The organism is Paenibacillus sp. Y916, assembly GCF_056786435.1.
In genome coordinates this window covers 1-57,671 of record NZ_JBXCJA010000015.1, presented here as the reverse complement: position 1 = coordinate 57,671, position 57,671 = coordinate 1, and the positions used below count along the sequence as shown (strand labels likewise).

Below are 57,671 nucleotides of genomic sequence, written 5' to 3'. Positions count from 1 at the left end.
AATTCAGGTGACACGAAAGAGCCTGCCAAATCTACAAACACAGCAACAGAGACAGGATTAGATACTAGTCCAATTACATTTAGTTTTTTTGGAGCAGATGCAAGTCCTAACTGGAATAAGATGCAAGATGAGGTTGGTAAAGCAATTACAGAGAAAACAGGTGTTACGATTAATGCTGAATATGCTATTCAAGGTGGCGGACAAGATAAGATTTCTCTTATGGCTGCCAGTGGTGACTATCCAGATATGATCTTTGCTAAAGGCGATATTAGTAAAATGGTAGACGCTGAAGCAATGATTGATTTGACAGACTTAATTGAAGAACATGCTCCTAACCTTAAGAAAGTTTATGGTGATTACATGGATCGCCTACCATACAGCAGTAAGGATAAATCTATTTATGTTCTTCCAACGAATGCTCATGTAGATCAGGTTAGTTTTGATGCTGGTGGTGGATTTCAAATTCAGCACGAAGTGTTGAAAGAGCTAGGGTATCCTGAAGTGAAGACACTTCAAGATTACGAGAATGTACTTCAAGCTTACGTTGACAAATATCCTACAATCGATGGTCAACCAACGATTCCATTGACACTTGATGCGGATGATTGGAGAATTATGATCACTGTGACCAATCCAGCGTTCCTTTCAACAGGTGCATCGGATGATGGAGAGTATTACATCGATATTGATACATTCGAGGCTAAACTTCATTACAAACGTCCAGAAGAAAAAGAATATTTCCGTTGGTTGAACCATATGTACAACAAAGGCCTACTTGATAAGAATACATTTGTACAAAAGAGTGACGAATACAAAGCGAAAATTGCCAGTGGTCGCGTAGTGGGTCTAATTGACCAAGACTGGGGATACTCAGATGCAGAGAATGCTCTAAAAGCGGCAGGTAAACCTGAAAGAGGATATGCTCACTTCCCTGTGACAATCTCACCGGAGATTGTAGATCATTCCTTCCAAGATACAGGATTCATGGCTGGTTGGGGTATAGGGATTACTACTGCAAATGAAGATCCAATTCGTACCATTCAGTTCTTGGACTACTTAGCTTCTGATGAAGGCCAAGTTCTTAAAAACTGGGGCATCGAAGGGAAACACTATGTTATAGAAGATGGCAAACGTGTTATTCCAGCAGATGTATTAGACAAGAAAACCAACGATGCTAGTAACTTTGCTAGGACTACAGGTATCGGATTGTATTTAACATTCTCTGGTCACTATGGTGACGGTGTACTAGACCCATCAGGTAACTACTATACAACGAACTTCCCTGAGCAGATTGTAGCTGGCTACTCTCAACCGGAGTTGGATTCATTGAAAGCTTACAATGCCACAACATGGAAAGATCTATGGCCTTCAGAAAAAGATATGCCTGTTAAACCTTGGGGAGCAGCATGGGATATTGCTGTAGAAGAAGGTTCAGAATATACTGTGACGTTCCAAAAAACGCAGGATATTATTCGTAAACGTATTCCAGAAGCTATCTTAACTACACCTGAGAAATTTGACGCTGTCTACGATGGTATGTTGGCAGAGTTGGACAAAGCTGGTGCTGAGAAGATGGAAGCGGAATATACAGAATTAGTAAAAGCAAGAGTAGATCTTTGGTCTGGTAAATAATAAAAGTTAAAATAACTTGATAATAATACTTGAGGGGCTCTCATTTTGAGAGCTCTTTTTTTTGAGAAAAAATTTCTGAAATAAGAGTATACAAAATGCGGGAAATGTTATATATTATTAATGAAAGCACTTACATCTTTGGTTTTAACAGTTTTCGAAAACGCTTTCCGAACATCATGAATAACATATCTGCTTTAAAGATTTATGATTATTAGATACGGGAGGGTTATATTAAATGAAAAGAAAAACGCCAAAAACATTTGCAATGCTACTGATCGCAAGTGCACTACTGATTTCTGCTTGTGGAAACTCCAACAGTAATAACTCCGGGAAAACAGCAGAATCAACGGGGAATTCAACAAGTGCTAATGTGGTCAAGGAAGAGACAAATGATATTACTCCAATAACGTTTACATTCTTTGGAGCTGATGGTAGTCCGAACTGGAATAATATGAAGGACGATGTTGGACAAGTAATCACTGAAAAGACAGGCGTTACTATTAATGCAGAGTATGACATGAATAATGGCGGTGACGATAAGATCGCTTTAATGGCGGCGAGTGGGGATTATCCTGATATCATCTTCCCTAAAGGTAACTTAACCAAATTGGTTGATGCAGAAGCCATGGTTGATATGACAGACTTAATTGAGGAACATGCTCCTAACTTGAAGAAGTTATATAGTGAGAATTTAAATCGTCTTAAATATAGTACAGCTGATCCAGCCATTTATACGATCCCTACGAATGGATCTGTCGATCAACAAAGTTTCGATGCAACAGGCGGATTTGAAATTCAACATAGAGTGTTGAAAGAACTAGGTTATCCTGAAATTCGAACCACAGCGGATTTTGAGAAAGCTCTAAAAGACTATGTAGCGCTACACCCTGAAACAGATGGTGCTAAAACGATCCCATTGTTACTAAATGCTGATGACTGGAAAATAATGATTACGGTTACAAATCCGGCATTTACTGCAACAGGCTTAGCGGATGATGGAGAGTTTTATATTAATCCTGAAACATATGAAGCCCAATTACACTACAAACGTCCGGAAGAGAAAGAGTACTTCCGCTGGTTGAACCATATGTATAATGAGGGACTTCTAGATAAAGATACATTTGTACAAAAGGATGACCAATACCAAGCTAAAATTGCTAGCGGTAGAGTACTTGGATTAATTAGCCATGAGTGGGAATATGGAAATGCTGAGAATGCCCTTAAAGCTGCAGGAAAAGATGAATATACTTACGGACATTTCCCTGTAACAATGTCTGAAGATATTCTTGATCATTCATTCCAATCTACAGGGTTTGATGGTTACGGATTGGGTATCTCAACCTCTTGTAAAGATCCAGTTCGGGCTATTAAATTCTTAGACTGGATGGCATCTGAGGAAGGTCAGGTACTTAGAAACTGGGGGATTGAAGGGAAGCACTATACTGTAGAAGATGGTGTTCGCGTCATTCCTGCAGATGTTCAAGATAGAAAGATGAATGATAATATAGCTTTTACTAAAGAGAGTGGTATTGGACTCTACTTTGTCTTCAGTGGACACTATGGAGATGGAGTGAAGGATTCAACTGGCAACTATTATACAACGAACTTCCCTGAACAGATTATTGCTAGTTACTCTGATGTTGAGAAGGAATCGTTAGCAGCTTATAACGCTACAACTTGGAAGGACTTATTCCCAGGTGAAGATGAATTCCCAGTAAAAGTATGGGGTGCAGCGTATAATATGCCAGCTCCTAGCGACACAGTCTATACTGTAGCCTATCAAAAGACGCAAGATATTATTCGTAAACGTATTCCAGAAGCGATTCTTGCTAAACCTGAGAAGTTCGACGAAGTTTTCGACGGTATGCTTGCAGATCTTGATAAAGTTGGAGCCGTTCAGATGGAACAAAAATACACTGAGTATGTGCAAGATAGAGTCAAATTATGGACGGGTCAATAAGACCTCTTGTAGCGAGAAATGAATAAACAAGCCGAAACGGCTACGCTGTCCTTATAAAGGACGGTATCCGTCTCTGCCGAAATATAAGGTATAGAGTATGAAGTGAAACTTATACTTTATTATATTTTAAGACAAACAGGCAGTCTAGAGAATGATGTATCTTTAGCTGCCTGTTTCTATTTGTGGTTGCTGAAGGTGCTTAATGATATAATTAATGTTTGTATGCAACCAGAATAGTTAGGAGTGAATTCTATGACAACAGGTAGGAAGCAGCAGTGGGTAATGTCTTATCTAGAGCCTGCTACGAAATGGGAAGAAGCGCTTCCGTTAGGTAATGGACGGATGGGCGCAATGGTATTCGGAGGCATAGAACGGGAAGAGTTTCAACTAAATGAAGATACGCTCTGGTCCGGTTTCCCGCGAGACAATGAGCAATATAATAGTTTGCGTTATTTAAAAGCGGCAAGAGAGTTAGTAAATGAAGGCAAGTATAAGGAAGCAGAAGAGCTCATTAATACACAGATGTTAGGTAGAGATACGGAAGCGTATCAACCGATGGGGCATCTCATTATTGAGCAGGAAGGTCTGTTAGATGTTCAGGATTACAGACGCGAGTTGGATCTCAGCACAGGGATTGCACGTACATCCTACCAGAGTGGAGAGACGACATTTACAAGAGAGACATTCATTAGTGCGGTGGATCAGGTTATGGTCGTAACCATGAAGGCAGAAGGGGTTGCGAGAATAAATGCAACCGCACATCTCGAAAGCCCACATCAACCGCAAGTGACTGTGAATGAAGCTCAGGCTATGGTCCTTACAGGTCGTTGTCCAAGTCATATTGAATCTAATTATTTCAGAGATCATCCTCAGTCTGTTTTGTATGAGGAAGGCTTAGGTATAAGTTTCGAGTTACACATGGTCGCTGTTACTGAAGGTGGGACGATCAGTTTTGAGAATAACGTATTGAATGTTCGTGATGCAGAGGCTGTGACGTTCTATCTAACAGCTGCTAGCGACTTTGAGAAATTCGATGTGATGCCAGGTTCTACGGGTAAAGATGTAGGCGGTATCTGCTCAAATACGCTAGGTGATGCCGTTCATGTAGGCGATAAAGTAATACGCGATCGCCATATAAAGGATCATATGGAGTTGTTCGGGCGTGTGGACATATACTTGGGGACCAATGAGAATAGTACACTTCCAACAGATCTTCGATTGAAGTCATATCAGGAAGGGACACAGGATTCTGGACTTGAAGCGTTATATTTTCAATATGGACGTTATTTATTAATGGCTAGTTCGCGGCCAGGTACACAGCCAGCGAACTTACAAGGAATATGGAATGACCGGATAGAGCCACCATGGGGTAGTCAGTATACAACGAATATTAATATAGAAATGAATTACTGGTTAGCTGAAATTGGAAATCTTAGTGAGTGTCATGAGCCGCTGTTCGATCTGATCGAAGATATATCCATTTCGGGCCGTCGTACGGCCAAGGTGAATTATCAAGCTCGTGGTTGGACGGCACATCATAATGTGGATATATGGCGACAAACTTCTCCAACAGGCGGTGATGCCAGTTGGGCATTCTGGCCGATGGGAGGAGTATGGTTGACTGCTCATTTGTGGGAGCATTATTTATTTACAGGTGACGGTGAATTTCTAAAGAATAGGGCATATCCGATAATGAAGGGAGCCGCGTTATTCTGTCTGGATTGGTTGGTTGAAGGACATGAAGGCTATTTAGTAACGAATCCATCCACATCACCTGAGAATAAATTTCTGACAGCAGAAGGTGAGGCCAGCAGCGTTGCTATGGCGAGCACGATGGATATGACGTTAATTCGTGAATTATTCTCACACTGTCTCGAAGCGATATCTATACTGGAAGTGGATGAAGAATTAGGTCAAGAGATTTCAACAGCGTATGAACGATTATATCCTTTCAAGATCGGTCAACATGGACAGCTTCAAGAATGGGTTCATGATTTCGAAGAGAGTGAACCTGGTCATAGACATGTATCGCATTTATACGGTATTTATCCAGGGCGGGAAATCAATCGTTATGAGACTCCAGACCTGCTTCAGGCAGGATTTACTTCTCTAGAGCGCCGTATAAGTAATGGTGGTGGACATACGGGTTGGAGCTGCGCTTGGTTGATTAATCTCTATGCGAGGTTGTTGGACGCTGACTCAGCCTATAACTTTGTTCATACATTGCTCGCCCGTTCTACACATCCGAATCTATTCGATGATCATCCACCATTCCAGATTGATGGTAACTTTGGCGGAGCTGCAGGGATGATTGAGATGTTGCTCCAGAGTCATCTGGATGAGATTCACCTACTACCAGCGCTTCCGAAGGAATGGAGTGAAGTTGGTTATATTAGGGGAGTTAAAGCTCGGGGTGGATTCTTGATTGATATGGAATGGAAAGACGCTAAATTGGTAAACGTATGTATAACTTCTGATCGAGGTGGGACATGTACTCTACGTAGTAATACCTCATTGGTACTAGACGATGGAACTGATATTGGTGAATGGAATTCAAATACACAACAATTTACAATGCAGACTGTGATGTCGGCGGGAGATAAGATCATATTAAAAGCTAATATGGGGGACTAAAGTAATGACTATTTTTCAATTTCCACAAGATTTCAAATGGGGTACAGCAACGGCTTCTTACCAAATCGAGGGTGCCTCTCAGGAAGATGGCAGAGGACCATCCATATGGGATACCTTCTCACATACACCTGGTAACGTATTTAACGGAGACAATGGCGATACAGCTTGCGATAGTTACCACCGGTACGAAGAAGATGTGAAATTACTTAAGGATCTTGGAATTAATACGTATCGATTCTCTGTATCATGGTCTCGTATTATGCCAAATGGCGATGGGGAAGTTAATGTTAAGGGATTGGAATATTATCACAAAATTGTCGATCTATTGATCGAAAACGATATCGAACCTTTCTGTACACTCTATCATTGGGATCTTCCCCAAACGTTGCAAGACGATGGTGGATGGGAAAGTGCTAGAACAGTTGAGGGCTTTGTGAAGTATTCAGAAGTCATGTTCCGTGAATTCTCGGGGAAGATCAAATTCTGGCTTACTTTTAATGAACCATATTGTGTTGCGTTCTTATCGAACTTATACGGTGTGCATGCACCAGGAAATAAAGATTTGCAGACGGCGATTAATGTTGCCCATGGACTGCTTGTTGCTCATGGAAAGAGTGTGAAGAAATTCCGTGAACTTGGGGTTGAAGGACAGATAGGAATTGCACCGAACGTATCATGGGCTGTTCCATACAGCTCGTCTCAAAAAGATCAAGAAACATGTGATCGTATCATTGCATTGAATAGTGACTGGTTCCTAGAACCGATCTATAAAGCTAGTTATCCGCAATTCTTGGTAGATTGGTTCGAGAAGAAAGGAGTTACTGTACCTATTCAAGCTGGAGATATGGAGGTCATCTCACAACCGATTGATCTGATGGGTATTAACTATTATGCGATGAGTGTAAACCGTTACAATTCTGAAGGTGGCGTATTACATTCAGAAGAAATAGATATGGGGCTCGTAACGACTGATATTGGTTGGCCAGTTGAATCTAGAGGTCTATATGAAGTTCTTCATTACTTGCAGAAATACGGAAATAATGATATTTATATAACTGAGAATGGCGCATGTATCAACGATGATATCGTAAATGGTAAAGTGTTGGACTACCGCCGTATTTCTTATTTGCAACAGCATATTGTGCAAGTACATCGTGCGATTCAAGATGGAATTAATCTGAAAGGCTACATGGCTTGGTCCCTCATGGATAATTTCGAATGGGCAGAGGGATATCGTATGCGATTTGGACTCGTTCATGTAGACTATCGTAGCCTGGTACGTACACCGAAAGAGAGTTATTATTGGTATCAGAATGTGGTGAAGAATAATTGGTTAGAAACGAGACCTAAGGAGAATCAGTAATGACGGAAAAGTCCATATCCAGATTGATAGATCATACGCTTCTGAAGGCTGATGCGAAGAGGGAAGATATTCAGAAGTTGGCAGAAGAAGCGAAGACGTATCTGTTTGCATCGGTATGTGTGAATCCTGCATGGGTTGCAGTAGCTTATGAAGTGTTGAGGGACACTCCAGAAGTGAAGGTGTGTACGGTGATTGGCTTTCCACTTGGAGCATCAACCCCTGAAGTTAAGGCATTTGAAGCGTCCAATGCGATCGCAAACGGAGCAGGTGAATTAGATATGGTGATCAATATCGGTGCATTAAAAGGTCGTGATGATGCTCTGGTAATACGTGATATTGCAGCTGTTGTCCAAGCGGCTCGTGGAAAGGCGCTCACGAAGGTGATCATCGAGACATGCCTACTTACAGATGAAGAAAAGGTACGTGCTTGTAAGTTAGCCGTTGAAGCGGGTGCTGATTATGTGAAGACATCAACAGGATTTTCTACCGGTGGAGCAACGAAAGAGGACATTGCATTGATGCGTGCAACAGTTGGAGCAGATATAGGGGTTAAAGCTTCAGGTGGGGTGCGGAGTGCAGAAGATGCGAAGATCATGATTGATGCTGGTGCATCGCGAATTGGGACAAGTGGTGGAGTGGCTATAGCTGCTGGGGAGCAATCTCAAGAAAGCTATTAAGCACAGCACCCTTGTTTCAAGAATAGTTTTGTAAAAGAGAGACGGATGGTCAAGCCAAGGACGATAGGCTGGACTATCCGTCTTTAAATATGCCGATTTTAAGGTGATTTGAAAATAGGGGTACACAATTGATAACAAATGAACTATAATGAACCTATATGAACGTTTAATATTTTAAAAAATGATAAATTGAAAGTGAGGACTTTATAATTATGGAAAATCGCTATGTATCTCATCCTAACGATGTAAAGGTATTTAATACGGATCGCTTACGTGAGGAATTTTTGATTGATCATTTATTTACAGCAGATGAACTGGTAACTGTATACACACATGTGGATCGTTTTATTGTAGGTTCAGCAGTACCAGCTACGAAGGATATTAAGTTAGAAGTGAATCTTAAGGATATCGGAACAGATTATTTCCTAGAGCGTCGTGAGATTGGTATCATTAACGTGGGGACTAAAGGTACTGTAACGCTTGACGGTAAGGACTACGAAGTTGATTCGAAAGAGTGTCTATACGTTGGACTTGGTGTAAAGGAAGTAGTATTTAAGAAGGATGGCGGAGCTCGTTACTATTTCAACTCAGCTCCTGCCCATAAGGCTTATCCGACGAAGAAATCAACGCAGGCAGAAGCTACTCCAGCTCATATGGGAAGCATTAGTACATCTAACGAGCGGACGATCTACAAATACATCCATCCAGACGGTATTCAAAGTTGCCAGCTTGTAATGGGAATGACAGAATTAGATCCAGGGAATATGTGGAATACGATGCCAAGCCATACACATAACCGTCGTTCTGAAATATACTTGTATTTCAATCTGCCTGAAGATGGGGTAGTATTCCATATGATGGGTGAACCAGATGAAACGCGGCATTTGGTCGTTAGAAATGAGCAAGCTATTATCTCACCAAGCTGGTCTATTCACAGCGGTGTAGGAACATGTAACTATACATTTATTTGGGGAATGGCTGGAGAGAACCAAACCTTCAATGATATGGATGCGGTAGCTATGCAAGATCTGCGTTAATTGATATAGAAAGCGATGAAACTTTATGAGTCCCTTGAAACGACATGAAAAAATTATGGAGGTCCTAATTTCGGGCCAAGAAGTTACGGTTGTAGCATTGAGTGACATGTTACAGGTGACGGGCAAAACGGTGCGTGACGATCTCGCCAAGCTGGAGAGTATGGGTCTACTGACAAGAGTCCATGGTGGAGCGATATTAGCTCAGAATGATCAGTATGGGATTTTAACCAATAAAGGTGTAACGGATAAAAATAGTTCACAGAAGGCCCAAATTGCTAAGCGGGCACTTCAATACATCGTACCTGGCGATATTATTGCTCTTGATGGTGGGAGTACGACGTTAGAAATTGCTAAGCGTCTGGACAATCAACCATTGACGGTGATTACGAATGATCTATTCATTATTAATGAATTGACTCGGAAAGATCAGATTCTGCTTGTTGTCCCTGGTGGGTCACGTGTGCGTAACGTATTAGTGAGTGAGGATGCTCCGCGTATGGTTTCAGAACTGAATATTCACAAAGCGTTTGTTTCGGCAACAGCAGTAGATCCTGAGTTTGGTTTGTCGATTTATACGGGGGATTTGGTTCCTTTTAAAAAAGCGCTAATTGAAACGGCTCAGCAGGTGTATTGCGTCGTTGATCATATTAAATTTGGCCAATTTGCACTTAGAACGTTTGCAACATGCTCGGATTTAGACGCGATTATTACGGATAACGGCATTTCGGAACAGATGGTCGAGAGATTTAGGGAATCTGGTATTACATTAGACTATAAATCATAGGAGGAACAGACCATGGGTTTATTCGATTTAACTGGTAAAGTAGCTGTCGTTACAGGAGGCGGAAGTGGTCTTGGTCAAGGAATAGCGATCGGGCTGGCAGAGGCTGGTGCAGATATCATCTCGATTTCTTTTTCAGAATGTGATGAGACGATAAAAATTGTTGAAAGTCTGGGACGTAAAGCTCATCAAATTCAAGTTGATCTTAGTGATGAAACAGTGCTGGAAAGTGTGTTTAATGAAGCGTTGGGAATTTTGGGAAAAGTAGATATATTGGTTAATAATGCAGGGATTATTCGACGCGTACCAGCAGTAGATCACCCAGCAAAAGATTGGCATGATGTCATGAGCCTGAACTTGAACAGCGTATTCTTCCTGTGTCAATTAGCGGGTCGTCATATGATTGAACGCGGTAGTGGGAAAATTATCAATATAGCTTCTATGCTGACGTACCAAGGTGGAATTAACGTTCCAGGATACACAGCGAGTAAGCACGCAGTTGCAGGAATTACGAAGGCGTTCGCGAATGAGTGGGCATCTAAGGGCATTCAGATCAATGCGATTGCACCGGGTTATATGGCAACAGACAATACTTCTGCTATTCGTGCTGATGAGGATCGCTCGAGAGATATTCTAGCTCGTATTCCTGCATCACGTTGGGGAACACCAGCTGATCTGAAAGGTCCAGCTGTATTCCTAGCATCCGAAGCATCAGACTATTTGAACGGTCACGTCGTTTGTGTAGACGGTGGATGGATGGCGCGTTAAACGACAGATTAATCAACTTAGAACTGTAGGGAATATAATCATTTGTTGTATCCCTATTTTCAAAAAAAACAGCAGGTCAAGGTGGCTTGAAGTGCTCCCATCATTGTAGTAGTAGAAGTTTTTGTTTTTTCTACTGTCCACTTGACAGGGAGCCTTCAGCTTATTCTTGACCTGCTGTTTTTCGTTCTTTATCCATTGTGGCTTGCTTCAACAGATACACTTCGATAGTGCCATTGATGGATCACATTGTCGATTAATCCTTGTGCTTTTCTCAAAAACTAATTATGCATAAATGGAGCACACCTAGCGATTGTCATGATTTTTGAGACAGCCCCGTTCTACGTTATTATTCGGATATGTTAAGTATGAGTAAGCCTTTTCAAATGTCATGATTTATGAGAAGATATGGAAAGGTCTATATTTGAACTATCTCTATTGAGGTCATCATTTTTATAATTGATAAGGGAGGTTTCACCATGTCCGAAGAAAAGAAATTTTCGTTTGAGACCTTGGCCGTTCATGCAGGTCAGGAGATTGATCCTACAACATTATCACGAGCAGTTCCTTTGTATCAGACTACATCTTATGGATTTCAGGATAGTGAACATGCGGCTAATTTGTTCGCACTTAAGGAGTTCGGAAATATCTATACTCGGATCATGAACCCTACTACGGATGTGTTTGAGCAACGGATTGCTGCACTCGAAGGTGGTGCAGGTGCATTAGCAACTGCATCGGGACAAGCTGCTATCACATTCTCAATTCTTAATATTGCAGGTGCAGGAGATGAGATTGTATCTTCAGCCAGTCTATATGGAGGAACTTACAACTTGTTTGCTAACACACTAGCGAAGTTGGGAATTAAGGTGCATTTTGTAGATTCAAACGATCCTGAGAATTTCCGCGCAGCGATTACAGACAAGACAAAGGCTTTATTTGCGGAGACGATTGGTAATCCTCAAGGAAGCATCCTTGATATAGAGGCGGTTGCGAAGATTGCTCATGAACATGGTCTTCCTCTCATTGTAGATAATACATTTCCGAGCCCTTACTTACTTCGTCCAATCGAACATGGTGCTGACATTGTTGTTCATTCAGCTACGAAGTTTATTGGAGGTCACGGTACTTCCATTGGTGGTGTTATTGTTGATGCTGGTAAGTTCGATTGGAAAGCTAGCGGTAGATTCCCTGGGCTTACTGAACCGGATCCAAGCTACAATGGCGTAGTCTATACTGAAGCTGTAGGACCTATAGCGTATATTATCAAAGCTCGTGTTCAGTTGTTGAGAGATATGGGTTCTTCCATATCACCATTTAACTCTTGGATGCTCTTACAAGGTCTGGAGACATTACATCTACGCATGGAACGTCATAGTGAGAATACGCTTAAAGTGGCTCAATATTTAGAGAATCATGCCGATGTAGAATGGGTTAGTTACGCAGGTCTACCAAGCCATCCATCATATGAACTTGCTAAGAAATATTTGCCTAAGGGACAAGGTGCCATCCTGACATTTGGTATTAAGGGCGGTACGGAAGCGGGTCGTAAATTGATTGAAAGTGTGAAGCTATTCTCACACTTGGCGAATGTCGGTGACTCGAAGTCATTGATCATTCATCCCGCTAGCACAACGCATGCACAGCTGTCAGAAGAAGAACAACTTGCAGCAGGTGTCAAACCGGAAATGATTCGGCTATCCGTTGGAACAGAATTTATTGGTGATATTGTGAATGATCTAGAACAGGCCATTCAAAATAGCCAAAAATAATAAATATATTATAGGGAGCATCTCACAAGCCATGTGGCTAGGGATGCTCTTTTTTTGGAGGACTGTCCGTTCTATCCTGTATGGAACAGGGGAATATACCCATTTATCAGAGAGTGGTGATGTTGGAGTGACGAACAATTCTTCGTGATGAAGGTAGTGAAGGGGAGACAAGAATAGATACATAAAGTGCATTTAATTAGCAGGAAAAGTAGGGGAAAGGAGAATTAGTTGTCAAAACTACAGTTAAAAATGGCGAAAACGCTGAAAAGTAGAGTTTCCAGTAAATTAGATGTACTCCATGCACCTAAAGTTAGCTTCAGAGGGATTGGGCTGAATTTAGATGTACTCCATGCACCTAAAGTTAGCTTCAGAGGGATTGTGTTGAATTTAGATGTACTCGATGCATTTAATTAGCGGGAAAAGTAGGGGAAGGGAGAAATAGTTGTCAAAACTACAGTTAAAAATGGCGAAAACGCTAAAAAGTAGAGTTTCCAGTAAATTAGATGTACTCCATGCACCTAAAGTTAGCTTCAGAGGGATTGGGCTGAATTTAGATGTACTCCATGCATTTAATTAGCAGGAAAAGTAGGGGAAAGGAGAATTAGTTGTCAAAACTACAGTTAAAAATGGCGAAAACGCTGAAAAGTAGAGTTTCCAGTAAATTAGATGTACTCCATGCACCTAAAGTTATCTTCAGAGGGATTGGGTTAAATTTAGATGTACTCCATGCATTTAATTAGCAGGTAAAGTAGGGGAAGGTAGAAATAGTTGTCAAAACTACAGTTAAAAATGGCGAAAACGCTGAAAAGTAGAGTTTCCAGTAAATTAGATGTACTCCATGCACCTAAAGTTAGCCTCAGAGGGATTGGGTTAAATTTAGATGTACTCGATGCATTTAATTAGCGGGAAAAGTAGGGGAAGGGAGAAATAGTTGTCAAAACTACAGTTAAAAATGGCGAAAATGCTGAAAAGTAGAGTTTCCAGTAAATTAGATGTACTCCATGCACCTAAAGTTAGCTTCAGAGGGATTGGGCTGAATTTAGATGTACTCCATGCATTTAATTAGCAGGAAAAGTAGGGGAAGGGAGAAATAGTTGTCAAAACTACAGTTAAAAATGGCGAAAACGCTAAAAAGTAGAGTTTCCAGTAAATTAGATGTACTCCATGCACCTAAAGTTAGCTTCAGAGGGATTGGGTTGAATTTAGATGTACTCCATGCACCTAAAGTTATCTTCAGAGGGATTGGGTTGAATTTAGATGTACTTAATGTACTTAATGTACCTAATAGTGAATGGTGAAGGCGATTATTGGGGTTGTTCTTAGCTCAACACTAAAATCAGCGCAGGTGATGGAATTGTCATGGAGAAGCGTGGGCGTGGGCGTTCGCCTTCAAGCGTTAGTTTTAGTTTTGAGCGCTTTTTTTTTTGTGCCCAAATGTGAGCTTTGTTGTTTACTTGTTCTTAACGAAGGGATATAATACAAATATAAAGTTGCGTTAGGTAAAAATAATTGCATACGCACAAGAAATGATTCTCATTCTCATTTACCATGCTGCTCCGGATAATCCGGAGCAGCATGTGTCATTTTTAGGGAAGTAATAATGCAATTCATTATCAATAGGGAAGGTGAGTCATAATGGAAAATACTCAAAGAGCTTCATCAAGAATGGACTTAGCTCAAACTAAGAACAAAGGAAATAATCCAAATCCTCATAGGAAAGGGAGATTCGATCTCCAGAGCATGCTTAGCAATAAAGAGATGCTTGCAGCGCTAGGGAGTGGGGTGCTTACACTTATAGCTTGGTCAGTGGGGCAATCCTATGAATACCTATCCATACTCATATATGTCATAGCTTATGCGCTAGGTGGGTGGATCACAGCTAAGGAAGGAATCAAGACGTTAATAGAAGAACGCGATCTTGATGTGAATCTTCTGATGATTGCTGCAGCTATGGGTGCTGCTTCAATCGGATATTGGAATGAAGGGGCATTGTTGATTTTTATATTCGCCTTCAGTGGGGCGTTAGAGAATTACACGATGGAGCGAAGCAAGAAAGATATCTCATCATTATTAGCATTGAAGCCAGAGACTGCGGTGCGTATTGAGAATGGAGAAATGACGAAGGTGACCATTGATCAGCTTCAGATCGGGGACCTCTTTCTCGTTAAGCCAGGTGAATTAATTCCAGCAGATGGTTGTGTTGAACGTGGGTACTCTGCTGTTAATCAGGCTTCTATAACAGGTGAGTCGATTCCGGTGGATAAAACAGCAGGGGATGACGTATTCGCTGGTACGATTAACGGGGAAGGTGTACTTTATGTTGAGGTGACACAATCAGCTGAATCTACGGTATTTGCCAAAATAATTAAATTAGTTGAAGAAGCGGAAAGTGAAGTGCCGCATTCTCAACGTTTCATTAAGCGCTTTGAATCGATCTATGCGCGCGTAGTGGTCGTGGTAACCTTGGCTGTGATTGTTATTTTACCATTAGTATTAGGATGGACTTGGGGAAATTCCTTCTATAAAGCTATGGTATTTCTAGTCGTTGCATCTCCATGTGCGCTAGTCTCGTCTATTATGCCAGCGATGCTGTCAGCCATTTCGAATCGTGCGCGCAAAGGGATTCTATTTAAAGGTGGGGCCCATGTGGAGAACTTGGCGTTGACGTCCGTAGTTGCATTTGATAAGACGGGCACACTTACGCTTGGTACACCGCAGGTGACAGATTTTATTGTTGATGAAAAGTATGACGGTGATGAGCTTCTTATGATATGTGCTTCTGTGGAGCAGTTATCAGAGCATCCATTAGCAAAGGCTATAGTACTCAAAGCAAAAGAAGAAGTTAGGGATTTAATATTAAAAGAAGTTGAAGCCGTTCAATCCATCACAGGTTGGGGGATGTCAGCTGAAGTGGAAGGAAGTCAGTGGAAGATAGGAAAGAGTAACATGCTAGATACGGTTACCGTTGAACCTGTGTGGTTGGAACACAGAAGTAGCCTGATGAATCAAGGGAAGACCGTCTCGGTCATTATGAATGAATCTCGTGTCGTTGGTCTGATTGCTTTTCAGGATACGATTCGTCCTAAGGCAGCACTTGCTGTAAAGTCATTGCACGCTCTAGGTATTCAGGTTGCGATGCTTACAGGTGATCATGAGGATACAGCACAAGTGATTGGCAAACAAATCGGTGTGGACTTTGTTTATGCAGACCTCCAACCTGAGGCAAAGGTAACTCATATTAAACAATTAAGAGAGAAATTTGGGCATGTGGTTATGGTGGGTGATGGGGTAAATGACGCGCCGGCGCTAGCTACGGCAACAGTGGGAATAGGTATGGGAATGAATGGAAGCGGAACAGCTTTAGAAGTCGCGGATGTTGTTCTAATGAACGATAATATCGAGGAGATTGCTAGTACCATCAAGTTAGCACGACGCGCGCAAAGAATAATTAAACAGAACATGGTATTTGCAATCAGTGTTATTCTGTTATTAATTATAAGTAACTTCCTCGGAGAGATTGCTCTTCCGTTCGGTGTAATAGGACATGAAGGTAGTACTATATTAGTTATCCTAAATGGATTGCGACTTTTGAAATGATCTGTGACAGTCATAGGTGAGCATCGAATTGTGGGTATGAATACAACTCAGTTCAATAAAGTATTGAACCCAGAAGCTTAATCGGTAAGAGGAAGTTCAAAAAGTCATCTTTTGATCACGTACTATAACTTAAAGAAGGCTTCACCTTCTATCTAGAGGAGGGTGAAGCCTTTTTGGTGTTAGAAGAATATCCACATGATGATTTGGAATACGACATACGTCGTTATGCCTGAAAGGATAAGCATGAAACCGGTTTTACGTTTACCTTCGAAAAAACGCAAAATAGCTAGGCTGAATAATGGTGCAATCACGAGTAGAAATAGTAATACAGTAATGAACATTTGTGCCGAGATGTTGGAAGTATCAACGTAGGTCAAGGAGGCTCCCCCTCATTTCTATAATAATATGACAAACATCACAATCGTTATTTCTATTATAGCGAAACCTACGTCCAACGCGGGTATAAAAAAAGGCGAAAATGCGACGAATTTAAAAGTTGTAGTACGAGTTCAAAAAGTTAATTTTTTGAATTTCCTCTTACAATGACACTCGAACGTGACCAAGGAATAAGGACACTGCAGCATATGATGCTCCAAGCATGGCTGAACGACTACCCAGTGCGGAGAATTGAATCTGTAATTGATTTCGATGGTAAGGTAAAGTACGTTCTGCAACAACATTCTGTAATGATGTTTCTAGCCAAACCTTAGCATCGGCAAGAGGACCACCAATAATGATAAGTTCCGGATTGAAGCTATTGACTATATTGGTAATTCCAATTCCGAGATAGTGTCCAATCTCAGTGTATAAATTAACAATGTCCGCTTCTTGTCGAAGAGCATATGGAATAAGCTCACGAGTTGAACGGGCAGGTAAATGCCTCGATTGATCATCATAAGCGATCTCAGAAGCATATAATTCCCAACAACCTCGGTTCCCGCAAGAGCATTTACGGCCATCAGATTCAATAGTCATGTGACCGGTCTCTCCAGCATAGCCTCGAGCACCTTTGTAAAGTTCTCCATCGATGATAATGCCTGAGCCAATCCCCATACCCGCACTGATGTAGATGAGATGACGAACATCGATGCCAGCTCCATAATGAAGTTCACCTTCGGCACCTGCATTAGCTTCATTATCTATCGTGACTGGGATACTGAATGTTTCTTCAAGGATCGCTTTTAACGGGATCTTCTCCCAACTTAGATTGGGTGCGAATAGTATAGTGCCGTATTCATCGACCATTCCTGGTACACCAACGCCAATGCCAACAATACCATGTGGAGACGAGGGAGCTTGCAACATAAGTGAGCGAATAGCCTTATTCATTTCTTCTAGGACAAAAGGAAAATCTCGATGAAGTAATCGTATGCTATACTCAGCGATGATTTGATCTTCTAGATCAGTTAATATGCCCGTTAAATGAGTGACGCTAAGCTCTATACCAATGGCATGTCCGGCAGTTCGATGAAAGACAAGCATAGTTGGCTTACGTCCACCACTAGATTTGCCGGGTCCAATTTCCTCAAGGAGATAGTTATCAAGCATTTCAAGTACAAGATTGGAAACAGTGGCTTTGTTGAGACCTGTCATTTCAGATACCCGAATGCGCGACAGTGGTCCATATCGGCGGATTGTATCGAGTACGATAGACATATTTATTTTTTTAACCAGCGTTTGATCACCAGTGATTTTCATGTGAAAAGTACACATCCTTTGCAGAAAACAATTGAAAAACAAGACTTAGTTTATCCGATAGACAAAGTATAACAGATATGATAGGATAGCGGTATTACAATATTAGTTCAAATATGAGGAGGACATTATTCATGGCCTATTTTGATCAAGTTGGAAAAATTGCTTACGAAGGAAACGATTCTACTAATCCTTTTGCATTTAAAAATTATAACCCAGAAGAAGTGATTGCTGGTAAAACGATGGAAGAGCATTTCCGTTTCGGTATGGCATATTGGCATACATTGACTGCGGGAGGTTCCGATCCGTTCGGTGCTAACACTGCTGTTCGTTCGTGGGATAAATATACGGGTATGGATCTTGCTAAAGCTCGCGTTGAAGCGGGATTTGAATTTATGGACAAAATGAGCCTACCATTCTTCTGTTTCCATGATATTGATATCGCTCCAGAAGGAAACAATCTTCGTGAATTCCAAAGTAACATTGATGTTATCGTTGGATTGATTGAAGATCAAATGAAAGCAACCGGCAAGAAATTGCTCTGGAATACAGCAAATATGTTCACGAATCCTCGTTTCATGCATGGTGCAGCATCAACGAACAACGCTGATGTTTACGCACATGCGGCAGCACAAATTAAGAAGGGTCTTGAAGTTGGCAAACGTCTAGGCGCTGAGAACTATGTGTTCTGGGGCGGCCGTGAAGGTTACGAAACTCTTCTTAACACGGATATGCAATTGGAGCAAGACAACTTAGCTCGTATGTTCCACATGGCTGTAAATTATGCTAAGGAAATTGGATTTGATGCTCAATTCCTAATCGAGCCTAAACCGAAAGAGCCTACGAAACACCAATATGACTATGATGCAGCTACTTCTATTGCATTCTTGCAAAAATACGGCTTGGATAAACACTTCAAACTAAACCTTGAAGCGAACCATGCAACACTAGCTGGACATACATTTGATCATGAAATTCGTGTAGCTCGTATTAATGGTATGTTAGGTTCATTGGATGCTAACCAAGGAGATATGCTTCTTGGATGGGATACAGATGAATTCCCTACTGATATCTACGATGCAACACTTACAATGTATGAAGTTCTTAAGAATGGCGGAATTGGTCGTGGTGGCGTAAACTTTGATGCTAAAGTACGTCGTGCTTCCTTCGAGCCAGAAGACTTGTTCCTATCTCATATTGCAGGTATGGATACTTATGCTAAGGGATTGAGAGTCGCTGCTAAGTTGATTGAAGATCGTGTATTTGAGAACGTTATTGAAACTCGTTATAGCAGCTTTAGCGAAGGTGTCGGAGCAGATGTTGTGTCTGGTAAAGCTACGTTATCATCACTTGCTGAGTATGCTCTTAACAATGAGAATCCTCGTAAGAACGTTTCAGGACGTCAAGAACACCTGAAAGCAACATTGAACCAATATATCTACGCATAAAAAATAGTTCTAAGGGCCGCCGCTCCTTTCCCATGGGAAGGCGGCGGTCTTCTTTTATTGTTCATCCACTAATTTTCATATAGGAGGGGTATTATGAGTTATGTTATTGGGGTTGATCTGGGTACAAGTGCTGTGAAGACAGTACTTGTAGATCGCGAAGGTCGTGTGGTCTACGAAGTTTCGGAAGCGTATCCGTTACTTCAACCAAAGCCTGGTTATAGTGAGCAAGATCCTGAAGAATGGGTAGACAAGACTCTGATTTCTCTTCATAGAATGATGAAGGAATCGGGTGTGAAGCCGTCGGAAGTGGAAGGACTAAGCTTCTCAGGTCAGATGCATGGGTTAGTATTAGTTGATGATGCTGGACAAGTGCTTCGTAATGCTATTCTATGGAATGATACACGTACAACTCCACAGTGTCGTAAGATTGAGAAGGTATTAGGTGCTGATCTTCTGCAAATTGCACGCAATCGGGCATTAGAAGGATTCACCTTACCTAAAATTTTGTGGGTGCAAGAGCATGAACCAGAAGTTCTTAAGAAAGCAGCATTATTCCTACTACCTAAAGACTATGTAAGATTCCGTTTAACAGGCGACTATGCTATGGATTACTCTGATGCCGCAGGAACTTTATTACTTGATGTAGCTGGTAAGAAGTGGAGCGAGGAGATTGCAACTGCATTCGACCTGCCAGTATCCATTTGTCCTCGGTTAGTTGAATCCTTCGATCTGGTGGGCACATTACTTCCTGAGATTGCTGAGAAGTCTGGATTACTCCCAGAGACCAAGGTATTTGCAGGTGGAGCGGATAATGCTTGTGGTGCCATTGGAGCAGGTATTCTAAGTGAAGGTCAAACGATGTGTAGCATCGGTACATCCGGAGTTATCCTTTCTTATGAAGAACGTAAGAATTTGGATTTCGAAGGGAAAGTTCACTTCTTTAACCACGGAGAGAAAGATGCATTCTACATTATGGGTGTTACTTTGGCTGCTGGTTATAGTCTGCAGTGGTTCAAAGAAACATTCGCAGCAGATCTTACATTCGATCAAATGCTTGAGGGAATTGACAGTATTCCAGCAGGTAGTGGTGGTTTGCTCTTCACGCCATATATCGTTGGTGAACGTACACCGCATCCAGATGCGAACATTCGAGGAAGCTTTATAGGAATGGACGCAGGACATAAACGTGCGCATTTCGCACGCTCTGTGATGGAAGGAATTACGTTCTCATTGAAGGAATCTATTGATATTCTACGTGCGTCTGGGAAGACCATATCTGAAGTGATCTCCATCGGTGGGGGAACGAAGAATGAGAATTGGCTACAAATGCAGGCAGACATTTTCAATGCAACAATTCTGAAGTTAGAAAGTGAGCAAGGACCTGCTATGGGGGCAGCTATGTTAGCTGCTTACGGAAGCGGTTGGTTCCCATCTCTTCAAGAATGTGCATCTCATTTCTTACGGACTGCTAAGTCATATGTACCGAATCCAGAAACTGTGGCTGTATATGAGAAATTATTCAGTCTTTACCAAGAAGTTTACGGACAAACTCGTGATTTGAATGATAAATTAGCTGCATTTCGTCAGTAATTACAACACCTATATTGATAGAAGCGCCGTTGTTCTCTTGTATACAGGAGAACAACGGCGCTTTTTGCTATGGTGCAAGGAACGAGAATTAGCATAGTTAAAGTGGAATGTTCAACTATATAAAGCATATATATCATTGGATGGTACTCATGACGTTCTAGTTAGCATATTATGTTACAATATGTGTGTGTGAAATAAGTACAGAAGGGCAGGGTATTCATGAGAATAGTCGGCAAACGGCTTGTTAAAGCACTGATCATAGGCACCCTGATGGCTGTAGCTGTTCCGTCAACTGTTGACTTTGAACTAGCATATGCGGCTTCTAAATCGACGGTCGTGAGATCGGTAAGTGATATTCAACAAGTTCTACTAACAGCAATGAATGGACATCAAGTGGATGTGAAGTTTACATATAAAGGTAAGACGAGTTCCCTAAAGACACAATTGAAACAGGCGTTGGATCAGGCGATGGAGAGCGATCCTTATATTAATTATACGATTGCAAGTTATGGTTACTCATACCGGGGTAACTCTAATGCAGCAGATGTAAGTGTGAAATTGAGTTATCGTGAGACAGCTCAGGAAACGGCATATGTAGAGAGTACAGTGAAGAATGTGCTGAAGGAGATTATTATTCCTGGCATGAATGATCATGAGAAAGTGAAAGTAATCCATGACTGGATTGTTACCCATTTGAAATACGATACGACATTGCAGAAATATACCGCCTATGATGGTCTAAGTACCGGGAGTACAGTTTGTCAGGGATACTCGCTATTGACCTATAAAATGTTGAAGGAAGCGGGAATCCAGAATAGAATTGTTGAGGGTACTGCAACACCTGAAGGAAGTAAAAAAAGCCAGTTGCATGCGTGGAATTTGGTGTTAGTATCGGGTAATTGGTATCATATGGATACGACTTGGGATGATCCTGTACCTGACCAGAAGAATATTGTAGGTACAGGATATTATTTACGTAATGATAAGCAAATGCGTAAGGACCACAGTTGGACCAAACCTTATCCAGCGGCAGAAATATTATACAGGGAAACGTTGTCGGCACTCGTTAAACAGGGTGGAAGTAAGTTGTCCTTTTATAAAAAACTAGAAAAGGATCTTCAATATCAGTTATATGAGAAAAGTGAGATTGTAACCTCAACGGAGCAATTGATAGCTAAGGCAAAGGAAATGATACAACAAGGTAACCATTCACTATTATTTCGCTTTCAAGGTAGTGAGGCTGCATTGATTGATGAGCTTCAATACTTATATTCGTTAGATATTAAGGGGATCTCCTATCTACATAGTCCCTTTGAAGATACGGGTGATCTAAGGGTGTATATTACTTGGAGATAAGTACGAGGGTGAAGGACGGATGCAAACTAACTAGCAGGTCAAGGTTATCCTTGGCCTGCTAGTTTTTATGAACGAGTTCGTTTGGCCATCTGTTGCCATATTGTCCCAGCTGCTTCTTCACCAGACTCGATCCGTTCAAGAGCCATTCTCGCTTGTAGACTGACTTCGAATTCTGGATCATCCACTGCTGCCTCTAGAGCTGTACGCGCTGATTCAGTTCCTACTTCATATAGGAAACGAGCTGCACGCCAACGAACAATTTTGCTACTATCCTTCAGTGATTCCGTCATTGCTGGAGTGGCATTAGCATCTCCGATGTCGGATAATGTGTCACCGGCAGCACGACGAATAGCTGCGGATTTATCCTTAAGGGCAACGTATAATAGCTCCATTGCTTCGGGAGAGGCAAGATCACCAAGGTAGATGATCGCAAGGCGACGAATAGCAACTTTAGCATCTTGAAGTACAGTTCTAATGAAATGAATTCGTTCATCTGAAGGTGTCATCCCGTCAAGTGCTGCATAACGAATACGCCAATCACTGTTCTGAAGAGCTTCTTCAAGCTCTTGATCACTTAGTTCTATACGTTTTTCCATGAATTCTTCGTCACTAGCTCCATGTGCAATAGCCTGCTGAATGACTTTTTCAAGACGTTCGGGAGGATAAGCTGCCTCAAGTTCTTGCTCTACTTCACGTGCAATATCCTCTAATTCACCATAACGAACACCATAATCAGAAAGCTTACGTTCCTTAATCATCGTTGCTATAGCAACAGCCGTTACCGCCTGAGTGAATCTCTCGGAAAGCGCAATCCGTTCTTCACGACCGGCAGCCTTTACACGAATCTGCATAGGAATACCACGGAAATATTGTACAAGAACTTCAGCATCACCGTAGTGTTGTCCCGATTCGGTATCAACTTCTGACCATGTCGTAGTTGGACCATCCTGTCCAAGTCGTTCTTGTAGCTCGCCTAAGATAGTTGACCAATCAGCGTTACCTTTACGTTCAAGTGCAGCGAAATCAGTGGTGTGGAATACGCTTTTGACACCTGGGATATGGAGCATTTCCCGTATCCATGCTGGGGCAGAGCGTTCATTATCCAGCGTATATGTTTTTCGTAACCCCGTCTCTATAGTTTCATCCAAATGGAGCTTCATCGTATTGGGACTTGGAGTTGGTTCTATAAAGGTTATTTTCAAAATAAGCACATCCTTTCTATATCTATTATAGTCTACCTCATTTTCTCCTTAATAAAAAATAGAGGGTCTGGATTAGGCTTAGATTAGGCAACACATTTGTGCTATAATGTAAATAGCTAAATTTGAAGGGAATGGATTATTTCATGATCAGTACAAGCGGCGTGACTCTTCGTTATGGAAAGCGCGCACTTTTTGAAGATGTAAACATAAAATTCACACCAGGTAATTGTTATGGTCTTATTGGAGCGAACGGTGCTGGTAAGTCCACATTTTTGAAGATTTTATCAGGAGAGATTGAAGCGAACTCTGGTGATGTTCATATGACACCAGGAGAACGTATGGCAGTACTCAAGCAGAACCATTATGAATATGATGAATTCCCTGTCCTCGAGGTTGTTATTATGGGGCATATTCGTCTGTACGAAATAATGAAAGAGAAGGATGCTTTATATGCTAAATCTGACTTCTCGGAAGAGGATGGCCTTCGTGCTGGTGAGTTAGAAGGCGAATTCGCAGAGCTGAACGGTTGGGATGCAGAACCAGATGCGGGAGCACTCTTAATCGGTCTTGGTATTCCACGTGAACTTCACGATAAGAAGATGATTGAACTCAGTGGTAACGAGAAGGTTCGCGTATTGTTGGCGCAAGCATTGTTTGGTCGTCCAAATAACTTGCTACTCGATGAGCCTACCAACCATTTGGATCTTGAATCGATCGGCTGGCTAGAGAACTTCTTGATGGATTATGAAGGTACTGTTATCGTAGTATCCCATGACCGTCACTTCTTGAATAAAGTATGTACGCATATAGCGGATATTGATTTCGGTAAAATTCAGATGTACGTAGGTAACTATGACTTCTGGTACGAATCAAGCCAGCTTGCTTTACGTTTATCACGGGATTCGAACAAGAAGAAAGAAGAAAAGGTGAAAGAACTACAAGCGTTTATTCAACGCTTCTCAGCGAATGCCTCGAAGTCTAAACAGGCAACTTCACGTAAGAAACAGCTTGAGAAAATTACATTAGATGATATTCGTCCATCTAGCCGTAAATACCCGTTCTTACATTTCAAACCAGAACGTGAGGCAGGTAAGCAACTTCTTACAGTTGAAGGCCTAAGCAAATCAGTTAATGAAGAATTAGTGCTTGATAATGTGAATTTTGTAGTCAACAAGGGAGATAAGATTGCACTGGTTGGTCCGAACAGTTTTCCTAAATCAATGCTGTTTGACATTCTGATGAATGAACAACCTGCGGATTCTGGTGAATACACATGGGGAATTACGACAACGCAAGCCTATTTCCCTATAGACAACTCACGTTATTTCGATGGCATTGATATGAATTTGGTAGATTGGCTACGTCAGTATTCTGCTGATCAAGATGAAACGTTTCTACGTGGATTTTTGGGACGTATGTTGTTTGCCGGGGAAGAGGCTTTGAAGAAAGCAAGCGTCCTCTCGGGTGGAGAGAAAGTGCGTTGTATGTTAGCTAAGATGATGTTAAATGGTGCTAACGTTCTTATATTCGATGAACCAACGAACCACTTGGACTTGGAATCCATTACAGCACTCAACAATGGACTTACTGATTTTGATGGAACGATCCTGTTCACATCCCATGACCATCAGTTCATACAAACGATTGCGAATCGGATCATAGAGATTACACCAACTGGAATTATCGATCGCTCAATGAGCTATGATGAATATTTGGAAAGTGAAGAAATAAAAGCACTACGTAGTCAGATGTATCCAGTAGAAGAATAGTCAAGAGGAACTTTGATTATCTATGTGGGCACTGAAAGCTTGTGATTTTAATTTAAATTGATAAAGGCGACTTATCATTCAAATCTGAATGATAAGTCGCCTTTTTTAATAATATAAGAAAGTATAAGTTATTTGGAGGACTGTCTACTCTAACCTTTATGATATCTAAAGATTTATCTATTTTTGCAGAGAGTGGCGATGTTAGAGTGACGAACAATGCTTCGTGATGAAGGTAGTAAAGGTGAGACAAGAATAGATGCATAAACTGCATTTAATTAGATGTAAAAGTAGGTAATGGAGAAATTAGTTGTAAAACTACAGTTAAAAATGGCGATAACGGTGAAAAGTGAGGATTCTAGTAATCTAGATGTACTCCATGCAACTAAAGTTAGCTTCAGAGGGATTGGCTTGAATTTAGATGTATTTAATGTACCTAATAGTGAATGGTGAAGGCGATTATTGGTGTTGTATTGTAGCTCCTACCTGTTAGAGATACAATGTATCACTGGCATAGGAAACGTAAACATCCTCACTATATGAAATCTTTAACTAAGGGCGCCGATCAGTGTTGTTGATTAGTATCATATTTAGTTGATCTGTCAGATAGTAAAAGAAAGTGTACTTTTGTAAGATTACTGTAGTCGGAAAACACGGAGGAGGATATGACATGGCACAGATTTCCGTAAATAAAGTGGTGGAATCGAACCCACCTTTACGGCCACCCAGAAAGAGAAATATAGTTAGTACATTTTTTAGACAGATTGACTTACAATTGATGGTTCTTCCAGCTCTTGCTCTGATTATACTCTTCAGTTATGTTCCCATGTACGGAGTTATGATTGCGTTTCAGGATTATAAAATAGGCAGCAGCTTCTCTAGTAGTCCTTTTGTAGGGTTCAAACATTTTATCTACTTCTTTAATTCACCAGATTTTGTGTTGGTTATGAAGAACACGATAGTGATTAGTTTACTTAAGTTCTGTATTGGATTTCCTGCACCGATCATTCTAGCTTTAATGCTTAACGAAGTTCGGAAAGCGAAATTCAAACGAATTGTGCAGACGATTACTTACTTGCCACACTTTATGTCCTGGGTTATCTTGGGCGGACTGGTAGGATCCATGCTTGCTACGGATAACGGTAGTATCAATATACTACTAGAAAAGCTTAATCTAATTAAAGAACCAATTAACTTTCTATCGATGCCAGAATATTTCAAAACGATTCTAGTTACTACGAACGTATGGAAAGAAATAGGATTTGGTTCTATCGTTTATCTGGCAGCCATTGCGGGGATTGACCCTAGTACATATGAAGCAGCTTCAATAGACGGAGCAAGTCGTTTTAAACAAATATATTTGATAACGCTTCCATCCATTATGCCTGTTGTTTCAATCTTCATGATTCTAGCCATTGGGAACCTGTTGAGTGCTGGGTTTGAAGACATTCTCGTTCTAGCATCCAATCCGGCTCTTAGAGATGTGTCAGATGTCATTGATACTTATGTCATACGTATCGGGATCAACAATTACCGGTATTCCTATGCTACTGCCGTCGGCTTGTTCAAAGCTATTATTAGTGTAGGTCTTCTCACGATCGCTAACTTTGTAGCTAAGAGATCTGGCAACAGCTTATGGTAAATATGACACAAGTAAAAGGGGGGCATGTGGATGCGTGACAGTATAGGCGATCGTCTGATGGTTATCTTCATATATACATTTCTCACTTTGTTGGCGATTTCAACACTTTATCCATTCCTGAATTCGCTGGTGGTTTCATTCAATCAGGGGTTAGATACCGCACAAGGTGGTATCACACTCTGGCCAAGAGAGTTTACGTTGGAGAACTATGCCATCGTCTTTAAGGATGAACGTTTAATGCAAGGTTTTTTCATATCTGTTTTACGTACAGTAGTTGGTACTTTAACGGCTATATTAGCAACAGCTATTTTCTCTTATGGCATGTCAAAGAAAGAATTGGTAGGCCGTAAATATTATATGATTCTATGTATCATCACAATGTATTTCTCAGGCGGTCTTATTCCATCGTTCCTGTTGATGCGTAATCTTGGATTGATGAACTCATTCTGGATATTCATTATTCCTTCGCTTATCGGTGTATGGAACATGATTATATTTCGTACCTTCTTTCAGGGATTACCATCTGGACTTGAAGAATCCGCAAAGATGGATGGATGCGGGAACTGGGGAACATTATTTCGAATCGTATTACCGTTGTCGGGTCCCGTCATTGCTACATTGGCGCTATTTACAGCCGTGTCGCATTGGAATGAATGGTTCCTAGCCAGTATCTACATTTCTAAAGATGAATTAATGCCGATTCAGACGATCTTGAAGCAGATCTTAGCGTCTAATATCGTATCTGAACAGACGTCCGGTATGGATGCGGCAGCACTAGCACATATGCAGAAGGCTAGGACGATTACGAGTAAGTCTTTATCTATGGCGACAATGATGGTAGCTACGCTGCCAATTGTTATGGTATACCCTTTCGTACAAAAGTATTTCGTTAAAGGGGTGCTTGTCGGTTCTCTGAAGGAGTAGCAGTCATAAGTACGGCTACGATGAGAATTGATTGAATTATCGTTTGGAGCCATGCGCTTTAAACATAAATAATAACATTGAAAGGGGATATGAAGAGGATGATGAAAAGAGGAAAGTTGTTTGGTAGCGTCTTGTCAGTCGCAATGGTCTTGTCTTTAATTATCGGATGTTCCGGTAATGGCGGAAATGCTCAAGCACCTAAGGAAACGAACAAAGCGAGCAACCAGCCAGAGACCAAAGTGGAGGAACCTCAAGCTAAGGTGTATGAATTAGGAACAGAACCACTAGAAATTACGTTGTACGGTAACTATGACTGGTACACAATGCCTAAGTGGGGAAATGACGAAGTAACGGCTTGGGTTCAAAATGAAAAGAAGGTTACTATTACAGAAATTCCAAACGGAGGGAATGCCGTTCAGAAGCTGAACACGATGATTGCTTCCGGCGAACTTCCAGATATCATTTGGGGTGAGCGTGGATCCGATGTGGAACGTTTGCGTGAAGCGGGTATGCTCGTACCATTTGATGACTACATCGACAAATATCCCAATTTGAAGAAATGGCTAGATCCGATGGCGCTTGACATGCTACGTTCACCGGATGGAAAGATTTATCAATTCCCTAACTGGTACACGAACCGTCCAAACGGAAATGCCGGTTGGGTTGTAAATAAGAAGATTTACAATGAGTTAGGTTCACCGAAATTAGAAACGACAGATGATCTGTATGCATATTTAAAATTAGTTAAAGAGAAATATCCGAAGATCATTCCATTTGAGAGTGACTTAGCAAAAGAAGGACAAGGTATCGATCAGATTTACTCGGCTTTCAAAGAAGATAACTTTAGCTTCACAAGATATTTTGCAGTACCAGATGGTGATAAGATGGTATCTATTTATAAAGATGAAAGTTTCAGAGAGTCCGTTGTTTATGCGGCGAAGTTGTTCCGTGAGAAGTTGATGACGCAAGATGCGATGACGCAAACGCGTGATCAAGTTCAAGAGAAACTTAACAACGGAAGCGTGGCAGTATATGCTTCTAGTAACCCGACTACTTTTGCGATGGAAGCGCATTCTGTACTGACGAATGAAGATCCTGAAGCAGGTTACTTTATGGTTTGGCCAATCCACAAGGCTGGTCTAGATAAGAACAAGATTTATCCAGGTACGTATAATAAACTTGGATGGAACGCAGCCGTTATTACGAAAAGCGCTAAAGATCCAGAAGCAGTATTCGCTTTCTTGGATTGGTGGACAGGAAATGAAGGAATGTCTTTACAAATGTGGGGACTTGAAGGTGGATTCTGGGATGGAGTGGAAGCTGATGGTATAACTCCGAAATTCACAGACAAGTATAGAACGGAAAAGAATGATTTAGCTGAATACCAGACTAAAATGGACCCATTAATGTGGGTAGGTAATACAGTGTTTGTTGATGATATTAAAGGTAAATTCGAAGCTACATTAGAAGAAAATGAACGTAACTGGTCAACTTACTGGCAGTTTGAAATTACGTGGAAAACGCAAGGAGATGCAACAGAATACATCAACTTATTCCCACTTCCAGAAAGTGAAGAAGGTATAGCTTTCCAAAGTGCCAAAGATATCTGGCTGAAAGTAAGAGCACAGACGTTGTATGCGAAGACAGACGAAGAAGCGTTAGCTATACTTGATAAAGCACATGATGATTCAATGAATGTTGGATTCCAAAAAGTACTTAATTACTATGGAACAAGATGGCATGAGAATCAAGCTAAAATTAAAGGTCAGTAATAAGTAGATTTTTTCTAAAGAGGGGGCCCTTGTTCTGGGTCCCCTCTTTAGATATAAAAAGTTTGGAAACTTGTCGTTCTAAATAATACCAGAGCAGGTATACTTAGTTTTAGAACGTGATAAGCCTTTTAGGGGGATATGAAATCATGTATAAAGTGTTATTGGCTGATGACGAGCATCTTGATTTAGAAGGAATGAAGCAGTTTATTCCTTGGTCTGAATTGGGACTGGTAGTAGTGGGAGCTGTAAACAATGGATTTGCAGCTTGTGAACTCATGGAGAAGCAGTCTGTCGATATCCTTGTTACCGATGTGAATATGCCTAATATGTCTGGGTTGGAGCTTGCAAGGATCGCTATTGATAAAAAACCGGATATGCGAGTTGTATTTGTAAGCGGTTATCAGGACTTCCATTATGTTAAACAAGCGTTGTCTATGAAGGCATGCAGTTACGTACTGAAGCCTATGGACGATGATGAGCTCATTTCATCGCTACAACAAATTGTGCAGGACCTTGAAACAGAGGAGAGACGCAAGGAAGAGGAAGAACAATATATTCAAATGAAGCCGATGGCGAAGAATGATCTTTTGGTTCGTTTGCTTCAAGGGGAGATGACTTGGGAACGACCTGATGGTATGGCAAAGATCGCCGTATCCTATGGTTTGGATAAGCTTACGGGACCGCTTCGTGTAGCTGTGTTGGAAATGGGTGGTCTGGAAGAGCTGCCGTTGGGCGCGGCACAATCTGTCACAGGGCAGAAGCTTGAAATGCTGTTGCAAGAAATAAGTGAAGTGATTCTTGGTCAAGAAGGTGGACATTGCTTCAGGCTATCGAGACAACGTGCAGCAGTTGTGATGCAAGGCCAAGCGATAAATGATAGTCTCCATCAATTATTTGAAGAAGTGACCTCTAAATTATCCTTTTCTGTGACGATTGGGCTTGGAGAATCAGTTGATGATGTTTCACAGCTCCCGAATTCATATAAGCAGGCTCTTGAAGCCTTGGATGGTACAATTTTTTTTGGGAAAGGTAATTTAATTAACTATGAGGACGTCAGCCGGGCACCAGAGTTAAGTGATGCTAGAACACTAGATATTCGTTTGGATGCATTGTTTAAAGCGATGTCTGACTATGATCTAGTAGGTATTCATGATGAGATTGAGAATTTATTTCAAACCGTATCAACGTTCCGCTCTAGATTTACCATGTATAATCTGGCAACGTATATTATATTTAAGCTGGATCAATATTTACATACCTTGGATGAGGATTTATTCGAAATGTTGGGGCTGGAGCTCCATAGTCTTGATATCGTGTTGAAATTTGAGGTTATGGACAATATCCGTTCATGGCTTGTTCGTAAAGTGTTTGAAATTTCTGAGAAGATGCGGCACAGGGAAAATTCAAAGAATAGCAAGTTAATTCGTGAAATTATGAGTGTTTTAACGGAACGAATGCACGAGAACATTACTTTAAAAGTTATTGCTCAGCAATTTTTATTTTCTCCTAATTATCTAGGACATTTATTTAAAGAAGAGGTTGGTAAAAGCTTTAGTGAAATACTGACGGGTATGAGAATGGAACGGGCTCGTGAGATGCTTAAAGTTCCGACTGTGAAAATATATGAAGTTGCTAATAAGGTAGGATATCGATATATTCCTTATTTCAGCAAACAATTTAAAGAAGCTTTTGGTATGACCCCAATGGATTTCCGCAAAAGAGAATAACTACGGAGGACATGAGATGCGAATACCAATTCAGCAGAAGAAGCCGAAGTATATTCCTTTCGGATACAAATTAATGCTTACTTATCTTGTATTTGTTATTATACCCGTTATCGCCATTGGCTTTTTCTCACATACTCTGTATCAGGATTCTATTCGAAAGCAGACTAGTAGCAATATCCAGGGAACTTTATTACAAATCAGGGACAATATCGAATACAAGATGGGGGATGTAGAAAGAGTATCATCGTTGTTGTACCAGGATTATTCTTTAATTACGCAGCTTCGCAACTATGATGAGGGCTGGGAAAGCTATGAACGGACGACGAAGATCATTATGCCAAAGTTTGATATTGCGATCGATGCAACAGGTGTCAATATAGCGATGTACTTATTTTTGGCTAACGATAGTCTTCCGGAAGTGTATATGGGTTCATTTAACAAAGAAACTCCAGATATGCTAGAACGCAACTATAATTTATATCATTTAAAGCGGATCAAGGACAAGTCGTGGTATCGCAATTTTCCGAAGGAGGAGTATGGGGGAACGATGTTATGGGAACAGGTGGAGCGCGATAATGACTTCAATCGCATTTCACTACTTCGCCGACTAGTAGATAGCGTAACTCCTTTGAGTTTGAAAGAAATTGGCTTTATGAGACTCAGTGTCAGCATCGAGGAACTTTTCCAATCGCTTGATTATCGCAAGATTGGCGAGGGGAGCGTCTTGGCCATTAAGGATGAGAATGGGAAAGTGATGTATCAGTCAGGTACACTATCGAGTGACTTCTCATATGAGACGATTGAGGACAAGGGGTATATGAGTATTAAGGAAACGATGAGGGGACCGTCATGGGAGTTGGTAGCATACGTTCCCATGACCATCATGGAGAGGGATTCGGCGAAAGTACGTTTGTTCATTATGCTGATTTGCTTCCTGTGCTTGATTGTGTTTACTATTGCAGGGATGTTTGTCTCACGCTACTTCTCTATTAGAGTGACCAAAATTGTATCGGTGCTCAACGCGTTTCGAGAAGGTGATTTACATAAGCGTATGGGTTATAAGGGCAAAGATGAATTCTCGCAAATTGCTCTTGCCCTTAATGAAATGGGCCATAATATTGATCAGTTAATCGAACAAGTGTATGTGACACAAATTGAGAAAAGGGAGGCCGAGTTGGAGTCACTCCAAGCGCAGATCAATCCGCATTTCCTGTATAATACACTTTCCTCGATTAGCAGGTTAGCTAAATTCGGTCAGATTGACAAGTTACAGCGTATGGTTCTGGATCTGGCTAAGTTTTATCGGCTTTCACTGAATGAGGGACGGACCGTCATTCCTGTTCGTAGTGAATTAGAACAAGCACAGGCTTACGTTGACATACAGACCACCAAGTTTGGGGACTCGGTGTCAATCTACTATGATATTGATCCTGAGATTATTAAATATATAACCATTAAATTAATATTACAGCCATTTATAGAGAATGCATTTGAGCATGCATGGTTTGGGGATGCGATTCATATTCGGATTGTGGGGAAGAAGGAAGGCAATAATATTATATTTAAAATTATTGATGATGGGATTGGGATGTCACCGAAATTAATAAAAGAAATATTTGATCCTGTTGAGGGATTGAACACGGGTTATGGTATCCGCAATGTGAATAGTCGGATTCAGCTTCACTTTGGTTCACAGTATGGAGTCACGATTGGAAGTAGGCCAGGTATGGGGTCGACAGTACAAATCATAATTCCGGCTCACCTTCCTGAGAAGACCTCTTAAAGCTTGAGGAGACGTCCAAATATAACTTAACTCGATTGTGTATGTATTGCTATTGAAAAAAGATGACTCCTTATGAGTTAAGGAGTCATCTAATTCCACATTATGTCTATTTATAGCGGGAGAGTTATGAGCCACCCGTACGACGACGTTGGTTAGGTGCCTTTTTATTGTTCTGATTTTTTAATGTTTTGGCAGAACCCGCCTGAAAGACTCCTTGTTGGCCTGAGGAAGCTTGCTGTTTCTTCTGTTCAAGTTTTTTTCGAATGGCATCAGCCAGACTGACCTTTTTTACTTCGGTATTATCGCTCATGTAATATCCTCCCTTTGGGCTTGTGTATTCATTCTAATCGTTTTCCATTATCCCCACAAGGGGGAAGGTGTTCAAGGCCTTTACTAAAAATAAATTTATGGATGAGAAGGAGGAATCATGAACCTCAAATTGAATTAACAAGCGGGGAAATAAATAACCAATTTCTATTTCTCTAAAAGAACATATCCCTGATCTTGTAGAAGTGGATCACATTGAATTTAAAACTGGCAGCATGGCTCTTATCTTTCTTCATTATTTGTTTAGCGTAGGATATTTTGCTTATTTGCTTCATAAGGATTAAGAGAATTGTTACTGCGATTGTTGTGCTCGTCGCATCCTGTTTCGCCTATTTGCGGTTTGGGTAATTACCAGTATCAAAAAATATAAATACAGAAGGAGATATATCCCTATGATCGAAATGAGTGTACTGATTATAGCTGTTGCATTTGCTGTACTTGTTGTATTTCTTATCAAAACATTAAAGGCAGCTACAAACTCATTGGAGAAAACAACTCAGACTCTACAAGAAGTTCAGAAGACCATTGAAGAATTGGGTTATGAAGTAAAACAAACGGTCAGACAGGCTAATGATATTACAACAGACTTACAGTTGAAGATGAAGCAAATTGATCCGGTGATGGAATCTGTACACAATCTTGGTGAGGTGTTAAGTGAGGTTACATTTGCAGCGAAGCAACTATCCAGTACGGTGATGGATAAAATTAAAAAGCCCAAGACAAAGTCTTCTAAACCATCGGATATACCACTCAATACCGCAGAACAACAGACAATTCAATCTAATGCATCAGTAAATGGGACTAAGGAATCCAAAGATCCAAGTTGGGTGAAGTATGTTGATGTTGCAGCCGAAGTATGGCGGAAATTTCGTTGAAGGTAAATTAGACAACATAGACGTTGTTATTGATAATGTATATGCACTTTAAACACAGATAAGGAGTGGGAATACTACCCACTCCTTATCTGTGTTTAAATGGGGAATCAGCGAAGCAGCAGATACATAACTACAAAGACGGATTGTCAATCTAAGTATGATGGTGCTTCATTCATCATAGACAAAAAGGTTTCCTCTAAAATCAATCTCAGTTTTAGTATATAGTAAGTGAGTATGTAAATAACTATGACGAATGGTCAGACGAGAATGAAATGACTTGTTAAACGATCTAAGTAACTTTGCTATTTCGTTACTATCAACTGAAGGCAGAGAACCTAGAGGAAAAGCAAGAAAGTGAAAGAAGCTATTTACAGGCTCAGATGGATCAGACTTGGCTGAGCTCTCATACGAGCCCATTATGGCGTAGTTTATATTCAAGCAGAAGATAAACTACCAAATCGTCTATTCTAAAGGTAAGATATAGTATGAGTTCTAAATTTTTTGAACCAAATCATTGAACCAAATCATTGAACCAAATCTTTGAATTAAAAAGAGAATTCCTAATTGGAAAGGATCGAAATACAAATGAATGGTGAAGTTCAGAAAGTGGTAATAACGTTACCAGCTACTGCTGAGTATGTGGATATTGTAAGATTGAATTTGTATGGAATTGCCTCAAAGATAGGATTTTCCTATGAGGAAATTGAAGACATGAAGGTAGCTGTGTCCGAAGCTTGTAATAATTCTGTTCTGCATGCCTATGGACAGGAAGGCGGGATTGTAGAAGTAACCTTTGAAATAAATGGCGATATTTTATCTATTATTGTCAAGGATGATGGGGAGAAATTTGAGAATATAGCCGCACAAACTGAAGGTAAGACGTTGCATGATAAAGAACTTGATGACGTTCAAATTGGGGGTCTTGGTTTTTATCTAATGCAGGCGCTTATGGATGATGTCAGTGTAGAAAACCGTGAGGGGAAGGGTACCCAGGTTATCCTTACTAAACGTATTTTGAGAAGTGAGGAAGCTGTATGAGTGAGAATGTGACTCCCCCCGAGTCCATGAACGAAGCAATAAGTCTGATCTGGGAATATCAACAGACACAAGATAATGAAATAGCGACCGTGCTTATCAAGAAATATAAACCGATGGTGAAGATGGCTTCAGGTAAAATCTCTCTTAATCGTCCTGACTTATATGAAGATTTATTCCAAGTAGGGCAGATGGCTTTGATTCGCCTATTTAGACAATATGACATTAGTTTGGGAATTCCATTTGAGCCGTATGCTATGAAGAGTATGATTGGACATATGAAGAACTATTTACGAGATAAATCATGGTATATCCAAGTGCCACGAAGAATTAAGGAAAAGGGTGTACTGGTTCAGCAGGCTATTGATGAATTAACTGTACAGTTCGAAAGATCCCCTAATGTTCGAGAAATTGCTGAATATTTGGAACTCACAGATGAGGAGACCATTGAAGTGTTAGCAGGGAGAGAATGCTATCATTATGTTTCATTGGATGCCCCACTCTCACAGGAAGAGACTGGGGTAACCTTAGGTGAAATATTAAGTTCTGACGTAAATGATTACGATTTACTTGAGAATAAAATGGATCTACAACAAGCCCTTAGTCATCTTAAGGAGCAGGAACGAGATGTATTGTTACTTGCATTTCAGGACGGTGAATCACAACGCTCTATTGCTCAGAAATTAGGGGTTTCGCAAATGAGTGTATCGAGAATTCAGAAGAAAGCAACGGAGAGGCTAAAAGAAATTATGTCTCACTCATCACTATGAGGGTGGACGAATGAAGCAACGATATACGATCGCAATTAAATTCACCTTCGTCAGGACACGACCATATTCTTTTAAGAGGAATAAGGGGCGTGTCCTTTTTGGTCCAATCGTAATTAAAGATGTTTAACTTCATGCCTGAGCTTGAAAGGATGTTCAATAAGAAGGATTATATAGCCGCTTCTTCTTCTGATACATCGGCGGCTGAACTTCGTACAGTTTCTACGATGCTTTGCGTACCTTCAACAACACTTTTAGCTACATCAGTAGACTTAGTAGAGACATTCTTAGCGAACTCGGACGCCTTATCACCCACAACGGAGGCAACCTCCTTTGTTTTGTCTGTTACAAGAGATAGTTTGTCAGTTAAATCTTCGCGTAGTTCGTTACCTGGCTTAGGGGCAAATAATAATGCTGCTGCCGCACCAATTAATCCACCAATTAATACTCCTTTTAAGAACGTGCTACTACTTTGAACTGGACAGTCTTTTTCTTCTTGATTCATCTTAATTCACTCCTCGTATTTAATGTTATGGTGTTTCTGTCTCGCTTAGTTAGTATTTACACTAAAGAAGGAAAGATGAAACATGATTCATAAAATAACGAACCTATACTTAGACAGTAAAATGAATACATTTATAGGAAGAGACGCATTGGATGATCATAGGGATGATTGAAGTATCATGGTGGCGGGTATGTAATAGTTATCTAAACATTAGAGGATCAACTAATGCAAAAAACGGAGGTGTAGGTAATGATTAAAATAGTAACTTCAGCAGAACGCCATACTTCGGAAAAAGGGTGGATTCATAGGGGATATCCATTTAATTGAAGCGGGTGCTGTTCAGGTGATAAGTGCTGGGAAGGGTGTAAGCCATTCTGAGTTTAATCCATCAGCAACAGAACCTTTCATTTAGAACCAGGGGATGCAGCAAGAATTTATAAATCCTGTGATTTGCATATTAAAGGAAATGGTAGTGAAGGGCAATCAGAATTCATTCTGGTGGATATACCATAAAGGCCATATTCTCCTAATCCCTGATCCACTTCATAAGTGGACAGAGATAGGAGAATATTTAATAATATGCGTATCATTACAATTGACGGCGTAACCGTCCGAGTTCAGATACAAGAGCTTCAACTTCCGAGATACTTAGGTTATTCTTTCTCATGACTAGGTCGTAAACATCATGAATATCCTCGTATTGTTCTACTGAGAACCCGGAAGCTTGCATTGCTGCTCCACTTGCCATTCTTAACTTTGTTTTAATCTCTTCAATCATAAATCCGATGTTTTCTGGTGTTTTTTTTGATAAATCCATATGATAGAACCATCCTCTCTTAATAAGAATATGCTTCCTGTATTGTATCATGTATACCTACTCATCACCATTTCTCAAAAATTTATATCTGTTTAAGAATGAGTTCTTGGTTTAATAGCGATTAAGGAAATATACAGAAAGAAGGGTTAGTTATGGAGAAGGCATTATGTAATGGAAATACAATTTGTTATAGGGAGCAGGGTCAGGGAGAACCTCTAGTACTACTCCATGGATTTTGTGGAAGTTCGGAATATTGGGATAAAGTGATACCGTTGTTATCAGATTATTATCGCTGTATTGTACCGGATCTGCGAGGTCATGGACGTTCAGATGCTCCAATGGGGGCGTATACGATTGAGCAAATGGCGGATGATGTTGTTGCTTTGATGGATAAATTGGAACTACCCAAAGTGGTACTCTTGGGTCACTCGCTAGGAGGATATATTACCCTTTCGTTCGCTGAACGTTATGAGTCTCGTCTGAACGGCTTTGGACTCATTCACTCTACAGCATATCCTGACAGTGAAGAGGCTAAGGAGAAGCGATTATATGCAGTAAGTACCATTCAAACAGAAGGGATTACTTCTCTAGTCGATAATATGATCCCATCGCTTTTTGCTCCGGATCATGTGAATACGCACCCAGAATGGTTAAATGATGCTAGAGAGATCGGTTACAGAACCCCTCCACACGGAGCAATTGGAGTCGCTATGGCTATGCGTCAACGACCAGATCGAAGGGATGTTCTTTCTGAATCAATCCTTCCAGTATTACTTATCGCAGGAGAAAAGGATGGTATTATACCTCCTGAACGGACATTTACGATAGACCAGCCTAATGCAACCCTAGCAACGATTGTAGGAGCGGGACATATGAGTATGATGGAAGCACCTGATCAGTTGGCTAAGCATATCATAACTTTTTTAAATAAGGTGAACTATAACTAGGTTATTATAGGAGTTGTTCAAAAAGTCAGGGGAAATACGAAGGTTTATAAGGAGGGGCGATATGTTCCGTAATGATTATATTCTTAGAATGATTGATGAAATGACCCAAATGATCGCCAAAGTATTCGATTTAAAAAAAGAAAGGAAGTTTACAGAGGCTCTGTGGGAAATTGATGAGCTACTTAGTACGCGGTTCTTCATGAACTCACGCTTGCTAAATTCATTACCAACAGAAGAAATTACAAATATGTGTACCTTTGGGGACGCTGTTGAATCGGATAAGCTGCAAGGTGTGGCTTACCTTCTATTTGAGGAGGGAAAGATCTACTCGGAGCAAGGGCAAATAGATGAAGGTTTGACTAGGTATATGAAAGCATTACATCTTTTTTTGGTCGCAGATCATCATGGCGCAAACAACGAGTTAATCGATCTTCCTCATCGGATTCAGAATACTCTTACAGCGGTTGAGGGCTACCGGCTTCCGCTAAAAATCGAACTTTTATTGTACGCGTACCAAGAGAAAGTGGGTAATTATGCCGCAGCCGAGAATGGGTTATTTCGCCTCTTGGAACAAGGTGGGTTAGATCCACAGGAGGGACTCTTATTCTATGAACGTCTTAAGGGCAAGGACGATGAAAGACTGGAGCAAGGGAGACTGCCACGGAGTGAGGTTGTTGAAGGGCTTACTGAAATAAAACAAAGAAAGACATTTGGATGAGCCAGGACAATATGGTATGGTAACGTAAAAAGATAACTCAATGAAAGTGAGATGTACCCTCTTGGAATCATTACACAAACTAATACACCAACTTATGAATAACTCGACTATTATTATGGCAACCTTGAGCCAACTGCGTAAGAAAGAGGGCATTCCATATACGAAAGTTCAGATTAAGCCAGTAGAACTAAAGAAAGAACTTTATTATCAGTTTTCTTATTATGAAAGCAATAAGGTTGTCCACAAGAATGTACTTGCAGAAGAAGCGGCACAGGTTATGGAGGGACTACTCGAGCAGACCTTTCGTCAAGGAAGCATTTATACCCCTGATGCTGACTACCAGATCTTAATCAGCAAGAAATATAAAGTATCGATCTTAACGAAGTCACCAACCAAAAGTGAAGTTGATTTATCTCATAATCGTAAAAAGCAGTACGTACTTGAGGAAGGACAGCCTATTCCGTTTCTTGTAGAACTTGGGATTATGAATGATCATGGTAAGGTGTTAGCGCGTAAATACGATAAGTTCAAACAAATCAATCGCTTTCTAGAGATGGTTGAGGACGTACTTCCCAATTTGCCTGAAGGGCGTCCGCTAACGATTTTAGATTTCGGTTGTGGGAAATCATATTTAACATTTGCCTTGTATCATTATTTAGCTATTCAGGAAAAGAGAGCGTTGAATGTGGTTGGACTCGATTTAAAATCGGATGTCATAGAACATTGTAATAATCTAGCTAACAAGCTTGAGTACAGCAATTTGAAGTTTCTCGTTGGGGATATTGTGGACTACAACGAATTAGATAAAGTGGATATGGTAGTGACCCTTCATGCTTGTGATACGGCAACAGATGCGGCGCTAGAAAAGGCCATTCGCTGGGATGCATCTGTTATTCTATCCGTACCTTGCTGTCAGCATGAACTATTCTCACAAGTGAAGAATCCTGTGTTAGGTCCTCTTTTGTCGCATGGGATATTGAAGGAACGCTTCTCTGCACTGGCAACAGATGCAGTGCGTGCGAAATTGTTGGATTTAATGGGATATCGAACGCAATTGTTAGAGTTTATTGATATGGAGCATACACCTAAGAATATTCTGATTCGTGCGGTAAAGGGGGAAAGCGGAGATCGTGCTCAGCTGTGGAAGGAGTATACGGAATTTCGAGATTTCCTTCATATATCACCGTATTTAGAAAAGGTTTGCGGAGATCTCCTGCCTTCTGATTAAGCTAGCGAACTTTAACCTCCAAAGGCATCGCGAAAAGCATGACAAAGCTTACCTTGTTCGACCTGCCATAATGAAGCTAACTCTTCGGCTACTTCGCGCTCCCACCATTGGTAGAGCAACTTTCGATTGCTGTGATTTTCGTGAATCCAGATCAGATTTCCGATGACTTTGCGGTAATATAATTCTTCCCCTTCTTTAAGTAACGGGTCTGGAATATGTGTCTTCATCCTTTTGATGGTACGGTATAGCTCTTTACTACAAGCTCTCCGTATTCCTCGTGGCGTTGGAAAGGGCATATCGTTCTTCGACGTGTGATTAGGGGGCAACAACCTCACTCCTCTCATCACAACGTATGCTTGAAGTTAGACGGAAGACACAGAGGTTGTTCTAATTGGGCGTATGTAGAAGGTATGACCTTTCCTATGTTAGAATAGAAATGAAAGATAGGATCCTTAATTACCTAATATTACTCCAATTCTCTTAGTCGCACTTGCTTTATTAATTGTGTACTTCCTAGTGAAATGGGTCAAATCCAATAAGAGAGGAATCAAATCATGACAACTAATTTAGCGAACAAATTAAGAACAGGGATTTCTCCCCAACAGTTTATGGACGGTATGCAAAAGAATAAAGAAAAATTTCAATCCAACTATGAGGAATTTACGTGGGATAAGCAAGAAGACCGTGAATTTTTCGGGAGTTTGAATCATCGCGACGACTTACGAGTTCTTATTCTTGCTGCAGATTGGTGTGGTGATGCGGTACGTAATGTACCTGTCGTATTCCATGCGCTAGATACTGCAGGCATTCCTACGGAAGTATTGATTCTTGAAGAGAACCTTGATGTTATGGATCAATTCCTAACGATGGGTGGAAGATCAGTTCCTGTGGTCATCTTTGTAGATACGGGAGGGCATGTTCTTGGCCAATGGGGTCCGCGTCCGAAGCATGTTCAGAAGTATATGGTTACCTTTAAACAAGAGAATCCAGATCGTGAAGCGTCAGATTATGCTGAGAACATGGCTATTGTACGCTCACAAATGACCGAAGCTTATGGAGAAGGAGTCGATATCCGTACAGCTATTCTTAAAGAACTGCGCGAATTGATATCGGGAATATAAGATCCTATGTTGAAAATTGAAAGTTACTCCCTAGGCCCCCTACAGACGAATGCTTATTTGTTAATTAATGAAGAAGAGGGTAAAGCTATTATTGTTGATCCGGGTATGAATCCTGGAGCCCTGATTAAGAAGATTGAACATTTGGAGATTGAGGCTATTCTACTAACCCACGCACATTTCGATCACATGGGTGGAGTGGATCAGATCCGCAAACTTAAAGGATGCCCTGTCTATTTGCATGATTTGGAAAGCGATTGGCTAACTAATCCCAAGTTGAATGGCTCTACGAATTGGCCACAGGTTACTACACCATTATCAACTGATCCTGCTGAATTCGATTTGGTGGGAGGCCAGAAATTGGATCTCATCGGACACCAATTCAGAGTGTATCATACACCAGGACATTCCCCAGGAAGTGTTAGTTTCCTTTGTGGAAATGATCTGTTTTCAGGAGATGTATTATTTCGACTTGGGGTTGGACGTACCGATCTTCATGGCGGAAGAGAGCGGGACCTGTTAGATTCGATACACAATACATTGTTCACACTAAATGATGAAGTGAAAGTATATCCTGGTCATGGACAACGAACAACGATCGGATATGAGCGCGCTAATAACCCGTATGTGTAATTAATAGTTCGAGTTCAAAAAGTTAGCTTTTCAGCACTAAAGTGTATGCTTACGATGCTGCGTTTCTACGAAACGCCTCAGAAGATTGGATGAAGGTAGGGAGTGAGGAACGGAGCGTAGGCAGTACCTACGTGAGCACCGGAAGGACCGGCTGAATTCAATATTCGATGTCGAAGACGCTTCTTGTTAACCATCGTGATCAAAAGATGACTTTTTGAACAACCTCTAATAAATACCTGTACAATAGATGACAAAATAGTTACAATATCATTAGTAGAATATTAGAACCACAATGAGGAAGCACGCAAGCTGAGGATCAATCCCGGTTTGCGTGTTTTATTTTGTTGTGAATTTTGTGCTCAATACTAGAATCATTGCTTGAAAAATAGTGGAGTAGGATGACCGCTACGATGTCGGATTGTCCTTCCAATCGCTGTTGCCATCGGATTTCTACCGCTGATAGCGGTAGAAATCCGATGGCAAAGCATATGCTTCCGAAGTAGCTTTCCTACGGAAAGCTTGTAGGCGACCGCTACGCTTCTCCAGGACAATTCCGTTATCGTAGCGGCATCCTACAACAATGTGTCTGGACTTTTTAAGTGGTGTTGAGCTTTTTTAGTATTTCTTTGAAAGATAAATGAACGAAATGATCAACCTATTCGTATTATAGATGTCGCTGATGGAAGAGGGGTTGAAGATGAAGGCAGAGGAACGGAATAGAGTGAAGCTTGCGCAGCGAGGAGATGCTGACGTTCTAGCGGATTTGGTACATGAACATTACGCTTTTCTATATAAATATTTAGTCAAAATCACGATGGACCCTAGTATGGCTGAGGACCTAGCCCAAGATACAATGCTTCGTTGTATTGAGAAGATAAGTCTATACGACGGCACCTCCTCATTCTCTTCTTGGCTCATGACGATAGGGACTCGTATTTATATGGATCAAATGCGCCGCAAGAAGAGGGAGAAGACTTGGCTTATTAAGGAACAAGGCATTCGTCAGATCCGCTGGCAGTTTGAGAGTAGGAACGAGGAGTGGAATGATGTACTAGAATCCTTAGCCAAGTTGTCTACAGAGCATAGAGTGGCTGTGTTGCTTAAGCACTATTATGGATATACATACGAGGAAATGGGAGAAATGCTCTCTATTCCTTCAGGTACGGCTAAATCAAGAGTTGCAAGTGCCGTGGGTCAACTAAGAAAGGAGATGAGTTAACTATGGATCGGAAGGATCAAGAAGGAACAGAAGAAATAATGCTAATGGAATTACGACAAAGTTTAGACAGAATGGACCATGTGCTTGATCAACCCTCGATACCATCCAAGGATCAATTGAAAGTACACATTCATGAACGTTGGAAAAAGCGTAGGTTGTCTATGATGATTGAATTGCTCATATTCTGGTTAGTCTCATTATTCGTCGTTGGTAGCGGAATGTTATTGGCTTATTCGGCACCTTGGATGATTTGGGTTATTCAGGGGATCAGTTTCGTTACGGCTTTCGTTCTGATGATATATTTCATCATTCATCGAAGAAAAGAGGAGATCGGATGAGTGAAATTATGAGTGAACTTAAGGAAATTCCCATATGGATCATCGTAACGCTGGTACCGATTCTTCTAGCTCAAAGCACATGGATGTTTCTAGATGCAGGTAAATGGGGAAAGTGGCGTTGGTTATGGGGATTATGGGGGTTGACTAGTACACCCACACCCCTAGTGATTTATCTCTTTTTCGTTCGGTTTCCCGATAATCGTAAGCGTAAGAAATTCTAAAGGATGAAAGGATGTTTCATATGGAGGGAATTACAGCATACTTACCCTTAATTTTACCGTTATTGATTCTACAGCTCGTTCTTGCTGTCATTGCTCTGATATCGCTATCTAAAGCTCATGTGGTACGTGGCTCCAAGTGGATGTGGGTATTGATTATTTTATTGGGAAATATGGTAGGAAGCGTTCTCTACTTCGTTATTGGAAGGAAAGATGTGTGATGAGTTTACTACAAGTGACTGAACTGACCAAAAATTTCGGTAAGGCAAGTGCCGTTAAAGGATTAACATTTCAACTTGAGCAAGGGAAGTGTGTTGCCCTATTAGGTCCTAATGGTGCAGGTAAAACAACGACGTTACGTATGCTTGCAGGGCTTTTAGACTCTTCATCAGGTGTGATTAGCTTTGGTGATGGCGAACATCATAGTGCTTCAGATTATCGGAAGTGGCTTGGTTATTTACCTCAAAATCCTACGTTTTATGGCTGGATGTCAGGCCGAGAATATATTCGTTTTGCAGCTGGACTTAGTGGAATAGCACAGAAGGAAATTGGTGAACGAACAGAAATTGTCCTTGCGAAGGTAGGCTTACAAGAGGCAGCTAAACGTCGGATATCTGGGTATTCGGGGGGGATGAAACAACGTCTTGGTCTAGCACAAGCCCTTGTTCATGAGCCGAAGCTGTTAATACTAGACGAACCAGTCTCAGCCCTCGATCCAATCGGCCGTAGAGAAGTGATTAATCTGCTACGTGAGATAAGAGAAGAGACTACGGTTCTTTTCTCTACACATGTTTTACACGATGCAGAGGAAATCTGCGATGATATTCTTGTGATGGCGAAGGGACACCTAGCTGAGCAGGGATCACTTACCTCTTTAAGGGAAAAGTATCGCCAGCCTCTCGTGATTGTACAAGTGGAGAGGGAACAAGCCGCATTAACGTGGCTTAATTCATTAAAGAGTAAAACTTATGTGATACAAGCAGATATTAAAACCGACATTGCGGAATTAACGGTTCATGAACTTGGATCAGCAAGAGATGAGCTAATAAGAGATGCTGCTGAGAAACGAATTCCCCTAATGAAATTAGAAGCCGGAAGCTCTTCCTTAGAAGATATGTTCGTGAAAGTGGTGAGTGAGCAATGAAGGGAACATGGATATTTTATCAAAAAGAAATGCTGGAAATGTCTCGGAGTTTCAAATTGATCTGGATCCCCATTGTCTTTGCAATATTAGGAATCATGCAGCCAATCGTTAGTCTATATATGCCGGAAATATTGAAGATGTCGGGAGGGGTACCGCCAGAGATGTTCTCGTTGTACGTGATCCCTTCATCAGCAGAGGTTATGGTTCAAGTGTTAAGTCAATATAGTACAATGGGCGTACTGGTCCTTGTGCTTTCATGTATGAATAGTGTATCTGGAGAACGCTACGGGGGTACGGCGGAGTTAATTATGGTGAGACCAATCTCATCAGTTGCTATCATTGCTGCCAAATGGTTTGCTCAATGCACGCAGCTGGTGATCGCCTTTGGTTTTGGGTACATAGCAGCGTCCTATTATACGTATCTAATGATCGGAGCATTATCTTGGACAAATGCTTTAGCATCATTTGGTTTGTATGGTCTGTGGCTTATGTTAGGAATTACGCTGACACTTCTATTTAGTACCGTTATGCGCGGAGCAGGAGCGGCCTTTGTCACATTAGCAATTCTAGGGATTCTTTCTCTCTTATATGGAATGCTGCCTACTTGGTTTACTTGGAGTCCAGCTCGTTTAACCTCTCTTGCTGCAGAAGCACTGATTGGAAATGGCCTTCCGGTTTCTTCAGTAGTTGTGTGTTGCTTGGTTGCTGTAGCTATCATTATTCTAACTCTACTTAGTTCATCCCATTTACTTAAAAGACGAGTACTTCCGAATTAGTAATCTTTTGAACATCCCCTCGATAACCTTCGTGATCAAAAGATGACTTTTTGAATATCCCCTAGTAGCTTACCGTAGACATCACTATCTTTTTTTAGTAGACTAAAGATTATCTTATCGACATCTAGGAGGTAGACGATGCTGCATATAGGGGAAAAAATTGTAATCGTCGAGGACGCCTTTGAGCAGAATCTTCCAATCGGGGAATATGGTTACATTATAGCTTATGACCGTAACCCAGATAATGCATTTGATTATGTCATCCGTGTACCGAAAGTTAATCGTAATTTTTTCGTGCCAGATGATGACGTTGAGCTTGAAGAGAGTCTCATGCAACAGGAAGTAGAGCGTACAACGCAAGAAGCGCTAATCGACTATGCACTGGCGACATATAATGAAGAACTTTTTCACCATGTGATGAATGGTAGTCCTGAGATGGTTGAGGAAGGCGAGATGATCTCGGCAGAAGTATTATCCCAGGCAGAATTTATAAAACAGGTTAATCTTCGCGCCTGGATATAGAGGAGTCGGCCTATGCCGACTCTTTTTGTTAATATAAGAACGTATAAGTTTCACATGAATCAATTTCATAATCGCCGATGCAGCTAAATCGGGTTGCGTAATTATGAAATTGATTCTTGATACTCTAATCCTTATATTTCCACTGAAACAGATGCCGTCTTTGAAAAAGGACGGCATAGCCGTTTCTATTTGGTAAAGATGAGAAGAATAAGGGTGATGGTTGCTTGTGATTGAATTGTGAAAGGTTCTATCCTATAATTATAAAGATTATGATTATGATTATGATTATGATTATGATGCAGTTTAAGGCATTAATCCTGAACGACTTGAGAAAGAATAGGAGGAACATAAATCACATGAATATAACAACCGAAGATGTTCAACATGTTGCGAAGCTAGCTAGACTTAATCTGAGCTCAGAGGAAGAATTGGTATTTACCGAGCAGTTGAATGCCATTTTACAATATGCAGAGAAATTGGATGGATTGGATACGGAGGGTGTTGAGCCAACGACACATGTGCTCCATCTTAGCAACGTTATGCGTGAAGATGAAGAACGAGAAAGCCTATCCATTGAGAAAGTATTCGCAAATGCCCCAGAAGTTGAGGATGGGCAATTTAAAGTTCCGGCAATTCTGGAATAAGTGTTTTAATATTGAAAGGAGGAGTCATAGTTGAGCCTATTTGATTATACATTGTCTGAAATACATAACAAGATGAGTTCCGGGGAATTAACTCCTACGGATCTGGTGGATCAGGCATTTAAGACGATTCATGAGCGTGACACTCGTGTAGGAGCCTTTCTTACACTTGATGAAGAGCAGGCTAGAGCGACAGCGCGGAGACTGGATGACCAACTGAAGGCAGGTGGAGAGCGGGGGTTATTGTTCGGATTGCCTGTAGGCGTTAAGGACAATATTGTAACCGAAGGTCTACGTACGACTTGCGCCAGTCAATTCCTTAGTAACTTTAATCCTGTATATGATGCTACGGTAACTAAAAAATTACGTCAGGCGGATTCTGTTATCCTTGGTAAATTGAATATGGATGAATTTGCTATGGGCGGATCGAATGAGAACTCTAGCTTCCATCCTGTCCGGAATCCATGGAATTTGGAACATGTTCCAGGTGGTTCTAGTGGTGGATCGGCAGCATCTGTGGCAGCTGGGGAAGCCTTTTTCACGCTTGGCTCAGATACTGGCGGATCTATTCGTCAACCAGCCTCTTACTGTGGTGTGGTCGGGTTGAAACCGACTTACGGTTTAGTATCACGCTTTGGATTAGTAGCTTTTGCATCCTCATTGGATCAGATTGGTCCTATCACAAAGAACGTAGAGGATTCTGCGTATGTGTTACAGGCTATTGCGGGTTATGATTCCATGGATTCAACATCAGCTAATGTTGAGATTCCCGATTATCTAAATGCTCTAACAGGAGATATTAAGGGGCTTCGTATTGCTGTACCGAAGGAATATGTAGGTGAGGGTGTTGACCCTGTCGTTAAAGAGAAAGTTATGGAAGCGTTGAAGGTACTTGAGGGATTAGGTGCGACATGGGATGAAGTTTCTTTACCACATACAGAATATGCTGTAGCTACTTATTATTTATTGGCATCTTCTGAGGCATCCTCCAACCTGGCGCGTTTTGATGGCGTTCGTTATGGTGTTCGTGCGGAGAACCCTGCGGACCTTCTCGATCTGTATCATGAGTCTCGTAGCCAAGGATTTGGACCTGAAGTTAAACGACGTATTATGCTTGGTACGTATGCGTTAAGTTCTGGTTATTATGATGCGTATTATTTAAAAGCACAGAAAGTTCGTACATTGATTAAGCGAGATTTCGATCAGGTATTTGAGAAGTATGACATTATTATTGGGCCAACTGCGCCAACGACAGCCTTTAAGTTAGGGGCACAGGTAGATAATCCACTGACGATGTACCTGAATGATATTTTAACAATACCAGTAAGCCTCGCGGGTGTACCTGCTGTGAGCATTCCTTGTGGTTTCGCTGATGGTTTACCTGTTGGGTTGCAAATTATAGGAAAAGCGTTTGATGAGTCTACAGTTTTGCGTGTGGCTCACGCTTTCGAACAGCATACAGATCACCATACAAAGCGTCCTAGTATTTAACGAATCAGATAGAGAAGGAGGGAATAAGACGTGTCTACATCCAAATACGAAACAGTGATCGGACTGGAAGTCCACGTAGAGTTGCATACGAATTCCAAAATTTTCTGTGGCTGCTCTACCGAATTCGGAGCACCACCGAACACACATACTTGTCCTATCTGTCTTGGTCATCCTGGTGTATTACCGGTGTTGAATCGCCAAGCGGTGGACTATGCTATGAAAGCAGCGATGGCACTCAATTGCACAATTGCTGATAGAAGTAAATTCGATCGGAAGAATTACTTTTATCCCGATTCACCTAAAGCTTATCAAATATCTCAGTATGACCAACCAATTGGTGAGCATGGCTGGATTGATATTGAAGTGAACGGGGAGACCAAGCGAATTGGTATAACGCGTCTTCACTTAGAAGAAGATGCAGGTAAACTGACTCATATCGACGGTGGTTATGCTTCATTGGTCGACTTTAATCGTGTAGGAACACCACTTGTCGAGATTGTTTCTGAACCTGAACTTTCTTCACCTGAAGAAGCTCGTATATATCTTGAGAAAATCAGAGCGATTATGCAATATTGCGAAGTGTCTGATGTCAAAATGGAAGAGGGCTCATTGCGTTGTGATGCCAATATTAGTCTTCGTCCTTATGGACAGAAGGAATTCGGCACAAGGGCAGAGCTGAAGAACATGAACTCTTTCCGTGGTGTACAGAAGGGTATGGAATATGAAGAGTTTCGTCAAGCTGAAATTCTAGACGATGGTGGCGTGGTCGTGCAGGAAACAAGACGTTGGGATGAAGGACAAGGGAAGACAATCAGCATGCGCGGTAAAGAACAAGCACATGATTATCGCTATTTCCCAGATCCGGATCTAGTGACGCTGCATATTGATGGTGAATGGAAGCAACGTATACGTGAAACTATTCCAGAATTGCCGGACGCACGTAAAGAACGATATTCGACGGAGTATGGTCTGCCGAGCTATGATGCTGCAGTGATTACGGCATCGAAACCTTTAGCAGATTTCTTCGAGGAAAGCTTGAAGTATACTGAAGATGCCAAGTCTGTATCGAACTGGATCATGGGTGATCTATTAGGGTATCTAAATAGCAGTAACTTAGAATTGTCCGAGGTTAAACTAACTGGGCAAGGACTTGGTGAGATGATCGGCCTGATTGAGAAAGGAACGATTAGTAATAAAATTGCCAAAACCGTATTTAAAGAGATGTTGGAAAGTGGCAAGCTACCACAGCAGATCGTAGAGGAACAAGGGCTAGTGCAAATTAGCGATGAAGGAGCTATCCTTAGTATCGTTGAGCAAGTCGTATCAGCCAATCCACAATCCATCGAAGATTATAATGCTGGTAAGCAGAAGGCAATTGGATTCCTAGTGGGTCAAGTTATGAAAGAAAGCAAAGGAAAAGCTAACCCAGCTTTGGTTAATAAATTGCTTGTGGAGGTTCTGAGTCGCTAAGGAACCAACTGCGTAAAAGGGCTTGTCAACGTTGACAAGCCCTTTTGTCTTGAAGATATATGGTGGACTATCAGGTGAGAGGGGCAGGGGGATATAATATGATCATGAGACTTTCAATGGATTATGAAGATACGGTTCATCAGATATGGCGTCTACAGCAGGTTGCTTATCGGCTTGAAGCCGAAAGAATTGGATTTCGTGAAATTCCCCCGCTGTTGGATACGATTGAAACTCTGAGTGATTGTGGGGAGATATTCTTTGGTGAATTGGATGAAGATGGCGAACTGTTGGGTGCGTTAGCGATAAGTAGTGAGTCTACTGGAACGATGACGATTACTCGAATGATGGTTTATCCAGCGCATTTTCGTAAAGGTATTGCAAGCAAACTAATTCAAAACGTATTAGATCTTCATGCAGAAATCCCATTGTTCATTGTATCAACAGGTACACGTAATATTCCTGCGTATACGCTCTATCTGAAGTATGGCTTTATTCCCTTTGATACTTATGAAGTAGCCCCTGGTATAGAGCTCACTACATTTCATAGACATTCACAACATAAGCTAATATCATAACTACTTTGAAAGGGGGTTACGAATTGGTTAATCCATGGATGATTGATGATGTTCAAATTTTACTTCGCTTATTGCTGTCGATGACCCTCGGCGGGGCCATCGGATTGGAGCGTGAAAGGTCTAATCGCGCAGCAGGACTTCGGACACATATTCTCGTATGCTTGGGATCAACGTTAATCATGATGCTTTCTATTTATGGTTTCGCAGATTTTGTGAATGAAGCGAATATCCGGATTGATCCGGCCCGTCTGGCAGCATCCGTCATTACAGGTATCGGTTTCCTAGGTGCTGGGACGATTCTATTTACGGGGAAATCAATAACTGGGTTAACGACAGCTGCTTCCGTGTGGGTAGTGGCTGCAGTTGGACTATGTGTTGGAGCAGGATTCTATACCGCAGCGATTGCTACAACATTCTTAATTCTAATGACCTTAGTTGTCTTTAATAAGATAGAGCTGAGATATATGAAAGGAAATAAACTACATCTGTTGACAATCCATGCCGAAGATTCTGTAGGATTTCTTGATATCGTATCCGAGTTGCTCATAGAGGAGAACTTTACGATTAAAAAAGTGACAGTGAATGAATATACTAAGGATACTTACGGAGAACTGGGTTCTCAACAGGATTTTCTCGAACTATCCATACATGTCATGAGTAAGAATAGCCTTGATTCAATTGGGCTAGCTTCGAAGCTCCGTAGATTAAAAGGGGTCACAATGATATCGTTGGAATAATGGGAACGTAGATATTTACCAGTTACTCTGACATCATATTGCGGTACGATCTATATATGCATAGCCGCAGCTCCTGAATAAAGGTGGAATACTTAAGATGAATTCTATACAACAGCAATCATCCACAACTAAGGAACAGTATCAACTAACGAATAAACGGTCAAGAAGATTATTCTCTCGTAAATACAAATTTACTGCAGGATTGTTAGCAGCACTTTTACCTGGGCTCGGACATATTTATTTGGGGATGTTCCGAAAGGGTATCTCATTCATATTTGTGTTGATTCTAGACATTTCGGCTTTATTATATTTTTCATCTATAGGGATGAACATTAATGTTCCACTATTAATTCTCCTAGGATTAATCATTCCGATTACTTATTTCTATAATTTATTTGATGTGCTTCAAGCGGCAGATTTCACTATTATTCGTTGTACTGAAGAGACGGAGAAGTCTGATGGAAGTAAACGTGTACGTCGCAATCCTTTTGCGGGAGAAAAAGGGATCTCTTTCGGGATATTACTTGTGCTTGGCGGAACGTTATTAATTTTATTCCATCAAAAGCCAGTTTGGTTGGGAGAATTCATCGAGCTACATGGAAAGATCACCATCGCTATAGGGCTAGTAGTTCTAGGAATGGGACTATGGATTAGAGAAATGATGAGTGTGAAGAATAAACATAATATTCGTATAGGCAGCTATACCGCAGCGCTTTTATTAATGGTAACAGGAACCCTGTTGATCATAGATGAAGTGCAAGGAAGTGAATATATGCTCTTATTGCTTACATGGTGGCCTCTAATGGCAGTAATATGGGGGTTTGAGTTCATTATTATTTATATAATCGCGAAGAGACGTAGTAGGGTAAAGGGAACTTCATTACGTCTTGATCTAAAAGGACTTTCGTTAACTATTCTATTGACGGTCAGTGTGTTCATAGTGAGCCAGCAAGCTCATTATTTATATTTATGGAATAAGGTGAGCTTGAATCTTGCGGCGTCTTCCGTAGATTATAGCGAACAAGAGGGTGCGTATTTCAAAAAGGAAGTACTGGATATCCCTGTTACTATGGACAGTGAGAACATTGTTATTAATAACATTAATGGGGATATACGATTACATCGTGAACCTATTGATAACATACAAATCTCAACTGAAGTATGGGTGGATCAGATTGAAGGTCCCGAAGTAGATGAGATATTTGCACGGTCAGTATTAGAAATTAATGAAGGTCCAACTCTCAATATTGAAACAAATGGTAAGGCCTACGGACAGTCTGGTAAACGCCAACCACGAATGAATCTCAATATCGCACTTCCAGAGAACAGACGTTTCAATTATGATTTACGAACAATGAACGGAAATATTATCTTAGATGATGTTGAAGCTATCGGAGATATTAAGTTGGAAAGTGCCAATGGGAGACTAGAAATTAAAAATGTACTGGGGAATATTCAAGGTAAAACCTTTAATGGTATCGTCCGAATCATTAATCTTGCCGGAAATGCAGATATCACTTCTAGTCAAGGAAATATGGAAGCGACAGATACATTAGGCACACTTCGCTTGTCGACACAAGTTGGGAATATAACTGTGATACGTGCAGGTGGTGATGTGGACATAAGAACGAAGAATGGAAATATGTATGTAAGTCAGCCACGTATGAAACTTAAGGCTGAATCACTCAACGGGAGTGTAAATGTATACACGCATCAAATAGGTGGGAATTGGGATATTTATAGTGCGGTAGGAATGATGGAACTCAACTTGCCATTAGAGGCGAATTACAAATTGAATGGATCCATTGCCTTCGGTGATATTCATAATTCCATTCCAGCATTTACGATCTATAATAAAAAAATATGGGGAACGATTGGAGAAGGTGACTATACTGTTCGAATCGAAGGAAACGGTGATTTAAATGTGAATTTTTATTAAAATTGCTTTAGATTGTTGTAATTACTTGGGTTTATAACAATGACTGCATTGACAATCATACAATAATAATATTAATATAAGAATAATACTAATCTATATAAGTATGAGTTCAAAAGATAATTTTTGGAACAACTTCTATAAGTGAAAAAAGGTGGTAGGTTAGATGGGAACACGAGTCCAACATGCATTGGAACAATTGAAAACTACCGGTGTTCGGATCACACCCCAACGTCATGCAATTTTAGACTTCTTGCTGGATTCCATGACTCATCCTACGGCAGATGAGATATACCGTGCATTAGAACCTAAGTTTCCTAGCATGAGTGTAGCGACAGTGTACAATAACTTAAAGATGTTTATGGAATCTGGTATGGTTCGTGAATTGACATATGGGGATTCATCAAGCAGGTTTGATGCGAATGTGTCAGAACATTATCATGTCATTTGTGAACAATGTGGTAAAATTGAGGATTTTATGTATCCATCCTTGATAGAAGTTGAACGTGAGGCTGAACAAGCTACGGGCTATCAAGTGAAAGGTTTGAGGTTGGAACTTTACGGAATCTGTGATACATGCAAACCGCACTAAACAGCGTTACATTCTAAAACATGCAGATTCCTTTCATAATGAAGGATTCTTCATGTTTTTTATTTTGTAATGACAATGAATGATTTACGGAGGCTATCGCATTGGAAAGAAGAAAACCTAAACGAAACACACCAAGGAAAAAGTTGTTTAGTACAATGATGATTATATGCTTATTATTAATCGCTGGTTATTATATATTCGCAGAAGTCCTTCCTAACAGACAGTATGTCGAGCCTGATTGGGAAGGGAAGGACAAGCCCATTTTCATGCGAGGTGAGTTATTGGAATATCCCGCACTGGGATCTGGTGAAACCTTGAAGATTCCATTGCCTGTACTACAGAAAGTGATTGATCCTCATATTCGATATGAATCAGAGACAGAATCTATCATTCTTACAACAAATGAGAAATTGGTTCATTTAAAAACAGATGATAAAAAAGCTGAAATAAACAATGAAGCAACTGAATTGCGTTTCGCCCCAGAAGAAATTGAAGGGATTATGTACTTACCTATCGGAGTACTGAAGGATCTATATGGGTTGGCCGTTCACGAAGACATCGATTCAGGTGCGGTCATGCTTATGGAAGCTGGCGAAAGTATTCCTATGGGTGCAGTGACCGCGGGTAAGTCGGATCGAACGACAGCTATGCGTGATGAAAACTCAATTCATGCACCTATTATATTTGATGTGCCTGATGGGACTGAACTGAGGGTGTGGAATACGAAAGAAGATTGGTACTTCGTGCAGTTGGATAATGGGTATACAGGGTACATTAAGAAGGAAAGAGTGGTTATGAGTGATGCAAAAATAGTTGAGGCTCCTAACTTACCAATAACTCGGGCGGAACGAAATTGGAAAGGCAAGCCGATTAATCTAGTGTGGGAAGCAGTGTACCAACGGAAGCCTGACCCTGAGTCTATAGGTAAATTACCCGGTGTAAACGTAGTAAGTCCTACCTGGTTCAGTATGATTGATGGAGAAGGTAATGTTCGAAGCCAAGCAGATATAGAATATGTGAGATGGGCGCATAAACAACAAATGGAAGTATGGGGATTGCTCAGTAATAGCTTTGAGCCTGATCTAACATCTGTTGCTATGTCTAGTTTTAATAGTAGAATAAATGTTATTAACCAAATGCTGCATTACGCAGATATATACGAGTTAGATGGGATAAACATTGATTTTGAGAATGTATATACGAAAGATGGAGATAACATAACCCAGTTTGTACGTGAGTTAAAGCCTTTGGCGGAAGCTAAGGGGCTCATTATTTCTGTAGACGTGACTCCCAAATCTAAAAGTGAAATGTGGTCGCTCTTTCTTGATCGAGAAGAACTAGGTAAAATAGCTGATTATCTCATCGTCATGGCATATGATGAACATTGGGCTTCAAGTCCTCGAGCTGGATCCGTTGCTTCACTACCATGGGTAGAGAAGGCGTTGCAACGTATCATCGAGGAAGACCAAGTTCCACCAGAGAGACTTATTCTAGGGATCCCCCTGTATACAAGGATATGGTCAGAAGAGACCATAGATGGAGAAACGAAGATTAAGTCCAAAGCGGTGAGTATGAATGCTGTAGCGGATATTATTCGTACTAAGAAACTAACACCAACTTATCTTGAGGATACGAAGCAGAACTATGTTGAGTATATAGAAGATGATGTACTTAAGAAAATCTGGATTGAAGATGAAGTATCTCTAAAAGCAAGAGTAGAGATAGCGAAGTCTTTGCAACTTGGAGGTATTGCCTCGTGGACCAGAAGTTTTGCAAACGATGTTGCTTGGCAAACGTTACAATCCATTACTCCATAAGTTACTCAATATAAATACAAGCTTATAGAAATCATATGTTTATACGATAATGTATAGCTGATATTAAGAAAAACCGGCTTCCCTTCAAAAGGGAAGCCGGTTTTTGGATAATATGCTGAGTAATAGGAATACTTTAACCTTCAGCAGAAGGCTGGCTTTGTTGTGCTTCTAATGCTTCAGCAGTAATATTTGCTATTGCTGGATCCATAGTAAGTATCGTCCTGCAGAACATACAGCGATCTGTCTGACCTAACATCTTAGTTAGTTTGCCACATTGCGGGCATTGGAGTTGAACAGCACTGGTAGATAGCATGCCTGCCCAGAAATAAATACCGAGGCTTCCAACCATCGCAATAAGACCAATGACTAGGCCAACAGCTGCAACAATTTTACCTCCCTGACCCCAGAATACGATACCTGCTGTTCCGAGGACCATAAGTCCCATACCAATCATCGTTAGTAATAGTCCCCATGTACGAAATGAATTAATTTTTGCAGATCTAAACATCATAGATTTAATCACCCGATCCATTAGAATAGTATTATTTATTGATAAAGAAGGAACTTATTTGGATATGTAGAAGTATAAGAAGTATAGAAGTATAGTATAACTGAACTAGGGTATTTACGCCAAGTTATGTAATGAAGGAATGGTGGAATGAAAGCATATGTTTTTACATTATAAAGATGCATTAGATGAAGAAAGTATTGGTGCCTTTGTGTATGTTCAACAGGAGGACGAGCTTCATGGGCCTTTATTTCGAGATTTTGAAGTTCAATTACTGGTGGTGCAAGGAGTAGAGCAAAGATATTCAAAGATTAATCATGTTATGTATGGAGATATGCGTTGCGAGATAGTGCGCGTAAGTTATAAGGAACTTAGGGGGATACTCGTGGCTTGCGAGAAAAGTGACTTAGTGAAATGCTTGCTGGAGGGTGAACTAATTTCGGATACGGATGGTTGCTTGAATAATCTACGTATTGAGTTCCAGGAGTTTATGCAACCACTCCGAGATCAAAAGATGTTCCTCGAATTTTCACGGTTCCTCCGTTTATACTTAGAAGCAAAGCGTTATATGAGTGAGGGTCATATAATGGATGCCTATCATAGTGTCACAGATTCGCTTCATCACTGGGCACGAATTGAATTAATTGAACGGGGGATTCGTCCGGAGTTCTATGTATGGGAACAAGTTCGCGGTTTGAACACGGCGGTTCATAAACTATATGAAGAGCTAACCGTAAGTAAGGAAACTGTCCAACAAAGAGTTGAGTTAGTGTTATTGGGATGTGAGTTTTCAGTCTTATCTAAAATGGGTGAGTGCTCATCCCTGCTTATTAGTGTCATCGGTAGCCGTAATAAGCCATGGAGTATTGAAGAATTAATCCAACATCCTGAATTAGAAATGGTAAGTGATGAGCTACCACTTGTGCTTCGTAAATTAGTGTATCGTTCGAAAATTAAAGAAGTGCAGCCCTTGAGACATGCAGGAATGAATAGCAAGCGAGATATCCTTTACAGTTCGTTATAAGTATGTGTGCTGGACTTACGTGAGTATCTGGAATGTATTCAAAGGAAACAACATACCTCGCAAGTATATGTTCGGAATAGCTTAATTCAATCTTCGATGTCGAATAGGCCACTTGGCAACCTTCGTGATCCAAAGATGACTTATTGAACAACCTCTATAAAGAGGGATTGGAAATAAGGAAAGGGGAGAGGGGACTCCTCTTCTTTATCTTTAATGGAGAATGATAAGTACTATAAATCCGTTTAAGCATTGTTAAAAGAAGCCGAAGTCAGTGTGTTAAAAATAAAGTTGACTCTTCAGCGGTATCTATGATAAATTATATCTCGCCCCATTAAACAGGACTTACTTTATTTCAAGACATGGATGAACATGAAAAAATAAAGTCTAAAAAAACTTGTTGACAAAATAATGGGTGACATGATATATTATAGAAGTTGTCGCCGAGAACAATCGGAGATAAACAAAAGAGAAATTGATCTTTGAAAACTGAACAACGAGTGAGTGGTTTTCACGAAAGTGAGAACAAAACAAATGAGAAATCATTTGGATTGAGAATGTAATATTCTCGTC

The 57,671-nt window shown here is 40.8% G+C and carries 55 protein-coding genes (1 of these 55 running past the window's edge); 47 read left to right on the top strand and 8 right to left on the bottom strand.

Annotated features, from left to right (window positions below; genetic code table 11):
- From AC1TO9_RS22115 to AC1TO9_RS22060, 12 genes are all read left to right on the top strand, one after another.
- Window positions 1-1,632, top strand: partial view of an ABC transporter substrate-binding protein gene (locus tag AC1TO9_RS22115; RefSeq protein WP_482060528.1) — the 3' portion only. It extends 93 nt beyond the left edge of the window; the window shows 1,632 of its 1,725 coding nt (coding positions 94-1,725); the start codon falls outside the window, past its left edge; the stop codon is at window positions 1,630-1,632.
- Between the two features lie 235 nt (window positions 1,633-1,867).
- A complete protein-coding gene (locus AC1TO9_RS22110; protein ID WP_482060527.1) occupies window positions 1,868-3,592 on the top strand; it encodes an ABC transporter substrate-binding protein in 1,725 nt (574 codons plus the stop codon).
- Window positions 3,593-3,844: 252 nt separating this feature from the next.
- A complete protein-coding gene (locus tag AC1TO9_RS22105) occupies window positions 3,845-6,226 on the top strand; it encodes a glycoside hydrolase family 95 protein (RefSeq protein ID WP_482057257.1) in 2,382 nt (793 codons plus the stop codon).
- A 4-nt stretch (window positions 6,227-6,230) separates the two neighbouring features.
- Window positions 6,231-7,589, top strand: coding sequence for a GH1 family beta-glucosidase (locus AC1TO9_RS22100; RefSeq protein WP_482060526.1), 1,359 nt, complete (start codon window positions 6,231-6,233; stop codon window positions 7,587-7,589).
- Window positions 7,589-8,266: a deoxyribose-phosphate aldolase gene (gene deoC / locus AC1TO9_RS22095; protein WP_482060525.1), complete on the top strand. Its 678-nt coding sequence runs from the start codon at window positions 7,589-7,591 to the stop codon at window positions 8,264-8,266. The genes AC1TO9_RS22100 and deoC overlap by 1 nt, the downstream gene beginning before the upstream one ends.
- A gap of 212 nt (window positions 8,267-8,478) precedes the next feature.
- Window positions 8,479-9,303: a 5-dehydro-4-deoxy-D-glucuronate isomerase gene (gene kduI / locus AC1TO9_RS22090; RefSeq protein ID WP_482060524.1), complete on the top strand. Its 825-nt coding sequence runs from the start codon at window positions 8,479-8,481 to the stop codon at window positions 9,301-9,303.
- A 25-nt stretch (window positions 9,304-9,328) separates the two neighbouring features.
- Entirely contained in the window at window positions 9,329-10,087 is a 759-nt protein-coding gene (locus AC1TO9_RS22085; RefSeq protein ID WP_482060523.1) for a DeoR/GlpR family DNA-binding transcription regulator, read from the top strand.
- Between the two features lie 12 nt (window positions 10,088-10,099).
- Entirely contained in the window at window positions 10,100-10,852 is a 753-nt protein-coding gene (gene kduD, locus AC1TO9_RS22080) for a 2-dehydro-3-deoxy-D-gluconate 5-dehydrogenase KduD (RefSeq protein ID WP_482060522.1), read from the top strand.
- A 476-nt stretch (window positions 10,853-11,328) separates the two neighbouring features.
- Complete coding sequence (locus AC1TO9_RS22075; protein WP_482057263.1) at window positions 11,329-12,621, top strand: homocysteine synthase; 1,293 nt, start codon at window positions 11,329-11,331, stop codon at window positions 12,619-12,621.
- A 249-nt stretch (window positions 12,622-12,870) separates the two neighbouring features.
- Entirely contained in the window at window positions 12,871-13,035 is a 165-nt protein-coding gene (locus tag AC1TO9_RS22070) for a hypothetical protein (protein ID WP_482057264.1), read from the top strand.
- A 701-nt stretch (window positions 13,036-13,736) separates the two neighbouring features.
- Window positions 13,737-13,919 carry a hypothetical protein gene (locus AC1TO9_RS22065; RefSeq protein ID WP_482060521.1) on the top strand — a complete coding sequence of 61 codons (183 nt, stop codon included), beginning with the start codon at window positions 13,737-13,739 and terminating at the stop codon, window positions 13,917-13,919.
- Between the two features lie 337 nt (window positions 13,920-14,256).
- Window positions 14,257-16,218 carry a heavy metal translocating P-type ATPase gene (locus AC1TO9_RS22060; protein ID WP_482060520.1) on the top strand — a complete coding sequence of 654 codons (1,962 nt, stop codon included), beginning with the start codon at window positions 14,257-14,259 and terminating at the stop codon, window positions 16,216-16,218.
- Window positions 16,219-16,397: 179 nt separating this feature from the next.
- Here AC1TO9_RS22060 and AC1TO9_RS22055 read toward each other — a convergent pair whose 3' ends face one another.
- Complete coding sequence (locus AC1TO9_RS22055) at window positions 16,398-16,595, bottom strand: hypothetical protein (protein ID WP_482057267.1); 198 nt, start codon at window positions 16,593-16,595, stop codon at window positions 16,398-16,400.
- A gap of 160 nt (window positions 16,596-16,755) precedes the next feature.
- Window positions 16,756-17,916 carry an ROK family protein gene (locus AC1TO9_RS22050; RefSeq protein ID WP_482060519.1) on the bottom strand — a complete coding sequence of 387 codons (1,161 nt, stop codon included), beginning with the start codon at window positions 17,914-17,916 and terminating at the stop codon, window positions 16,756-16,758.
- Window positions 17,917-18,047: 131 nt separating this feature from the next.
- Here AC1TO9_RS22050 and xylA point away from each other — a divergent pair, with 131 nt between their 5' ends.
- The 3 genes from xylA to AC1TO9_RS22035 all read left to right on the top strand — a co-directional run bounded on the left by xylA (window position 18,048) and on the right by AC1TO9_RS22035 (window position 22,307).
- Window positions 18,048-19,361 (top strand): xylose isomerase, encoded by a 1,314-nt coding sequence (gene xylA, locus AC1TO9_RS22045; protein WP_482057269.1) that lies wholly within the window; start codon window positions 18,048-18,050, stop codon window positions 19,359-19,361.
- Window positions 19,362-19,454: 93 nt separating this feature from the next.
- Window positions 19,455-20,951: a xylulokinase gene (gene xylB / locus AC1TO9_RS22040; protein WP_482057270.1), complete on the top strand. Its 1,497-nt coding sequence runs from the start codon at window positions 19,455-19,457 to the stop codon at window positions 20,949-20,951.
- A 219-nt stretch (window positions 20,952-21,170) separates the two neighbouring features.
- The gene (locus AC1TO9_RS22035; RefSeq protein WP_482060518.1) at window positions 21,171-22,307 is read left to right on the top strand and encodes a transglutaminase domain-containing protein; all 1,137 of its coding nucleotides are present in this window, start codon (window positions 21,171-21,173) and stop codon (window positions 22,305-22,307) included.
- A gap of 65 nt (window positions 22,308-22,372) precedes the next feature.
- On the opposite strand, the gene AC1TO9_RS22030 is transcribed toward AC1TO9_RS22035, so the two are convergent.
- Complete coding sequence (locus AC1TO9_RS22030; protein WP_482060517.1) at window positions 22,373-23,509, bottom strand: virulence factor; 1,137 nt, start codon at window positions 23,507-23,509, stop codon at window positions 22,373-22,375.
- A gap of 143 nt (window positions 23,510-23,652) precedes the next feature.
- Between AC1TO9_RS22030 and AC1TO9_RS22025 the strand changes: the two genes are divergently transcribed.
- The 7 genes from AC1TO9_RS22025 (at window position 23,653) to AC1TO9_RS21995 (ending at window position 33,123) form a co-directional block, all read left to right on the top strand.
- A complete protein-coding gene (locus tag AC1TO9_RS22025; RefSeq protein ID WP_482057272.1) occupies window positions 23,653-25,278 on the top strand; it encodes an ABC-F family ATP-binding cassette domain-containing protein in 1,626 nt (541 codons plus the stop codon).
- A 294-nt stretch (window positions 25,279-25,572) separates the two neighbouring features.
- Window positions 25,573-25,728, top strand: coding sequence for a hypothetical protein (locus AC1TO9_RS22020; RefSeq protein WP_482057273.1), 156 nt, complete (start codon window positions 25,573-25,575; stop codon window positions 25,726-25,728).
- A gap of 217 nt (window positions 25,729-25,945) precedes the next feature.
- Window positions 25,946-26,917 carry an ABC transporter permease gene (locus AC1TO9_RS22015; RefSeq protein ID WP_482060516.1) on the top strand — a complete coding sequence of 324 codons (972 nt, stop codon included), beginning with the start codon at window positions 25,946-25,948 and terminating at the stop codon, window positions 26,915-26,917.
- A gap of 30 nt (window positions 26,918-26,947) precedes the next feature.
- Complete coding sequence (locus tag AC1TO9_RS22010) at window positions 26,948-27,841, top strand: carbohydrate ABC transporter permease (protein ID WP_482057275.1); 894 nt, start codon at window positions 26,948-26,950, stop codon at window positions 27,839-27,841.
- Window positions 27,842-27,939: 98 nt separating this feature from the next.
- Window positions 27,940-29,613, top strand: coding sequence for an extracellular solute-binding protein (locus AC1TO9_RS22005; protein ID WP_482057276.1), 1,674 nt, complete (start codon window positions 27,940-27,942; stop codon window positions 29,611-29,613).
- A gap of 146 nt (window positions 29,614-29,759) precedes the next feature.
- On the top strand, window positions 29,760-31,340 hold the full coding sequence (locus tag AC1TO9_RS22000; RefSeq protein ID WP_482057277.1) for a response regulator: 1,581 nt from the start codon (window positions 29,760-29,762) through the stop codon (window positions 31,338-31,340).
- 16 nt (window positions 31,341-31,356) lie between these two features.
- Window positions 31,357-33,123 carry a sensor histidine kinase gene (locus AC1TO9_RS21995; RefSeq protein WP_482060515.1) on the top strand — a complete coding sequence of 589 codons (1,767 nt, stop codon included), beginning with the start codon at window positions 31,357-31,359 and terminating at the stop codon, window positions 33,121-33,123.
- 124 nt (window positions 33,124-33,247) lie between these two features.
- On the opposite strand, the gene AC1TO9_RS21990 is transcribed toward AC1TO9_RS21995, so the two are convergent.
- Window positions 33,248-33,433 carry a hypothetical protein gene (locus AC1TO9_RS21990; RefSeq protein WP_482057279.1) on the bottom strand — a complete coding sequence of 62 codons (186 nt, stop codon included), beginning with the start codon at window positions 33,431-33,433 and terminating at the stop codon, window positions 33,248-33,250.
- A gap of 409 nt (window positions 33,434-33,842) precedes the next feature.
- Between AC1TO9_RS21990 and AC1TO9_RS21985 the strand changes: the two genes are divergently transcribed.
- The 3 genes from AC1TO9_RS21985 (at window position 33,843) to AC1TO9_RS21975 (ending at window position 36,130) form a co-directional block, all read left to right on the top strand.
- Window positions 33,843-34,325, top strand: a complete 483-nt coding sequence (locus AC1TO9_RS21985; protein WP_482060514.1) for a DUF948 domain-containing protein — start codon at window positions 33,843-33,845, stop codon at window positions 34,323-34,325.
- 585 nt (window positions 34,326-34,910) lie between these two features.
- Entirely contained in the window at window positions 34,911-35,363 is a 453-nt protein-coding gene (rsbW, locus tag AC1TO9_RS21980) for an anti-sigma B factor RsbW (protein ID WP_482057309.1), read from the top strand.
- Window positions 35,360-36,130, top strand: a complete 771-nt coding sequence (locus tag AC1TO9_RS21975) for a sigma-70 family RNA polymerase sigma factor (RefSeq protein WP_482060513.1) — start codon at window positions 35,360-35,362, stop codon at window positions 36,128-36,130. Before rsbW ends, AC1TO9_RS21975 begins: the two co-directional genes overlap by 4 nt.
- Window positions 36,131-36,296: 166 nt before the next feature.
- On the opposite strand, the gene AC1TO9_RS21970 is transcribed toward AC1TO9_RS21975, so the two are convergent.
- Window positions 36,297-36,632: a YtxH domain-containing protein gene (locus AC1TO9_RS21970; protein WP_482060512.1), complete on the bottom strand. Its 336-nt coding sequence runs from the start codon at window positions 36,630-36,632 to the stop codon at window positions 36,297-36,299.
- A 343-nt stretch (window positions 36,633-36,975) separates the two neighbouring features.
- On the opposite strand from AC1TO9_RS21970, the gene AC1TO9_RS21965 reads away from it, so the two are divergent.
- Window positions 36,976-37,044, top strand: coding sequence for a hypothetical protein (locus tag AC1TO9_RS21965; RefSeq protein ID WP_482060559.1), 69 nt, complete (start codon window positions 36,976-36,978; stop codon window positions 37,042-37,044).
- 177 nt (window positions 37,045-37,221) lie between these two features.
- Here AC1TO9_RS21965 and AC1TO9_RS21960 read toward each other — a convergent pair whose 3' ends face one another.
- Window positions 37,222-37,449 carry a DUF1128 domain-containing protein gene (locus tag AC1TO9_RS21960; protein ID WP_482057283.1) on the bottom strand — a complete coding sequence of 76 codons (228 nt, stop codon included), beginning with the start codon at window positions 37,447-37,449 and terminating at the stop codon, window positions 37,222-37,224.
- Between the two features lie 152 nt (window positions 37,450-37,601).
- Here AC1TO9_RS21960 and AC1TO9_RS21955 point away from each other — a divergent pair, with 152 nt between their 5' ends.
- From AC1TO9_RS21955 to AC1TO9_RS21945, 3 genes are all read left to right on the top strand, one after another.
- Complete coding sequence (locus AC1TO9_RS21955; protein ID WP_482057284.1) at window positions 37,602-38,396, top strand: alpha/beta fold hydrolase; 795 nt, start codon at window positions 37,602-37,604, stop codon at window positions 38,394-38,396.
- Between the two features lie 61 nt (window positions 38,397-38,457).
- Complete coding sequence (locus AC1TO9_RS21950; RefSeq protein ID WP_482057285.1) at window positions 38,458-39,114, top strand: DUF6483 family protein; 657 nt, start codon at window positions 38,458-38,460, stop codon at window positions 39,112-39,114.
- A 61-nt stretch (window positions 39,115-39,175) separates the two neighbouring features.
- Window positions 39,176-40,342, top strand: a complete 1,167-nt coding sequence (locus AC1TO9_RS21945; protein ID WP_482057286.1) for a class I SAM-dependent methyltransferase — start codon at window positions 39,176-39,178, stop codon at window positions 40,340-40,342.
- Between the two features lie 11 nt (window positions 40,343-40,353).
- Here AC1TO9_RS21945 and AC1TO9_RS21940 read toward each other — a convergent pair whose 3' ends face one another.
- The gene (locus AC1TO9_RS21940; protein WP_482060558.1) at window positions 40,354-40,686 is read right to left on the bottom strand and encodes a hypothetical protein; all 333 of its coding nucleotides are present in this window, start codon (window positions 40,684-40,686) and stop codon (window positions 40,354-40,356) included.
- Window positions 40,687-40,896: 210 nt separating this feature from the next.
- Here AC1TO9_RS21940 and AC1TO9_RS21935 point away from each other — a divergent pair, with 210 nt between their 5' ends.
- The 17 genes from AC1TO9_RS21935 (at window position 40,897) to AC1TO9_RS21855 (ending at window position 55,569) form a co-directional block, all read left to right on the top strand.
- Window positions 40,897-41,463: a thioredoxin family protein gene (locus tag AC1TO9_RS21935; protein ID WP_482060511.1), complete on the top strand. Its 567-nt coding sequence runs from the start codon at window positions 40,897-40,899 to the stop codon at window positions 41,461-41,463.
- A gap of 6 nt (window positions 41,464-41,469) precedes the next feature.
- Entirely contained in the window at window positions 41,470-42,093 is a 624-nt protein-coding gene (locus tag AC1TO9_RS21930; protein WP_482057289.1) for an MBL fold metallo-hydrolase, read from the top strand.
- A gap of 679 nt (window positions 42,094-42,772) precedes the next feature.
- Window positions 42,773-43,312: an RNA polymerase sigma factor SigY gene (gene sigY, locus AC1TO9_RS21925; protein WP_482057290.1), complete on the top strand. Its 540-nt coding sequence runs from the start codon at window positions 42,773-42,775 to the stop codon at window positions 43,310-43,312.
- Window positions 43,313-43,314: 2 nt separating this feature from the next.
- Entirely contained in the window at window positions 43,315-43,650 is a 336-nt protein-coding gene (locus tag AC1TO9_RS21920) for a YxlC family protein (RefSeq protein WP_482060510.1), read from the top strand.
- The gene (locus tag AC1TO9_RS21915) at window positions 43,647-43,871 is read left to right on the top strand and encodes a hypothetical protein (protein ID WP_482057292.1); all 225 of its coding nucleotides are present in this window, start codon (window positions 43,647-43,649) and stop codon (window positions 43,869-43,871) included. Before AC1TO9_RS21920 ends, AC1TO9_RS21915 begins: the two co-directional genes overlap by 4 nt.
- Window positions 43,872-43,891: 20 nt before the next feature.
- Window positions 43,892-44,089, top strand: coding sequence for a PLD nuclease N-terminal domain-containing protein (locus AC1TO9_RS21910; protein ID WP_482060509.1), 198 nt, complete (start codon window positions 43,892-43,894; stop codon window positions 44,087-44,089).
- A complete protein-coding gene (locus AC1TO9_RS21905; RefSeq protein ID WP_482060508.1) occupies window positions 44,089-45,012 on the top strand; it encodes an ABC transporter ATP-binding protein in 924 nt (307 codons plus the stop codon). The genes AC1TO9_RS21910 and AC1TO9_RS21905 overlap by 1 nt, the downstream gene beginning before the upstream one ends.
- Window positions 45,009-45,788 carry an ABC transporter permease gene (locus AC1TO9_RS21900; protein ID WP_482057295.1) on the top strand — a complete coding sequence of 260 codons (780 nt, stop codon included), beginning with the start codon at window positions 45,009-45,011 and terminating at the stop codon, window positions 45,786-45,788. Before AC1TO9_RS21905 ends, AC1TO9_RS21900 begins: the two co-directional genes overlap by 4 nt.
- A 138-nt stretch (window positions 45,789-45,926) precedes the next feature.
- Complete coding sequence (locus AC1TO9_RS21895; RefSeq protein WP_482057296.1) at window positions 45,927-46,310, top strand: ATPase; 384 nt, start codon at window positions 45,927-45,929, stop codon at window positions 46,308-46,310.
- Between the two features lie 356 nt (window positions 46,311-46,666).
- Window positions 46,667-46,954: an Asp-tRNA(Asn)/Glu-tRNA(Gln) amidotransferase subunit GatC gene (gatC, locus tag AC1TO9_RS21890; RefSeq protein WP_482057297.1), complete on the top strand. Its 288-nt coding sequence runs from the start codon at window positions 46,667-46,669 to the stop codon at window positions 46,952-46,954.
- A gap of 30 nt (window positions 46,955-46,984) precedes the next feature.
- The gene (gene gatA, locus AC1TO9_RS21885) at window positions 46,985-48,442 is read left to right on the top strand and encodes an Asp-tRNA(Asn)/Glu-tRNA(Gln) amidotransferase subunit GatA (RefSeq protein WP_482057298.1); all 1,458 of its coding nucleotides are present in this window, start codon (window positions 46,985-46,987) and stop codon (window positions 48,440-48,442) included.
- A 30-nt stretch (window positions 48,443-48,472) separates the two neighbouring features.
- The gene (gene gatB / locus AC1TO9_RS21880) at window positions 48,473-49,912 is read left to right on the top strand and encodes an Asp-tRNA(Asn)/Glu-tRNA(Gln) amidotransferase subunit GatB (protein ID WP_482057299.1); all 1,440 of its coding nucleotides are present in this window, start codon (window positions 48,473-48,475) and stop codon (window positions 49,910-49,912) included.
- Window positions 49,913-50,010: 98 nt separating this feature from the next.
- Complete coding sequence (locus AC1TO9_RS21875; RefSeq protein WP_482057300.1) at window positions 50,011-50,487, top strand: GNAT family N-acetyltransferase; 477 nt, start codon at window positions 50,011-50,013, stop codon at window positions 50,485-50,487.
- Window positions 50,488-50,510: 23 nt separating this feature from the next.
- Complete coding sequence (locus AC1TO9_RS21870) at window positions 50,511-51,224, top strand: MgtC/SapB family protein (protein ID WP_482057301.1); 714 nt, start codon at window positions 50,511-50,513, stop codon at window positions 51,222-51,224.
- Window positions 51,225-51,321: 97 nt separating this feature from the next.
- Window positions 51,322-53,163 carry a DUF4097 family beta strand repeat-containing protein gene (locus AC1TO9_RS21865; protein ID WP_482060507.1) on the top strand — a complete coding sequence of 614 codons (1,842 nt, stop codon included), beginning with the start codon at window positions 51,322-51,324 and terminating at the stop codon, window positions 53,161-53,163.
- Window positions 53,164-53,326: 163 nt separating this feature from the next.
- On the top strand, window positions 53,327-53,752 hold the full coding sequence (gene perR, locus AC1TO9_RS21860; RefSeq protein WP_482057303.1) for a peroxide-responsive transcriptional repressor PerR: 426 nt from the start codon (window positions 53,327-53,329) through the stop codon (window positions 53,750-53,752).
- 158 nt (window positions 53,753-53,910) lie between these two features.
- Window positions 53,911-55,569, top strand: coding sequence for a glycosyl hydrolase family 18 protein (locus AC1TO9_RS21855; protein WP_482060557.1), 1,659 nt, complete (start codon window positions 53,911-53,913; stop codon window positions 55,567-55,569).
- Between the two features lie 133 nt (window positions 55,570-55,702).
- Here AC1TO9_RS21855 and AC1TO9_RS21850 read toward each other — a convergent pair whose 3' ends face one another.
- A complete protein-coding gene (locus AC1TO9_RS21850) occupies window positions 55,703-56,080 on the bottom strand; it encodes a YgzB family protein (protein WP_482057304.1) in 378 nt (125 codons plus the stop codon).
- 157 nt (window positions 56,081-56,237) lie between these two features.
- On the opposite strand from AC1TO9_RS21850, the gene AC1TO9_RS21845 reads away from it, so the two are divergent.
- Window positions 56,238-57,101 carry a nucleotidyltransferase-like protein gene (locus AC1TO9_RS21845; RefSeq protein ID WP_482057305.1) on the top strand — a complete coding sequence of 288 codons (864 nt, stop codon included), beginning with the start codon at window positions 56,238-56,240 and terminating at the stop codon, window positions 57,099-57,101.
- Window positions 57,102-57,671: the final 570 nt, after the last annotated feature.

Coding starts and splice junctions, on each gene's coding strand:
- AC1TO9_RS22110 (WP_482060527.1), top strand. CDS start 1,868: ATGAAAAGAAAAACGCCAAAAACATTTGCAATGCTACTGATCGCAAGT.
- AC1TO9_RS22105 (WP_482057257.1), top strand. CDS start 3,845: ATGACAACAGGTAGGAAGCAGCAGTGGGTAATGTCTTATCTAGAGCCT.
- AC1TO9_RS22100 (WP_482060526.1), top strand. CDS start 6,231: ATGACTATTTTTCAATTTCCACAAGATTTCAAATGGGGTACAGCAACG.
- deoC (WP_482060525.1), top strand. CDS start 7,589: ATGACGGAAAAGTCCATATCCAGATTGATAGATCATACGCTTCTGAAG.
- kduI (WP_482060524.1), top strand. CDS start 8,479: ATGGAAAATCGCTATGTATCTCATCCTAACGATGTAAAGGTATTTAAT.
- AC1TO9_RS22085 (WP_482060523.1), top strand. CDS start 9,329: ATGAGTCCCTTGAAACGACATGAAAAAATTATGGAGGTCCTAATTTCG.
- kduD (WP_482060522.1), top strand. CDS start 10,100: ATGGGTTTATTCGATTTAACTGGTAAAGTAGCTGTCGTTACAGGAGGC.
- AC1TO9_RS22075 (WP_482057263.1), top strand. CDS start 11,329: ATGTCCGAAGAAAAGAAATTTTCGTTTGAGACCTTGGCCGTTCATGCA.
- AC1TO9_RS22070 (WP_482057264.1), top strand. CDS start 12,871: ATGGCGAAAACGCTGAAAAGTAGAGTTTCCAGTAAATTAGATGTACTC.
- AC1TO9_RS22065 (WP_482060521.1), top strand. CDS start 13,737: ATGGCGAAAACGCTAAAAAGTAGAGTTTCCAGTAAATTAGATGTACTC.
- AC1TO9_RS22060 (WP_482060520.1), top strand. CDS start 14,257: ATGGAAAATACTCAAAGAGCTTCATCAAGAATGGACTTAGCTCAAACT.
- AC1TO9_RS22050 (WP_482060519.1), bottom strand. CDS start 17,916: ATGAAAATCACTGGTGATCAAACGCTGGTTAAAAAAATAAATATGTCT.
- xylA (WP_482057269.1), top strand. CDS start 18,048: ATGGCCTATTTTGATCAAGTTGGAAAAATTGCTTACGAAGGAAACGAT.
- xylB (WP_482057270.1), top strand. CDS start 19,455: ATGAGTTATGTTATTGGGGTTGATCTGGGTACAAGTGCTGTGAAGACA.
- AC1TO9_RS22035 (WP_482060518.1), top strand. CDS start 21,171: ATGAGAATAGTCGGCAAACGGCTTGTTAAAGCACTGATCATAGGCACC.
- AC1TO9_RS22025 (WP_482057272.1), top strand. CDS start 23,653: ATGATCAGTACAAGCGGCGTGACTCTTCGTTATGGAAAGCGCGCACTT.
- AC1TO9_RS22020 (WP_482057273.1), top strand. CDS start 25,573: ATGGAGAAATTAGTTGTAAAACTACAGTTAAAAATGGCGATAACGGTG.
- AC1TO9_RS22015 (WP_482060516.1), top strand. CDS start 25,946: ATGGCACAGATTTCCGTAAATAAAGTGGTGGAATCGAACCCACCTTTA.
- AC1TO9_RS22010 (WP_482057275.1), top strand. CDS start 26,948: ATGCGTGACAGTATAGGCGATCGTCTGATGGTTATCTTCATATATACA.
- AC1TO9_RS22005 (WP_482057276.1), top strand. CDS start 27,940: ATGATGAAAAGAGGAAAGTTGTTTGGTAGCGTCTTGTCAGTCGCAATG.
- AC1TO9_RS22000 (WP_482057277.1), top strand. CDS start 29,760: ATGTATAAAGTGTTATTGGCTGATGACGAGCATCTTGATTTAGAAGGA.
- AC1TO9_RS21995 (WP_482060515.1), top strand. CDS start 31,357: ATGCGAATACCAATTCAGCAGAAGAAGCCGAAGTATATTCCTTTCGGA.
- AC1TO9_RS21990 (WP_482057279.1), bottom strand. CDS start 33,433: ATGAGCGATAATACCGAAGTAAAAAAGGTCAGTCTGGCTGATGCCATT.
- AC1TO9_RS21985 (WP_482060514.1), top strand. CDS start 33,843: ATGATCGAAATGAGTGTACTGATTATAGCTGTTGCATTTGCTGTACTT.
- rsbW (WP_482057309.1), top strand. CDS start 34,911: ATGAATGGTGAAGTTCAGAAAGTGGTAATAACGTTACCAGCTACTGCT.
- AC1TO9_RS21975 (WP_482060513.1), top strand. CDS start 35,360: ATGAGTGAGAATGTGACTCCCCCCGAGTCCATGAACGAAGCAATAAGT.
- AC1TO9_RS21970 (WP_482060512.1), bottom strand. CDS start 36,632: ATGAATCAAGAAGAAAAAGACTGTCCAGTTCAAAGTAGTAGCACGTTC.
- AC1TO9_RS21960 (WP_482057283.1), bottom strand. CDS start 37,449: ATGGATTTATCAAAAAAAACACCAGAAAACATCGGATTTATGATTGAA.
- AC1TO9_RS21955 (WP_482057284.1), top strand. CDS start 37,602: ATGGAGAAGGCATTATGTAATGGAAATACAATTTGTTATAGGGAGCAG.
- AC1TO9_RS21950 (WP_482057285.1), top strand. CDS start 38,458: ATGTTCCGTAATGATTATATTCTTAGAATGATTGATGAAATGACCCAA.
- AC1TO9_RS21940 (WP_482060558.1), bottom strand. CDS start 40,686: ATGAGAGGAGTGAGGTTGTTGCCCCCTAATCACACGTCGAAGAACGAT.
- AC1TO9_RS21935 (WP_482060511.1), top strand. CDS start 40,897: ATGACAACTAATTTAGCGAACAAATTAAGAACAGGGATTTCTCCCCAA.
- AC1TO9_RS21930 (WP_482057289.1), top strand. CDS start 41,470: ATGTTGAAAATTGAAAGTTACTCCCTAGGCCCCCTACAGACGAATGCT.
- sigY (WP_482057290.1), top strand. CDS start 42,773: ATGGAAGAGGGGTTGAAGATGAAGGCAGAGGAACGGAATAGAGTGAAG.
- AC1TO9_RS21920 (WP_482060510.1), top strand. CDS start 43,315: ATGGATCGGAAGGATCAAGAAGGAACAGAAGAAATAATGCTAATGGAA.
- AC1TO9_RS21915 (WP_482057292.1), top strand. CDS start 43,647: ATGAGTGAAATTATGAGTGAACTTAAGGAAATTCCCATATGGATCATC.
- AC1TO9_RS21910 (WP_482060509.1), top strand. CDS start 43,892: ATGGAGGGAATTACAGCATACTTACCCTTAATTTTACCGTTATTGATT.
- AC1TO9_RS21905 (WP_482060508.1), top strand. CDS start 44,089: ATGAGTTTACTACAAGTGACTGAACTGACCAAAAATTTCGGTAAGGCA.
- AC1TO9_RS21900 (WP_482057295.1), top strand. CDS start 45,009: ATGAAGGGAACATGGATATTTTATCAAAAAGAAATGCTGGAAATGTCT.
- AC1TO9_RS21895 (WP_482057296.1), top strand. CDS start 45,927: ATGCTGCATATAGGGGAAAAAATTGTAATCGTCGAGGACGCCTTTGAG.
- gatC (WP_482057297.1), top strand. CDS start 46,667: ATGAATATAACAACCGAAGATGTTCAACATGTTGCGAAGCTAGCTAGA.
- AC1TO9_RS21875 (WP_482057300.1), top strand. CDS start 50,011: ATGATCATGAGACTTTCAATGGATTATGAAGATACGGTTCATCAGATA.
- AC1TO9_RS21865 (WP_482060507.1), top strand. CDS start 51,322: ATGAATTCTATACAACAGCAATCATCCACAACTAAGGAACAGTATCAA.
- perR (WP_482057303.1), top strand. CDS start 53,327: ATGGGAACACGAGTCCAACATGCATTGGAACAATTGAAAACTACCGGT.
- AC1TO9_RS21855 (WP_482060557.1), top strand. CDS start 53,911: ATGATTATATGCTTATTATTAATCGCTGGTTATTATATATTCGCAGAA.
- AC1TO9_RS21850 (WP_482057304.1), bottom strand. CDS start 56,080: ATGATGTTTAGATCTGCAAAAATTAATTCATTTCGTACATGGGGACTA.
- AC1TO9_RS21845 (WP_482057305.1), top strand. CDS start 56,238: ATGTTTTTACATTATAAAGATGCATTAGATGAAGAAAGTATTGGTGCC.